Raw genomic sequence first — 57,671 nt, 5'->3', positions numbered from 1 at the left:
TGCGTACGTGACCCTGAGCTCCGCCCCCGCCTCCGAGTAGACCGACTGGACGCGCCACTTGATCAGCGGCGCGCGCCCCTCGTCGGCGTCCACCCGGTTGTCGAGCTGCACTCCCGCGAACGTCACCTCGGGGAGCGTGACGGTGCCGCCGACGTGCCCGGCGTGCTCGATCCCGGTCAGCCACAGCGCGGGGCCGAGGCCGTCCCCCGTCGCGGGGAAGGAGTGGGCCAGCGTCCAGGAGTCGACGTCCTGGTACGCGCTGCCCGACAGCACCCGCGTGGTCACCTTGGCCAGCCGCTTGCGCGTCCAGAACGTGGGCGAGGTACGGTCCGTGCAGCTCTCCCCCGCCGCGCAGTTCCGGTCGAACGGCACGTCCGGCCACGAGGCGGCGGTCTCCTTCTTGAGCTGGTCGGCGGCGCACGTGACGGCCCCGCCAGGCACGCACCGCTCCGCCACGGTGAACACCACCCGCGCCGCCGGCGACCGGGTGAACAACTCGCCCGACCGGTAGCCGTAGTCGATCCTGGCCAGGTGACCGCCGCGGACGTACGGCGTCCCCAGCTCCGGCCGGTCGTCGCGGCCGTAGTGGTTCTGCTCGGTCTCGTACCAGTACGTGATGGCGTTGCCGTGCCGGTCGGCCGAGTAGTCCAGGTTCCACCGCCAGGCCTGCCGGCACCAGGCGTTCGCGGCCGTGCTGTCGTGGCACGGCTCGCCGGCCTCGTTGCCGAACACCGGCACGGTCCAGGCGGAGCGGGTCTCGGGCTTGCCGGAGGTCCAGCCGGGGAGCCTGTTGAGGCCGAACACGTACTGGGTGCCGTCGGTGGTGGTGACCCGCCAGTGCTCGCCGTCGTCGTCGCCGTTGGCGGCGCCGGTCAGCTGCTCGATCCTGGTGCCGTCGTCGCGCCTGGGCCGCCACGCCTTCGTGGTGGCGTCCTTGACCAGCTCGACCGCCGAGCCGCCCAGCACCAGCGTGGCGTTGTCGTGGTCCCAGCACATGTCGCCGGTCTTCTTGCCGTCGGCGGAGCAGGACTTGTAGCGGCGCTCGATGTAACCGCCCGGGTTCAGGTCGAAGCCCTCGCCGGCCCAGGACGCCTGGTTGTTGGTGGCGGAGGTGCGGCCGTCCACGCTCTGCGCGGAGTAGCCGAGTGTGACCTCGGGCGCGTCGCCGGCGATGGCGGGCGGGACGCGCATCGGGTAGTTCCAGGAGAAGTCACCCGACTGAGGGCCGACGCTCCACGTGGCGGACGGGGCCAGGGACGTGGCGCCGTAGTTCCCGGACGGGCCTGACGCGGCGCTGGTCAGGGCGTACAACTGGGCGCCCGCGACGTCCACGTCGGCGGTGAGGGTCGCGCCCTCGACGTCGTTCTCGGCCGGCACCCGCTCGGGGGCCGGGCAGTCCCGCGCGGTCCCCTCCAGGGCGCAGGCGGGGAGCTTGACCAGGCCGAGACGGGTGGCGTAGTCGCCGCCGAAGGCGTGACGGAAGCCGGAGTAGTCCATCCGCAGCCGGGCCCTGCCCGCGCGGGTGACGCCCTGGCCCGGCGACACGCGCAGCACGACGCCGGGCGCGGCGGCCCGGTCCAGGACCTCCACCTTGACCCGCTCGGGAGGCGTGGCCCGGCTGGAGGCGGCGTCCATCCGCACGGCGAGCGAGCCGTCCGCGATCCTCCCGGACCCGCCGGGGCGTAGCTCCACCGTGCCCGTACGCGGCCAGGTCACCGGCGGCGCCGCCTTGAGCGCCTTGGCGGCCGCCGCGTCCGCGCGCTTGGGCAGCACGGGGACGGGGAGGCCCGGCACGGGCTCCTCCTCCTGCACGCCGGGCCTGGCCCGGCGCTCGGCCTGGGCCGGGAGCGCCGGGGCGAGCGGCACGGCGACGAGCACCGCCATCATCGCGCAGGCGCGGGCGAACCAGCGGAGCCTGTCGGGATACCAGATCAACAAGGTCGAGCGCTCAGTCTCAGGGGACTCCCCGAAGACTTCCATCCTCACCATCCAGAGGTCGGTGTCGGATCCCGCCGGCGGGCGGCTGCGCGCCGGCGAGGGGGGTCATTCAGCGGCGAGCCGGGCGATGTCGTCATCGCCGAGGGCACCCTGATAGGTGCGTACGTCGTCGAGGGTCCCCGGCCAGTGGGCCATCATGGCCCCGGCGAAGATGCCCCGCCCGACCTGGAGCGGCCCGTCCGCGTTCCAGGTGCTGTGGAAGTCCGTCTCGGCGGCGGCCACGAACTGCCCGCCGACGTAGACGCGCAGCTTCCGCGCAGGCGCGTCGTAGACGCCCGCGACGTGGGTCCACTCCATCGTGTACGGCACGGCGTCCGACCTGGCCATCACGAGGTCGGGCGCGTCGGCGTCCGCCGTGATCATGCCGAAACCCCACCGCGGGCCTTGCGCCGTGTACCCGAGGGCGAACGCGCTGGTGCGCTCGCCGCCCTGGGCGACGGCCACGACGTCGGCCGCCGGCAGGGTGTCGAGCTGGACCCAGGCCGCGACGGTGAAGCTCTGGTCGGTGCGCACCGCGGCCTTGCCCGCCGCGGCGTGGCCGGCGATCCCGTCCACCGCGAGCGCGCCGCCGAGCCAGCCCTGGGTCCACGCCGCGTCCCCGCCGAGGGTGAGCGGCCCGGTACGCCCGGTCGCGTCGGCGGCGGCGGTCCCCGTCCCCTCGTCGAGGGTCCAGTGCCCGGTCGGCGTGGACCCCTGGTTGACGAGCCGCACGATCTCGTCGGCGTACACCGCCCGGTCCCAGACGCGTACGTCGTCCACGTCGCCGGGCCACGGGTCGGTCATGCCGCCCTGGTGCTGGGCCTGTCCGAGCCGCAGGGAACCGGCCGGTCCCGCGCCCCCGTGGTACGGCACGGGCCCGGCGGCCAGGTGGCCGTCGACGTACAGGTACATCGCCTTGGCCGCCGCGTCGTAGACGCCGGTCAGGTGCGTCCACTCGCCCGCCCTGGGCACCACGGCCGGGTTGTCCGCCCACACCGACTGGGAGGTGCCGGCGGAGTTGTTCAGCTTGAACGACCACGACCGGGTGGCGGCACGGTAGCCGAGCCAGGGTCCGGCGTGCAGTTCTCCGTCCTGGCTGACGGCGGCGGCGTTGTGGTCGGGGAGCGTGGTGCCGGCGAGGCGTACCCAGGCGGAGACGGCGAGGTTGCGCTCGCTCGCCACGATGCCGGCGGCCGTCGCGGCGTGCTGTCCCGCGCCTGCGAAGCGCAGCGCCCCGGCCTGCCGGCCGTCGGTCCAGGCGGCGCCGCCCAGCGTCATCGGATGGTCACCGGCCGAGTCCGCCGCCGCGCCGCCCTGGCCCTCGTCGAGCGTCCAGTGGCCGGTGGGGCCCGTGCCGTCCCTGACGTTGAACACGTAGCTGCGGATCGGTCCCTGCTTGCCCGCCGCGTCCTTGCTGCGCACCGACAGGACGTTGGGGCCGTCCTCGTCCGGCGTGAGCCAGACGGCCGCCTGGCCCCCTGAGGCGTTCACCTCGGTGTCGGGAACGTCGTTGAGCCCGTAGACGAACGCCGTCACGTCGGCGACCCCGTTCGCACCGAAGGTGAAGGAGCCGGCCCGGCCGAGCCCCACGCCCCAGGCGTTCTCCGGGTACTGCTCGGAGGTCACCACCGGCTCGCGTTCCGGGGCGGTAGTGTCGACACGGATCTCGCACCACGGGCTCCACGCGCTGGTGGCGATCCCGTCCTCGGCGCGTACCCGCCACCGGATCACCGAGCCGTCCTGGTACGCGCCGGCCGGGACGCCGGCGTAGAACGCGTTGCCGGAGGAGGCGGCGGGGGTGAGGAACTCGCCGATCCTGGCGCCGTCGCGGTGCCACTCGAAGCGGCCCTTGACGGAGTTGTCGCCGTCACGCAGCTTGGCCCAGAGCTTGGGGGTCGCCGTCCCCACGGCGGGCCTGGCGTCGCCCGAGACACAACCGCCGCCGGGGTCGGACCAGGCGTCGGCGGCCGCGGGCGTGGCCGGCGGGCTGTTGTACTCGATCACGAGGACGGGGTTGTTGTGGAACTTCTTCCACGCGTACGTGTCGCCCTCGTTGGCCGCCCGCAGGCCCAGGGTGATCGTGGGCCAGTTCTCCGCCGCCGCCCGCACCGCCGCGTGCGTGGCGTCGAACTCCACGCCGCCGCCCGGGCAGGCGGTGCTCCAGCCCTTGGCCACGTTCTCGGTGTCCAGCCAGGCCACCCAGGCCGGTTGGTTGTTCCAGGTGGTGGTGTTGCCGATGACGCTGGTGAGCCAGAGCTCGACCGGGCGGGCGCCGCAGGACCACGACCAGCTCTCGTACGTACGCAGCGTGGCCCTGATGATCTGCTTGCCGTGGATCGCCGAACCGTTGTTCATCTGGAAGAACGAGCGGTTGGTCTGGCCGGTCTGGCCCTCGTAGCCGACGCGGGCCACATCGCCGGAGTTGAGATAGTTCGTGTTCGGGTACTTCCTCCAGACCGCCGTCCACGCGCCGCGCGGGGCCGACACGGACGGGTCCAGGTAGATGGGGTAGCGCGTGCCGGGGGCGGTGAGCATTCCCCGGTCGGGGGCGAGCGCCAGCGTGTCGCCGGCCACCTCCAGGCCCATCCGCTCGTGCCGGGACCCGGGGGGCGGCCCTTCACCCGGCCTGGCCGCCGTGGCCGCGCGCAGGGTGCCGGAGGTCTCGGGGGTGTCCCACATCAGCGGGGTCGGGGCGGTGAACACCTCCGTGCCGGCCGGGTCGACCGCCTGGAGGCCGCCGCCCTTGCTCTGGCGTACCGACAGGCCCTGGGAGTCGAGTGAGTAGCGCAGGCGGTCCAGCCGGCCGCTGAGCGCCGCCTGCCTGGACTTGACCACGAGCACGTGCGAGAAGCCGTCCACGTCGGCCGTGACCTGGAGATCCACGCCCGGCAGCACCTCGGCGTAGGTGGCCGTGGCGCCGTCGAGCGCGGGGACGGGCAACGCGCCGGGCCAGGACACGGCCAGGGACCTGGCGCCGCGCGCGACCGTCGCCATCGGGGTCCGGCCTCCGCCGGAGAACCGCAGCCCCACGGCCGTCGCCACGGGCGCCACCGAGCCGTCCGCCTGGCGGCGCAGGGTCGTGTCCACCTCGGTCCAGCGGCCGTCCTGGCGCACGCGTACGGGGCGGGCGTGCTGCTCCAGCACGAAACTTCCTTCGGGGGTGGCGTACACCGTGCGTGTCTCGGTCCGCATGGATCCGACCTCGACCCGCTTGCCCGACTGCCGCGCCGCTCTCTGGGCGCCCTGCTCGGTGGCGGTATCGGGAACGGCCCGCCCCGCGGGCGGCGCCGGTTCGGCGGCGGGTGACGCAGGTGCGGCGGTGGCGGGCGCCACGGCCGCGTCCGCGCCCACGGCCACCGCGCCCATAAAGAAAGCAGCCGCTGTGGCGACTGCTGCGATGCGTCCCGGGGTGTGGGGCGACCGGGTGGGCGTACGTCTCGCCATCACCGCTGCGCCAACGCGGCTAACGGGTGTCTGCGGGCGTCCACGATCTGTCGACTCTCCTTCGGCTGTACGGGGTGGCCGGCCACTGCGGGCAGCGCCAGACGAAGATCGGCCGACCCGCCGATCTCGATCCGGAATATAGGGTCGCGGTCACGGCCCGTCGTCAACCGCCCGCGGTACTTCTTCTCAACCTTCCGCGGTACGCGGACCGGCACGGGACGGCGGTCGTCGCGCGTGCCCTGGTGTGCCGTGCCACGTCCCTCTAGTCTCTGGTGGAGATCACGGCTGGGAGGAGCCACGCCTAGATGGACGCACGGCCGCATGCCACGGACCTGCCGGAGACGGTGGGTCCGTACCGCATCGTGGGACGCCTGGGCATGGGCGGCATGGGTGTCGTCTACGCCGGCGTCGACGCCTCCGGAGTACGTGCCGCCGTCAAGCTGATCCATCCCGCCCACACCGGGGACGACGAGTTCGTGGCGAGGTTCGCCAGGGAGGTCGGCGTGCTGCGGCGGGTGGGCGGCCTGTGTACGGCGAAGGTGCTCGGCTCCGACATCGGCAGCGGCACCCCCTGGGTGGCGACCGAGTACGTGCCCGGCCCGACGCTGGAGCGCCGGGCCCAGGACGACGGCCCGCTCTCCGGCGACGAACTGTACGGCGTGGCGGCCGGATTGGCGGAGGCGCTCACCGCGATGCACGCCGCCGGGGTGGTGCACCGGGACCTCAAGCCGTCCAACGTGATCCTGTCCCCCGCGGGGCCGCGGGTGGTGGACTTCGGCATCGCCAAGCTCCTCGATCACACGTCCCTGACCAGTACCGGGACGGTGGTCGGCTCACCCGGCTGGGTGAGTCCGGAGGAGTACCGGGGCGAGGTGGCCGGGACGGCCGCCGACGTGCACGGCTGGGGGCTGCTGGTGTGCTTCGCCACCACGGGCCTGCCCCCGTACGGGCGGGGGCGCCCGGAGGTGCTCGTGCATCGGGTGCTCAACGAGGCCCCCGACTCCTCGGCCGTTCCCGCCGAGCTGCGCGAGACCGTCGACCGGGCGTTATCGAAGGATCCGGGGGCTCGGCCCACCGCCTCCGAGCTCCTCGGCACGGTCGCCGGCCAGTGGTGCACGGTGCGCGAGGAGCCGCCGTCGGCCGCCGTGGCGGATGTCACCCGCCTGCTCACCCGTACGTGGACCGCCCCCGCCGCGCCGGAACCCACCTGGACGCCCCCGCCTGCGACCCCGGAGCGGCACGTTCCCCCACCCGTGATCCCGGAACAGCGCGTTCCCGTGAGTCCGCGCGTTGCCACGCCCGCGGCCCCGCGCAGGCGTCGCTGGGGGCGCGTCGGGGCCGTCGTGACCGCCGTGGCCGTGATGGCGGCCGGTGTCCTGGTCCTGCAACCCTGGCGGAAGAGCGCGGCCGAGATCGCGGAGCTGGCGACGGACCGGGCGCACAGCGTGTACGCCCTCCGCTTCACCAGCCGCGACGTCGAGCTGACCATAACGGCGAAACGCTTCGCCATCGGCAAGATCACCCGGAGCGGGCCCGAGATACAGCTGCTCAAGGTGCCGGTGGGGGATTTCTTACGGGAGTCGCTCTACAAGGCTCCCGCGGCCTTCTGGGCCGACCGCGGCGAGACCATCGCCCCGATCGGCATGGGATCGGACAGACTCAGCCAGGCGTTCCTGCACGACTACGCCGGCAACTGGCTCACCAGCCTCGATCTCAACGGCAACGACAACCCCGGCGGCATCCCGTCCCTCTTCCGGGAGATGGACTTCAACGGGTCCCACGCGGGGGTCCGTACCCCGCTCCCGGCCGGCCTTCCGACCGACACGACCGTCGGCGACCGTCCCGCCGTGAAGCTTCCCTACGGAAACCACGCCTTTTACGTCAGCCGCGCGGAACCGCACGAGGTCATCCGTTTCGAGTCGGAGACGGAGTCCTACGACGTCACCGAGATAACCGGCGACGACGCGACCGCCCTGGCCGCCGACCTACGGGACGAGGTCACGCGACTACGGACGAAAGCCCTGACGACCTACTTGGTGCGTACGGACGTGAGCACCGCCCCGCCGTGCACCGCGTCCGGATGTTCCTCCTCATGGTCCTTCGGCCCCGGGAGGGGCGGCGACTCCGGGATCGGGGTCGTACACCTGTACGAGACCCTCGGTGACGGCACCCTGGGAGAGCGGCTCGGCACGTGCAGGATGCCCCTCGACCTGCGGGACCACCACGACGTCACGGACACGTGCGAGATCAGCGGATGGAAGTGGCGCTCGTGGTTCAACGGCTCGCCAGGAGGCAGGTACGAGTGGCAGGGGTACCTGATGCAACAGGCGTTCACCGACGACGAGATCACCACACTCCTCAAGGAGCTGGAGACCCCCTGAGAGCCCTCAGTGGCTCGCCTCGGCGTCCTTGCGCCGTGTGACCTTCGCGTACACCCGGTAGGCGAGCCTGCTCACGCCCGCGAGCTGATCGACCGCCTGGTCGAGCCGGTAGTACAGCCGCGGCGGGACGTGCGGCATCAGCACGGAGTGCCGCCTGCCGAGGAGCGCGACGACGTGCCGCGGTGGGAGGTTGATGTAGCGCGGCAGGTGCTCGAACCACTCGGCGCTGCGGAGGGCCGCCTTCTGGGAGGACCGGATCGGGGCCTTGCGTTGCCGCTCGTAACAGGCGAGCGCGGACTCGAGTCCGGTGCCGCCGCGCAGCGCCTCGACCAGGGCGGCGGCGTCGCCCAGCGCGAGCACGGTGCCGGCGCCGATGGAGTAGTGCGTGGTGTGCGCGGCGTCCCCGAGCAGGACGAGGTTGCCGCGGTACCACCGCTGGTTGGTCAGGGTGGGGAAGTTCAGCCAGTGCGCGCTGCCGTCGGCGTGGTCCCGGCCGATCAACGGGTGACCGTCCAGTACGTGGGCGAAGAGCTTCTCGAGCAGGCGCAGGCTGTCGCCCTCGTTCGCCCGGTCGAACCCGAGTCCCTTCCAGGTCGCCGGGGAGCACTCGATGACGCAGGTGCTGTGCTCCTCGCTGAACCCGTAGCCGTAACACCAGATCCACCCGTGCGTGGTCTCCACGAACGAGAAGACGAAGGCGTCGAAGACCTTGGTGGTGCCGAGCCAGATGTACGGGTTTCGCCCGAAGACGACCTTGGAACCGAAGTGGTCGGCGTGGCGCTCGCGCAGCCCGCTGTTGACACCGTCGCCGGCCACGACGAGATCGGCGCCGGTCAGCTCCTCCTCGCCGGCGATCTCGTGCTCGAACTCGACGCGCACGCCGAGGGAGCGGGCCCGCTCGGTCAGGATGTCGAGCAGCCGTCGCCGGCCGACGCCGAAGCCCTCGTCCCCGCCCTCCATCGTCGCCGTCATGCGGTCCTGGACGTGCGTGATCCACTTGTCCCAGCGGACCGAGCTCTCGATGATGGCGGTCGCGGAGTCGGTGTCGGCGGCGTGCAGGGCGTCGATCAGCTCGTCCCAGAAGGTCACGCCCCAGCCGTACGTCGACCCGGCCGGGTTTCGCTCGTAAACAGTGATGTCATGGGACGGGTCCACCTGCTTCATCAGGATAGAGAAGTACAGGCTGCCGGGTCCGCCCCCCACGCAGGCGACCTTCACAATAACTCCCACCGTAACGCAATGTAACTGATAATTAGCGTACAGTAGCCATGCCTGGTCCATCTGGTCCTGTCGAGTAACGAATATGCCTTGAGTTCCTCTGGTTCGCTCAGGGGCGAAGCCGGGGGCCGTCCCGGGTTGCCGGGTCGGCCCCCGACAGGATCAGACGCCGAACGGCGGCGGGTAGACGACGGTGCCGCTGGGCACCGGCAGGCTCTCGTCGAACACGAGCGCCATCATCGCCTCGTCCGGGACCTCGAAGGACAGGCGGATCCCGTACGCCGAGGCCCGGGCGAACCCGAACCGCGGGTAGTACTCGGGGTGGCCGAGCACGAGGATGAGGTTCTCCCCCATGGCGCGGGCGGCGGCGAGGCCGGCGCGGATCGCGGCGGAACCCGCGCCCTGCCGCTGCCTGGCGGGCAGGACCGCGCAGGGGGCCAGCGCCACGGCCGGGCTGTCACCGACGTGGCACCGGGTGAGCAACGCGTACCCCACGACCTCGCCGGCGGCGTCCTCGGCGACGAGGGACAGGCCGGGCAGCCACGCCGGGTCGGCACGCAGCGCGTCCACGAGGTCGGCTTCCATCGGCGTGGGGAAGGCCGCGAGGTTCACCTCGCGGATCGCGGGGATGTCCCGCTCGGTCTCCGGCCGGGTGTTCCAGATATCAGACATGGCGAAATGCCCTTTCGTACTGTTCATGAGTGGTCGTCGTGGTGGAGCGGCTGGGCCTGGTCAGGCTCACCGCCCCTTCTGCCGGTCGCGGAAGGCGTAGAGCTCGCGTAGAGATCGTGTGATGGCCTTCTGGCGATCCACGCGGGCGAGCCGCGCGTCACCGCGCGAGGTCGCCCAGGCGTTCTCGCGCTGGAGCTTGCGGTAACTGTCCAGGCGGCGTCCGCTCAGCTCGCCCGAGCCGATCGCGGCCTGTACGGCGCAGCCTGGCTCGGTGTCGTGGCCGCAGTCGCTGAACCGGCACTCCTCGGCGAGCCGCTCGATCTCGGCGAACACCTGCCGCAAGCCGTCATCGGCGTCCAACAGGCCGATGGCGCGCAGGCCCGGAGTGTCGATGAGCACGCCGCCGCCCGGCAACGGGACCATCTGACGGTGCACCGTGGTGTGCCGGCCCTTGCCGTCCACGTCGCGTACGACGCCGGTCTCCAGCGCCTCGGCGCCCAGCAGCGCGTTGCCCAGCGTCGACTTGCCCGCCCCCGAGGGGCCGAGCAGGACCACCGTTCCGGTGAGGAGGGCGGCGAGCGCCTCCACTCCCTGACCGGTGGTGGCACTGGTGGCGATGACCTCAACGCCAGGGGCGGAGTCCCCGACTTCGGCCACCGCCGCGGCGGGGTCGGCCGACTGGTCGGCCTTGGTCAGCACGATCACCGGAGTCGCGCCGCTCTCCCAGGCCAGAGCGAGCAGCCGCTCGATGCGGCCCAGGTTCAGTCCCACGGCGAGCGAGGCGACCACGGCCGCCGTGTCGACGTTGGCGGCCAGGACCTGGCCGTGTGAGGAGCGCGAGGCCGAGGATCGTACGACGACGCCGCGACGCGGCAGCAGCGCGACCAGTTCGGGGTCGCGGCCGGGGCGCAGGGCGGCCCAGTCGCCGGTGCACGGAGCCGAGTCCGGCTCCATGCCGCCTGCGAACGAGGTGCCGGCCCGCATCGGCCCGGTCTCGGTGATGACGTCGCACCTGCCGCGATCGACGCGGACGATGCGCGCGGGGACGAGCCCAGCGGCGCGATGGGGTGCGAAGGACTGTTCGAGTCCTTCGTCCCAGCCGTAGGAGGACAGTCCCCCTTGAGGGAAGGAAGAATGGGAAGCCAACGGTGTGAACCCTTTGCGAAACAGGGGCTTCGGCGAACACCGCACGACGCGCCGCATCGGGCGCACTACATGGGGAAGATCAGCCGAGAGCCCGGGACGTGAGGATGGACCGGGCGCTGCGAACGGCAGCCATCGCCACGACAGTCATTAATCCTCACCTCCCTCAATCAGTCTCGCGAACCGCGTGCTTCCAACGCGGACCACTATAACATCGGACAACCGAGCTTCCGTCTCCGGAACGACCGTTGGAGTGGGGGGCCGTACCCACGTGTCGGCCGGCACGCCGTGGGCAGCGGAAACCGGGAGGTACTCCAGAGTCCCGGGAGAGACCATGACTGTTCGATACCGCGAGCTGCTGTCGTCCATCACCAGAATGACCGATCTGGATTCGGTGTCGGCCAGGAAAGCCGCCGAGGCCACCCTGACCGCTCTGGTGCGCACCTTGGACGGCTCGGCCCGGAGCCGGCTGCTCGACGCCCTGCCGGGGAGGCTCACGGAAACCTTCTCCACGATCTACACGCTCCGGGACCAAAGCGCGGCGGGCTTCGTCGGCGAGGTGTCGCGGCTGGCGCGGCGCCCTCCTGAGCAGGCTCGGCTGCGTGCGCAGGCCGTACTGTCCGCGCTGGCCGAGCAGGATCCCGAGCTCGTGGCCGAACTGAACCTTCCCGACCACCTGCGGCAGATCTTCACACCCCCGGAGAGCGGAGGAGGCGTCACCGGGCCTGCCGGGCACAGCGCGCCCCTCACGGAGGACGAGTTCCGCGCGGCGGTGGCGCGGTTGCCGCAGTGGACGGGCGATCGTACGGCGTTGCGTCGAGTCGTCTCGCTGCCTCCCGAGAACCTCGACTCACTGGCCACGCAACTCGACCACCTCCAGCGGACCTACGGCAGGAAGCCGCACGTCCGCCGCACCAGCGACGGGCTGGAGGTCGTACTCCAGACGGTCGCGGCCGGGGCCGTCACCGCGCTCGACCTCGATCTGGCCAGGCGCGTCGACGCGCTGATCCTCGACGTCGGCGCCGGGATCGGAAGGTCGTAGCCGATCCTCGGCAGGCAGTGCCGGGATCGGGAGGTCGCGATCCTCGGCAGGCACGCCAGGTTCGGGGGGCGTGACCGACCCTCGGCAGGCACGCCGGGTAACGCGCTCGACGCCCACCGCCTGTTCCGGCGGTGGGCGTCGCTTGCGTGCACTCACTACCTGAGCCAGGCGTTGCGCCGGACGATCGGCAGGTTGCCCAGGCCGAGCGTCGTACCGGCGCCGGAGAGGGCCAGGCCGGCCAGCACGATGGCGTAGATGATGTGGTCGTCCATGAACGGGTTGCTGTCCAGCGGCAGCTGAGCCGCCCACATCATGAGCATGAGCAGGCCGCCGGTCACGGCCGCGATCCGGGTGCCGACCCCGAGGACGAGCGCGGCGCCGATGCCCAGCAGGCCGGCCATGAACAGCCAGTCCACCCACACCTGACCGGACAGCGCGCCGAAGACGCCGCCGAGCGCGTTCTCCCCCGTGCCCTTCAGGAACCCGGTCGTCGGGCTCCCACCCGAGATCCATGCCTTGTCCGCCGCGGTCGCGAACCCCCAGCCGAACATCTTGTCCAGGAACGCCCACAGGAAGGTCCACCCGAGCGCGATCCTGGCGACGGCCCAGACGTAGTCGACCGGGCGGCGGTGGGCGGTCGTGGTGGTGTCGTGCATGGCGGTGTTGGCATAGGCGGTGGCCATGATGTTCCCTCCTGGGGGATGTGAGCCATTCGTTCGCTGACTCAAGAACATCGGATTTCACGCGCCGTTCGCAGTGCCGGAGGGCCTGTCATGCGCGGGACCTTGGTCACTTCGCGGTGGTGCGGGACGTTCGCCTGGTGTCCGCCCGGGAGGTAAGCGGCCGGTCGAGACCGGGTCAACACTCGTCCGGGCGGTGTTGCGCCACCTTTGGCACGCCTTTGTCCCCTGGCTATAACAGAGCGGAATTGATCTTCGCCGTGAGAGCCGGGGGCCGAGTTGATCAGCAGAACAGCACGCATGGCCGTTTGCGTGGGCCTGGTCGCCGCCCTGTGCGTACCGGGGCAGGCGGCGGCCGATCCCCCTGTGGCGGCCGCGCCTGCACAGCCGGTGCTGGACCTGGTGCTGGACGGCGGTTCGCTCTCCTTCCTTGACGCCTTCGCGATCCTCGCGGGCCGTCCCGTCTCCGCCCGGCTCGCGGCGGACGTACCGGCGAACATGAACAGGACGCGGGCTGGAGCGCTGGCGGCCCTGGAAAACCAGCGGGTGTACGGCTGGAACCAGGCGCTCGGGCCGTTGAAGGACCGTCCGCTGTCGCCCGATCAGGCGGAGCAGTTCCAGCGCAACGTCCTGCGCTCCCACGCCGCGGGCGTCGGGGAACCGCTGCCCGGCGACGTGGTCAGGCTGGCCCTGATCCTCAAGGCGAACCAGATGGCCAGGGGAACCGTCGGCGTGCGGCCCGAGGTGCCCCAGCGACTGCTGGCCATGGTCAACGCGGGAGTCCTGCCGCGCATGCCGCAGATCGGCTCACTGGGCACCGGCGACCTGCAACCGCAGGCGGCTGCGGGGCTCGCGGCACTCGGCGAGAACGCGCCGGTGCGCTACCGGGGTGAGGAGGGGCCCGCTTCCGAGCTGCTGCCGAAGGCCGGGCTGCCCAGGGACTTCGTCCTCCAGGCCGGGGAGGCGCTGCCGATCATCAGCGGCAGCACCGTGGTGGCCGCCATGCTGCTGGACGCCGTACGCCGGGCCACCGTACTGGCCGACCAGGCGGAGGGGGCGTTCGCGCTGTTCATGGAGGCGACCAGGGCCGAGCGGGGGTCGCTGGACGCGCGTACCCACAAAGAACGTCACATCCCCGAGGAGAACGCGATCGCCGCGCGACTGCGCGCGATGGTGGCGGGCTCGGGCTGGATGACGGAGGAGGGGCGCGGGCTCCTCGACCCGGCGAACTACGAGCCGCGGATCCAGGACGCGGTGTCGGTACGGGCGGCACCGCACATCATGGCCGGCCTGCGGCACGTCCTCGCCGACGCCCGCCGGATCCTGGTACGTGAGGCCAACTCCTCCACCTCCAACCCGCTGATCTTCAGGCGTGACCAGGGGCCGGGGTTCGAGTTCGTGATGGGCGGCAACTGGGACGGCTCCGTCATGGGACATCTCGCCGACACCCTGAACGCGGAGATCACCGACGTCGGCGTGCTGTCGCAGGAGCTGTCGGGGCGGCTGCTGTCGCCCAGGTGGAGCTACGGCCTGCCGGCCAACCTCGCCGGCGGGACCGTCGGGCTGAACTCCGGAATGGTGCAGGTGCAGACGGTGGCCGCGGCGCTGATACCGGAGATGCAGGTCAGGGCCACGCCTGCGGGAACGTTGTCCCGGCCGGTCAAGGACGGGCAGGAGGACCACAACACGATGGCGATGGCCTCGGTCCGGCACCTGAACGAGAACCTCGACCGGCTGGAGACCGTCCTGGCGGTCCAGTACCTGATGGCGGCCCAGGGCATCGACCTCATCGCGCCGAAGATGTCCGGCCTGCCGCTCGGCGCCGTCACGCGAGACCTTCATGCGGAGATCAGGCGGTACGTCGCCCCTCTGGGCGAGGACCGCTATCTGACCCCTGACCTGGAGCGGGCGATCTGGCTGATACGCAACCGGCACCTGAGGCCGTCGGTCGCGGGCTGACACCGAACGCCCCCGGCCACCGACGGCGGCCCCTACCCGTGCGCAGACACAGAACGGCCCCCGTCCTTGTGGGTGCTGGGGAGGGCGGGGGCCTGTTCGTGTCCGACCTGGTCAGGTCAGCATCGACTCGCACCGTCGAAGTTCCTGGGGCCGCGCGGAACCTTGCTGCTGACCGTCGCGCCGGGCCGCGCGGTCTGGCAGCTCCCGTCCACTCCATGTGCCCAGACGATCTTCAGGTCCATGGTGTAGCTGCAGTCGTTTCTGGCATAGCCGGTCTTGGTCACGAGGCCCGTCTCCTGCCAGACGGTGACGCAGGTCGGAGCGTTGCCCGCCGGGATCGCTGATATGGACGCCGCCGCGGTGCCCTGGAGGGCAGTGAGGCCGACGGCGAGGCCGAGGCCGGCCATGAGAGTGGTCCTGAGAGTTACGAGCATGGTGGTGATCCGTTTCCCCTCTGAGAGTGGCTGCTGGAACGGTCCTCCCCGGCCCCTTCCGCCCAGGCCATCGCGCCTGGTCCGAGCAAGGTAGGAGCAACAGCCACGATCTCAACCACGCCGTACGTCTCTCTACGGCGGCGACCGACAACGCGCCTCGGCCAGCTTGATGGCGTGGCGGCTGTAACGATCCACAGCCCTCTCCGAGAATGCGGGCAACCCTCACACACAGCACGAACCGCACCCCTGAATGGACGCACCTGGGCCAACCGCCTCGACCCACCTGCGGTCTCCGTCCTGTGAAGCGCCCGGCTTGGTGGAAGAAGACCGGCACCTGAGGGGCACGGTTCATCGGCCGGTCAGGACGCCGCGCAGAAACCGGGTGTAGGAGATCTGACGGTAGGCGGCAAGCACGCGGGCGACCGCCTGTTCTTCCTGGGCCAGCGCATGGTGGTCGGCGCGGGCCGCCGACAGCCGCTGGTTGGCGTCTTGCAGGACCCGCGCCGCCCCCTGTACCGCGGCGGCGTGCCGATCGGTCATCTGTCGTACGGCTTCCGCCTGCCGGCGAGCGAGATCGGTGCGGACCTTGGCGCGGTCCCGTTCGATGCGCCCGCGCTGGTCCTTGACCGCGGTCACCTCAGCGGCGTAGCGCGCTTCGATGGCGCTGCGCTGGATGTCGGGAAGCGCCCTCGGGACGAACGGCTGGCCCCTGGCGCCGTTCAGGTGCGCCTCGCGCCACTCGAGCAGCGATGCCGCGCGCGATTCTCCGACTCCTGGCACGTGTACCGAATGGCCGTTCGCCAGGATCAGGTGAACTTCCGAGCTCTGGTAGCCGGTACCGACGTAACGGATGTCGACGAAGTCGGCCGGGGTCGAGATGCCGCACACCGCCAGCCTGGCCACGGTGGTCTCGCCGATGCCGGAGATGGAGCCCGCACGCAGCTTGATGCGCCTCAGGTATGCGCCCACCTGCTGTCCCTGGAGGTCCTCGAGGGCGCGGCGGAGCTCCTCCGACTTCCTCGCGGCCAGTGCCTGCAACTGGTGGTCGAATGGATTGAGCTGCTGCGTCGTCTCCCGGTCGAACGTCCCGAGCTCTCGCCGCCGCCCCTCATGAAGATCCCGCAGTTCCGTCGTACGCGCGTCCGCCCTCTTGACGTTGTCCGCCTGACGCTTGTCACGTTCCTTCTCGGCACCGGCCGCCGCTCTGAGCGCCTTCCTGGCCTTCCGGCGCGCTCGGTCCAGCCGGGAGGTGATGGGCTTGCGTGCCCTCGGCTCGGGACGCGAGGCGTAGACGGCACCCATGGCGGCGAAGCCCAGCGGCGGGCCCAGGAGCGCGACGGCCCACGGAAAGCCGGCCAGCCACACGACGAGTGCCACGGCGACGCAGAGCCCGAGAAATGTCAGCCGGGCGATGATCAGAGCGCCTCGGTGGTTCTGGAAGGTCACGAGAGAGGGCGGCGGAGGCGCGGAGATGTGCCCGCTCATCCAGGTCGGGAGCCCTATGGGAGCCTGGGTGGCGGTTTTCATGGTGGCGGCCGGCGAAACGGTCACGGTCCGCGGCGGAGTCAGGGGCGGTAGAGGAGTCAGGGGCGGGAGTACGGACAGCGGCCGGGACGCGAGGTCCGCGACGAAGGTGGCCAGACGCTTGATGTCATCCACCTGGTGCCCGACCAGAGCCGCCATCCGGGTCGAGGCCTTCGTGCCCGCGAAGTCCTCGTCCATCAGCAACAGGTGCTCACCGCCACGCTCATGCAGGACCTGCCACAGCGTGGGATCGAGCGCGACCGTGGTCAGCGACAGATAGATCAGCCAGACGGAGAACCGGTCCAGTTCCGGGCCGAACTCCGCGCCCGTGCGGTTGGGGGACTGATAGTGGCGATGACCTCGTTCCGTCGCGGCAAGCCCGTTGAGCGCGGGGACGTACATGCCGTCGTAGTCGACGAGCCGCAACGTGCCGTCGGCCGCCACGAGCAGGTTTCCGTGCTGGAGATCGCCGTGGGCGATCCCGGCCGCGTGCAGGTCGGCGGCCAGCTCGGCGAAGCGTCCTGCCAGGCCGAGCAGTGCGGTCTGGTCACCGAGGTGGTCTTCGATCCAGCGGATCAGGCTGACCGCCTCGACCCATTCCATGCGGAGGATGGGAAATCGCCGACCGGCCACCATGATGCCGGCGGGCTGGTGGTCGAAACCCATCTTCCACCGGTTCGGGAGCCGCCCGAGATGGTCGCTCACCGCTCGATAGCGCTTCTCCTGGTCCGATACCTCCCGTGTGAAGCATTTGATGGCGTACCGCCTGCCGGCTGTCGTCTGGGCGGAGAAGACGCTGGCGAAGTTGCCGGAGATGGGCTTGGGCCGCCCGAGCCTGTCGGATTGCAGGGTCGCCGACCGTAGCTCCGTGTCCGTGAAGCAAAGGCCGGGATTCTGCAACGCCTCGACATAATCACTGCCGCTGGGGAAACGCCTGGCCGCCATGAATCACCACACCGACACGTGAATCAGTGTGGCATCGTCGTTACGCATGCGCCCGCTCAACCTTTCCTCTCCGACGAACTCCGCGAAGTCCGGCCCGTCCGCGGTTCCGAGGTCCCGCAGAATCTCCCAGGGGCGGCCGCCGTGCTCTGCCTCGCGCAGGAACCAGGCGGCCACGGCGTCGGTGCACAGGTAAATGTCGTCCTGCTGCCGGATGCTTCCCGCACCCATGGCGACACGTTCCACGATGCGGCCGGAATCCTGATTCCGGCTGTTCAGCAGGTCCGGGCTCGTACCGAAATCCGCGCTTTCAGCCAGCGGGAACGTCGTGATGAGGCTGTCGTCGCGAACCTGGAACAGGCAGCAGTCCCCGATCGCGGCGGCGAACCACTGACCCTCGTTCGCCATGGACACGCGAAAACCCAGAGCCAGCAGGGTGGCGTACGCGCCACGATCCAGCTTGGGCTGCTCGTACCACTGGATGGGGCGACCGTCGGCCTCTCGACCGGCGACGTAGTCACTCAGCGTCGCCGGCCACGACGCCGACGCCGCCACCGCCTCGCGCCCGAACCTTTCCGCGGACACCAGGGCCTCGGGGGTGACGCCGGCGAAATGATCTACCAGCGACCGCGCCCAGAGGCCCGCGAGCGCGCTCTCGGACGCACCGTCGGACAGGGCGATCCTGAGCGACGCGACGTCGATCTGGTCATCCAGGACAGGAGGGCAGATGCGGTACGCGTCCTCGTACTCCTCCGCGTGGCCGCCACCCTTGTGCGTGCGGTGGGAGGCGACGCTGCCCGGTATCCGGCTACCGCAGGTCTGTCGCACGGGTGCCGATGTCGAGGAACTGCACCACCGATGTGATGTCAGCGTTGTAGACGAAGCCGCGAGTGCCGTCGCTGACGGTGAATCCCTCCTGCGCCGCGTACGAGCGCATGTGCGGAGGCAGCAGGCTGGACATGCCGAACAGCGTGCGCGCATAAGTGTCGGGCAGGTCCGCGTCGGTGTCGGGGAAGGTGACCGGGGAACCTCCGGCGTCGGACACGTGCAGATTGAACAGCAGCACGGCGCCGTCCGCGCTCGCCAGGGAACGGATGCCGGCGGCGGGAACCGTCGGATCGCCGTCGTTTGCCTCACCGTCCGTCAGGTTGAGCACGATCGGCGGGAAGCAGGCGGGGTGTTCGCCGAGCCACCTGTCGACAAGGCGGTGCACGTGCTCAAGGGCCTGCCGCATCGGCGTGCCGCCGTTCGACACCGGGTCCATCCACACCGGGAACCGCACGGTGCTCTCCACCAGCCCGCCGGCCCCGTCGGGAACCTTCTTGACGCGTTCCTCGAGGCGCGCGGGGTTGTCCGCGATCTGGCTGAGCGGGACGAGGTCACGGCCCGCGAGGGAGCCGCCGAATGCGGAGCCCACGCTGGTGTGGCCGTATCCGACCACGGCGACGTGGAAATAGTCGCGAACGCCTTCCTCCTTGGCGCACTTCACCGAGAGCTCGGTGAGCAGCCGGTTGATGGCGTCGGACACCACCGATGCCTTGCTCGTCGGAATCTCGCCGCCGATGGCGTCGCTCATCGAAGCGGACTGATCGACCAGGAAGACGAAACAGGTGGGATTCGATCGGCTGATCTCAGCCGTGTAGGGCATAGGCCTGTCCTTTCGCGCATGCGAAGCGGTCCGCATCGGCCGGTCGTACTGGGGAAGATTGGAACGATCTATGGGCAGGGTAGACCCAAGTGGCGTGATCTACCTGGTGTGCGGGAGATCTCGGAGGTTGCGATCGAATCACGTGGCCTCCTCCTCGGTCAGCATCCGGGCCGAGCGGGCCGGGAGCAGCGATGCCGAGCCCAGCAGCCAGTCCGCCAGTCGATCCCGTTCGACCAGGATCAGTGGCTCCCGCGCACCCAAAGCCTCGAGCCTGGCCTGTTTGGTGAGTCGGCTGGAGGTGACCAGGATCCCGGTGTGCCCGGCGAAGGCGTTGGCCAGCGCGCCCAGGAAGTTGCGTACGTCGGGGGCGCCGACCGGCTTGCTGTAGCGCTTGCAATGGACGGCGTACCGGCCATGTCCCGCGGCGACGGCCGTGATGTCCACTCCGCCGTCACCACTGCCGCCACGCTCGCGGACCTGACGGAACCCATCGGCGATCATCCGCTCGGCGACGAGGTGCTCGAACTCGGTGCCGGACATCTGGTCCACCTTCTCCAGTTCGGCGTTGGCGGCCAGGAACCGCTGTCTCGCCGCCTGGATCACGCGGTGCCGGAGAACGAGACCGCCCGCGACCATCACGACGAGTAAGCAGGCCATCCCCATGGCCCACCCTGGATGGTCGCCCACGAACCGGACCACGACGACGGCCACGACGACGGCCCCTGCGGCTCCCCAGCCCCAGACCTCCTGACGTTTCCGTGATCTCCGCTTACCGCGTACTCGCCTGGAGCCCCTCGCCATGGTGCCTCCTCGATGGATGGTGTCACAAGCGAGTGTGCGCCGCTGGACCGACAAAACCGGTACCCGGTCATATCCTTGATCAGGTCGCCGACCGCGCGGCCGCGAAGGGAGCGGATGTGCGTCGTTACGCGCGCGTCGTGGTCAAGCTCAGCGGCGAAGCCCTCGCGGGCGGTGCCGGTTGGGTCACGGATCCCGGCAGCCTGGGTCAACTGGCGGACGAGATCCTTACAGGGAGGCCCTGACGGCAGGCGTGCGGGTCATGGACGAGAGCGCGTTCGTGCTCGCCAACGAGCACGGCCTCGTCATGCACGTCTTCGACGTAGCGGCCAGGGGTGTCATGAGGGCGATCCGCCAGGGCGAGGACATCGGCACGCGCATCACCGCCGATGCCGGGACCGCGTGAGGCCCTGGCATCCCGCACGCGTCGCTCGGTCTTGGCGCAGAGGGCGGCGTTGACCCGGTTCGGGGCGGGCTCCGTCGTGGGCAGAGCGGCCACGCTGGGACCGGCATGTGAGCCTCAAACTCCGCAGGGCAGGCTCACGCTGAGCATGGTCGGCCCACCTGGAGGGCTGTGCAGCGAGAACATTCCGTCGTGCGCTTCGACCCGGCGGCGGATGCCGGCGATGCCGGAGCCGCTGCGCTCGTCCGCCCCGCCCCGGCCGTCGTCGGTGACCTGGATGTCGAGCCGGTCGTGGTGGCGGCGAACCGTGACAGCGGCGTGCCCGGCATGACTGTGCCTGGTGATGTTGGTCAGCGCCTCGGCCACCACGAAGTAGGCGGTGGCCTCGACGGACATGGCGGCCCTGGTCGCGATGTCGGCGTCGATCCGGCACGGCAGCGGGCACGCCGCGGCCAAACCGGTGAGCGCGTCGGCAAGACTCCGGTCGCTCAGCACGGGCGGCAGGATGCTTCGTACGACGCCCCGAAGCTCGCTCAGCGCCTGCTCGGCGGCGCCCTGGGCGCGTTCGAGAGGCTCCCTGGCGGTGGACGGGTCGCGTGCCAGCGCACGAAGCGCCGCGCCCACCAGCACGTTGACCGCCACCAGCCGATTCTGCGTCCCGTCGTGCAACGACCGTTCGATCCGCCGCAGCTCCGAGGCGTGCGCGTCCAGCGCGGCGGCACGAGTCGCGGTCAACTGCGCCACCCGCAACGTCAGATCGGTGTCGGAGACAGGAGCCAAGAGCCGCCGCCCAGGCCAGGCCTGCAGTCGCGCCATACCAGGTGCGAGGGTCACGGTGAGCACGATCCACACCGGCGCCAGCAGGGCGACGCCCAGAGCGCTAGCGGTGTCCCGGACGATCCAGAGCCCCATAGTGGCCCCGGTCGCGGCCTCCTCCGGCGGCAACACCCACCACCACAACGCGAACGTGGCATCCTGCACCGCGTCGACGGGCAGCGAGATCATCAGCAGGCCGAGCATTGTCCCGTACGTGGCGTGAATCGCCACCCAGCCCAGCTCACGACGCGCTGTCCGATCGGCCAGCGCGTCCCGGAGCCTCGCCGGCAGCGGCTCCGGGTGGATGATCTCCGGGCCCCACCGCGAAAGCCGGCCACGCTCGCGGTTCGCGACCGCCCGCACCCCGCGCAACGCAGCCGGCAGCAGTAAGAACCCCACGCCCACCACGCAGGCCAGCGCGGATACGACCAACGCCACCAGCGCGACCCCCGCCAGAATCCCCGTGCCGAGCCCGCCCACGAGATGCTCGAGCCCATCAAGGGCGGCGCGGGCACGCGCGCCCACGTTCCACCCGACGGCAGGCCGCCGACGGGCCCTGACACGAGAGGCCGGCACACGTACCCCCTCAACCAGACGCCCGGACGCCCAGGCCGTCATAGATCACCATCAAAGCGACAGCAGGCTATACCCGGCCTGTCTCCCTGTCAGGGCCACGGTCAGATTGGTCGTCCGCGCCGCCGGGGCTCACTTTTTGCGGCCGGTACGGCGGCGCGAGGGGCGTTCGGGTGGCAGCACCTCGACCGAGGTCTTGCGAATGTGGTCGTAGACCAGCGACGTGCGGACGTCGGCGATGTTGCGGTGGCGGGCGACGTGGTCGAGCACGAAGTCGCGCAGGTGGGCCGCGTCCCGCACGCCCACCTGAACGATGAAGTCGTCGCCCCCCGACACGACGAAGACGGCCAGCGTCTCGGGGAGCTTGGCGACGTAGTCGCGGAAGCCCTCCACGGCCTCGCGGATCTTGGGGTGCAGGCGCACGTTGATGAGCGCCTGGACCGGCCGGCCGATCGTGTCGAGGTTGACCTCCGCGTGGAAGCCCTCGATGACCCCGTCGGCGCGCAGAGAGCGCACGCGTTCGAGGCAGGTCGAGGGGGCGATGCCCAGGCGCTCGGCCAGCTCGCGGTTGGTCTGGCGGCCATCGCGCTGGAGCTCGGCGATGATCGCCGTATCAAGTTCGTCCACACGCGTATCATCCCACGACTTTCCGAACTTCCTTCGGAATTTCGTATCTCCGACTGGTGGAATGACGGGATCTCAGCGACTCTCTTGGGAGAACTTCGGAGAGGAGAAGTACTAGATGAAGGTTCTCGATCGGCGCAGCGATCAGCCGACCAAGGAGCACGCCGTCAAATGGGTCATCGTGATGGACCGCGACCTGCCCCGCGGGCTCCAGGCCAACGCCGCCGCCTGCCTGGCCGCCTCCGTCGGGGTCGCCGTGCCGGCGATCGTCGGCACGGGCGGCGTCGACGCCTCCGGCCTCACGCACGCCGGATTGCCGTGGACGGGGTGTACGGTGCTGGCCGCACCGACGGCGATCGTCAGGCGGATCAGGAACGACGCGACCGCCGAGCCGGAGCTGGTGGTCTCCGACATGGCGGACATCGCGCAGCGGGCCGGCGTCTACGACGACTACCTGGCCGAGCTGGCGCGTACTGAGGAGCCTTCGTACCACGCGGTCAGCCTGTTCGGACCGCGCGCGATCGTACAGCGCCTCACTGGACGTCTTCCCCTGCTGCGCTAGCGATCAGCACGGTAGGCGCGCCCCCTCAGCCGAACTGCGCCGCATCCACGCCTCCTGTTCCGCGCGTGGCCCGTCTTCGGCGTGTCGCACTATCGGTGTTGTTCGGCGGTTTCGTTGAACAGTTCGTCGAGGGTCTGGGCGGTGACCGCCAGGGTGAGCCAGGCTTCGAGTTGGGCGAGGTCGGTGCAGGCGGTGATCCGGGCGCGCGCGTCGTCCGGGACGTCCAGGCCGCGGGCGGCCAGCACGAGTAGCACCGACCTGGCTGCCTCGTTCGCCTCACCTTCGGCTTTGCCTTCCGCCTTGCCTTTCGCTTCGCCTTCTTTGAGGCCGCGGCCGAAGTGTTCGCGGGCCCAGGGGGTGTAGACCGGCCAGTGGGTGGACGTCATGATCTCCTCCATGAGGCGCCGGATTTCCGGGGTGGCCATGCTGTAGGCGTATTCAGTGTACTTCGGAGCGTGTTCGTCGCGGGTGTCGGCCAGTGCCGTGGCGAAGGCCTCGACGACCTTGCGGTCGCGGCCGTGGATCATGAGGGACATGGCCGACAGTTCCAGGTGGGCGGCGGCTTCCTGGGGGTCGGTGATGGCCGGGATGTCGTCCGGTCCCAGTACGCAGGCCTGCGGGCGGTAGCCGCTCAGCCCCGAGTCGATCGGCTGGGCGTAGTAGGTGGCGGCGCTCCGGGTGGGGCAGATGACCAGGACCGTGACGTCGCAGCCCAGCATCAGCCACACGGCGGCGGCGTAGCGGGCGAGTTGCCGGGGCGGTTTGGACTTGTCGTTCTGGACTTCCACGATGATGGCGTGGGCGGGCGATTGCGGCGGTCCCAGGACCACGACGAGGTCGGCGTCGAAGTCATCGGAGGTGCGGGTGTTGAAGGTCTTGTCCTCCAGCCGGACCAGCGACGTGGCGGGCAGGTCCACCCCCATGAGGTCACGCAGGATCTCCACCGCCAGCTGGGGGCGGTCGCTGATCATCTGAACGAGGGCATCGTGTCGGGGGGATGGCATGGCGCTCATTGTCACACAACGAGCACTCATAGTGACTGAATACGCTGGAACTCAGTACCCCAGTGAGATGCTGTGGCCGACGGCGGCCGGGTTCGCCAGCGCGGCGAGGATGGCGTGGGCGCCATCGGCGCATATCGGCCCGCCAACTCCAGGGCGAGGCCCCAGGGCCGACACCACGGCGTCTCGGCCGGTCACATTGGCGACGATGGCCTCGGCGTCCATCGCATCGGCGACCACCGGTTCGAGCCGTGGGTGACCCGCCCGAGGCAACCGGCCCACGTCGCGTACGACCGCGGTGACGTGGTGGCCCGCGGCGAGAGCCTGATCCACGAGGCGCTGCCCGGTGCCGCCGGTCGCACCGAAGACGGTCGACTCCATCTACACTCCCCATGTTAGTAAACGCTCGCTAACCAGCGAGGTTAGTGAGCGATTACTAACCTCCTGCTCGCGCTCGCCAGGATCAACGGCCTGGAATGGCATCAAGTGGAGAAGGTCGCCGAGACGAAGCGCGACGAGCGTGGCGCCTTCCGAGATCGCCTCTTCTTGATGTGACGGTCGGCATCCGGCGCGGACGCGGCGCAAGGGGTGCTTGATGACTGTGTGCTTGATGACTTATGCGCATATTCCGGTCATAATGATCATCGTGATGTGCGCTGACCCTCAAAGGAGACAGCCCATGCGTGATATCCCCTCCGGTGGGAAGCGCCCTTCCCTCAGTCGGCGGAGGCTGTTCACAACCGGTGGGGGGATCACGGCCGCGGCCGCGCTCGGATCCGCCGGTCTCGTCCTCGGCGCCGGGCCGGCGGAGGCGGACGTGCCGGATTCGCCCCGTTTCGACCTGGCCGGTGCGGGAGGCAATCCGGTCTGGAAGCAGTCACTGCACGCCAACTGGGTGATGCAGTCCTTCGCGTACGACAACGTGCACCAGCACATCTACTTCGCGCAGGTCAACTCCCAGAACTCGGACCCCGACCACGTCGGCGACCTCTGGATCACCAAGACCGACACGTCAGGAAGAGAGCTGGGCTCCATGGCCCTACACAACTTCGGGCACGGGGTGTCGATCGCGGCCGAACCCTACGACGGATCCGTGTATCTGTGGACGGAGTGGCAGTCGAGCGCCAGCGGCTTCGGCACCAGGATCGGGCGGTTCAGGTTCGTCGACGGCGCCGTCCTGGAGAAGAACAGCGGCGCGATCCAGGACCGTACCCCCTCCATCGGTGGCACCATGATCAATCCTCAGCCGGCGATCGACCCGTCGACGGACCGGCTGCTGGTGCGCTACAAGACCGGCACTGATCTGCCGCGTATTGTCGCCTTCAACGGCAACGATGCCCGTGCGGGCCGGCTGGCCAGTGAGCACCGCCTGGCCGAGCGGGCCCTGCCATCCCGCGGGGCCTGGGGTTCGAGCAACCCGTTCCAGGGCTTCACTGCCTACGGCCGCTACGCCTATCTACTGGAAGGCAAGGCCAACGGTCCGTCGTACATCACCGTCATCGACCTCAACGACACCGGGCAGTCCACTGTGATCGACAGGTGGGAGACCAAGGCCGGCGAATCGCTGTCGGGTCGAGAACCCCAGGGCATGGCCATCTGGATGCATTCAAGCGGTCCGCGCCTGGCCTTCGGATTCCACTCGAACACCGGCGGCGTGCGCCAGGCCGGCGTTTTCTACATGAGCCAGTTCGTCTGACCGCCGCCTACCGGGTGGGGTGCGGGAGGGCGCCGGTCGCGGCGGCGTGGCAGCGGGTCGCCGCGAAGGCCACCGCCACGGGCACGACGAGCAGGGCGGCGCGGGTGACGGACACCATCGCGGCGGCCAGGAGCAGGGTTCCTGCCATGGTCAGGGCCCGCGCGGGCGCGGCGAAAGCGAGTCGCGCCGACGTGCGCAGTGAATGGCGTACGCCCGCCCGCTCCAGCGCCGCCACTGGAAGGGCGAAGACCGCGGCGACGAATCCGCAGGCCACGACGGCCAGCCAGGCGACCAGGAAGGCACGTCGTTGCACGCCGTCCATGAGGCCGATGACGAGCAGGTCGGTGGCGGCCAGGGCGGCGGCGAGCGCCAGGATCAGGCCGACGCCCGTCGCCGTACGGCGGTGCGCCCAGACGTGTGTGAGGTAGGAGCGTGCGCCCGGCTCCGCATCGCGGGTCGTCCAGTCGCGGACCGACGTGACCAGGGCCGCGGTGGCCGCCGGCGCGGTGACCAGGGGCAGGCAGGCCGCCAGCCACAGCAGGTTCAGGTAGACGGCGACCACCACCACCCGGATCAAGCGCGGCAGGCCCCACCCCGAACTCGGACGCGCCAGGTCCCGTGCCCTGGTCGGATGCGCCAGGTTCGGCGGCCAGGTCAGGCGCGGTGGGTTCGGCATGGTGTCCCCCTATCCCTTGAGGCCCGTCATCCCTTGAGGCCCGTTCCCTTGAGGCCCGTCATCCCTTGAGGCCCGTCGTGGCGATGCCCTCGGTGATATACCGCTGCAGGCCCAGGAACAGCACGAACGCGGGTACCAGCGCGAGGACGCTCATCGCGAACAGCGGGCCCCAGGAGGACTCGCCGGTCGCGTCCAGGAACATGCGCAGGCCGAGCGGGACCGTGAACAGGTCCGTGTCGTTGAGGTAGATGAGCTGGGCGAAGAAGTCGTTGTACGACCACAGGAAGCTGAAGATCGTGGTCGTGACGAGCGCGGGCTTGAGCTGGGGCAGGATCACGTACCAGAAGATGCGCCCTGCGCCGCAGCCGTCGACGCGGGCCGCCTCGTCCAGCTCGATCGGCATCCCGCGGATGAACTGCACGAGCAGGAAGACGAAGAAGCCGTCCACGGCGAGGAAGTGCGGCAGGAACAGCGGGTAGAACGAGTTCACGAAGCCGGTGAGGTTGAACGCGGTGTACTGCGGGATCAGCGTCACGTGGTGCGGCAGCATCATCGTGGCCAGCATCACCGCGAACCAGGTCTTCTTGAGCGCGAAGTCCAGCCGGGCGAACGCGTACGCCGCCAGCGTGCAGGAGAACAGGTTGCCGGCCACGGTGAAGGCGGCGATGACGAAGGAGTTCTCGAAGAAGATCCGGAAGGAGACGCCGAGGCCGCGCCAGCCCTCGGCGTAGTTGGCCAGGTCCCAGGTCCGCGGCCACAGGCCGCCACTGCTGAAGATCTCCTCATCCGGGCGCGCCGAGCTCGCGAACAGCCACAGCAGCGGATAGAGCAGGGCGAAGGCGGCGGCGATCAGGCCGAGGTGGGCGAGCAGGCGGCGCGACCTGGTGCGGACGGCCCGGTCAGGGCTCGAGCCAGCGGCCGGGCCAGGGCTCAGGCCACCGCTCGGGCCAGTGCTCAGGCCAGTGCTCGGGTCAGTGCTCAGGTGAGCGCTCAGGTGAGCGCTCAGGCCAGTGCTCGGGTCAGTGCTCGGGCGAGGACTCGGGTCAGTGCTCATAGTGAACCCAACGGCGGCTGAAGGCGAAGTTGACCGCGGTGACGGCGCCGATGATCACTACCAGCACCCAGGCCAGCGCGGACGCGTACCCCATGCGGAAGTTCTCGAAGCCCTCCTGGTAGAGGTACAGCGTGTAGAACAGGGTCGAGTCGGACGGGCCTCCGGTGCCGTCGCTGACGATGAACGCGGGCGTGAACGCCTGGAACGAGCTGATCAGCCGCAGCACCAGGTTGAAGAAGATGACCGGGCTCAGCAGCGGCAGCGTGATGCTGACGAACCGCCGCACCTTGCCGGCGCCGTCCAGCGCGGCCGCCTCGTAGAAGGTCGCGGGGATCTGGCGCAGCCCGGCCAGGAAGATGACCATCGGCGCGCCGAACTGCCAGACGTGCAGGACGACCAGCGTGTACAGCGAGGTGGACGGGTCGGCGATCCAGGCGGGTCCCTGGATGCCGGCCAGCGCGAGCAGCCGGTTGACCAGGCCCTCGCCGCCGAACACCTCCCGCCACAGTACGGCCACCGCGACGCTCCCACCGAACAGCGACGGCAGGTAGAACACCGACCGGTACAGGCTCATCCCGCGCAGCCCGCGGTTGAGCAGCACCGCGACGGCCAGCGCGAACACCAGCTCAAGCGGCACGCTGAGCACCACGTAGAGGGTGGTGACCTTGAGCGACTGCCAGAACCGGGAATCGTCGGTGAACATCCGGGCGTAGTTGTCGAGGCCGATCCACTCGGGAACGGTGAGCAGATCGAAGTCCGTCGCGGACAGGTAGAGCGAGACGAGCATCGGCCCGAGCAGGAACAGGACGAATCCGGCCAGCCACGGGATGAGGAAGAGATAGGCCGCGGCGTTGTCGCGGTGCCGTTTGCGGCGCGGGGCGGGGGGCGGGGGCGCAGGTCCCGCCGCCCGGTCCGGGATGGTCATGGTCTCTGACATATCTCTCCGGGGGTCAGCGCAGGGTGCGGTCGGCCTCGTCGAAGAACCTGGTGACGGCGGTGGCGACGGTGGCCCGGCCGAAGCCGACGTCCTGGTTCTGCTTGCCGAAGACCTGGTCGAAAAGCTCGCCGGCGCCGACCGGGTAGATGTGCCTGGGGGCGGGGTCCTCGCCAGCGCTGCGCTCGTACTCCTCGATCGTGAGGCGTACGAGCTCGTCGGCGCTCGCCTTCGTGGCCGCGCGGAGGCTCTCGAACACCGGGATGCCGTGCTCGACGACCATGCCCCTGGCGGCGACCGCGTCGCCGAGCGCGTACGCGCAGAAGGCCGCCGCCGCGCGGGCCTTCGCCTCGGGGGCGTCGGCGGAGACGGCCCACCACTCGACGGGCGTGACCATGGTGCCGATCCGGCCGCCGCGCCGCTCGCGCGGGAACGGTACGAACGCCAGCTCGTCGGTCGTCAGCGCGGCGAAGCCGGCGATGCCCTTGGCCGAGTAGGCGCCGCTGATCACGCTCTTCTTCTTGATCAGCGGCGAGTTCTCGAAGCCGCCGCCCTCCGCGGTGACCGTCATCGGCGTGCACAGCCCGTCCCGCCGCAGCCGGTCCCACATCTCCCACCATTCGGTGAGGTGGTCCTCGGTGAGCGTGAGCGACCCGTCGGCGCCGAAGATCCCGGTGCCACGCGAGCGCAGGTAGGACTCCAGGGCGTTGACGTCACCGCCGAAGTCCGAACTGCCGCGTACCTTGCCGCCGCTGCGCTCGCCGACCGAGCGGCAGAAGCCCTCGAACTCCTCCTGGCCCCACTCGCGGTCGGGTTCGGGCACGCCGAGCTCGCGCAGCGCCGTCCGGTTGTAGAGCACGGCGGGCACGGTGGACAGGCCGGTCGGGATGAAGTGCAGCTCCCCGCGGTACTCGCAGGAGGGCCGCACCGCCGCTGCGAGCCGGTCCAGCGGGAGCGGGTCGGGGACCAGGCCGGTCAGCGGGCGTACGGCGCCGCGCTCGGCGTACTCGGCCAGGCGGGTGATGTCGAGCTGGAAGACGTCGGGCGTCCGGCCGCCGGCGACCTGGGTGGCCAGCTTGTCCCAGTAGGACGCGAAGCCGGTGTAGCGCTCCTTGATCGTCGTGCCGGGGTTCGCCTTCTCGTACGCGCGGGCGATGGCCTGGGTGTACTTGGCCCGTTTGCCCTCGACGTACCAGAAGAAGTCGATGTCGCGGCCGGTCGCGGCGGAGGACCGGCGGGTCAGGCCGCGGCAACCGGTGATGGCCGCGAGACCCGCCGTCCCCGCCAGCAGCGCGCGCCGCGACATCGGACGGCCCCGGGCGCGTACGAGGGTGGCGGTCACGGCCGGCCGCCCACGGGGATGACGCGGCGGGTCTCGGTGGTGGTCAGGTCGGGGGCGGTGCCGAGGCCGAGCCGTTCGTACTGCTCGGGCGGGCAGCCCTCCGCCGACATCGCCGCGCGCAGCGAGTCGAGGACCCTGGCCCGCACCGCCGGGGCGTCGTCCCACCGGTCGGCCGTCTGGCCCGGGTCCTCCGACCGGTTGAACAGCATGCTGGCGCGCTCGCGCGGCCGGATGCCGACCGGCACCCGCCACTGCGGCAGCCCGACGCCGGGCATGAAGTAGCCGGCGCCCTGTGGGGGCACCGCGCCGTCGAGGTGCAGCGACCGGTACAGCGACGCCGAGTAGTAGTAGAGCTGGGTGTCGGCCTCGGGCGACTTGAACAGCGTCCAGTCGCCGTCGGAGTAGCACACGCCCTGACCGAAGCTGCCGTAGAGCACCGCGTCGCGCACGCTCGCGCCCGGGTCGCGGAGCAGCGGGAGCACGCTGCGGCTGTTGGTCGCCTCCGGCACGGGCACGCCCGCCGCGTCGAGGATCGTGGCGAACAGGTCGACGGTCTGGGTGAGCCCGGAGACGCCCTGCCCGGTGCCCGGATGGTCCGGGTGCCACATGATCATGGGAATGTTGGCGTGGCTGTCGTAGTGGGGGTACTGCTTGGCGAAGTGGCCGCGCTCGCCGAGGTCGTGGCCGTGGTCGGTGGTGAAGATGACCGCGGTGTCGTCCCAGAGACCCTGCTCGTCGAGGGTGTCGAACAGCTTGCCGAGGTGGTGGTCCAGCATCGCGACCTTGCCCGCGTACTGGGCGCGGATGTAGGCCAGTTCGGCCTCGCTCACCTGCGCCATGAACGCGGCCTCCAGGTCCGGATCCTGGTAGGGCGGCCAGAGCGTGAAGTCCTGCCAGTCGCCTGGCCCGTCCCAGAACATCGACCGGTACGGCTCGGGGACGTGGAAGGGCTCGTGCACGTCGAACAGCTCGACCTGCAGGTAGAAGGGGCGCCGGTCGGTGTTGCGGCCGAGCCAGTCCCTGGCCGACTGGATCACCTTGGCGGTGAAGAAGTCGTCCTCGGTCTCGAAGTCGCGCACGTTCGCGTAGTACTGCCTGGGGCCGCGCGGGCGCCACCGCTCGGTGCTGCGCACCCAGCGGGGCACGTCCTCGTCCGCGTACGCAGGCGGCTTCCAGAAGTCGACCTCGTGACCCCTGATCAGCTCCGCCGACTGGAACGACTGGAGGTAGCCGTTGCCGGGCTCCTCCCAGTAGTGGTAGTGGTCGGTGGTGATGGCCGTGGTGTAGCCGGCCTGGGCCAGCAGCTTGGGAAAGCGGTCGTCGTACGGCTCAAGCGAGCCCCACGGCCGCCACAGGAACTCCTGCCGCCCGGTGAACAGCTCGCGCCTGGCGGGGATGCACGGGAGGCTGCCGACGAAGTGGTTGTCGAAGCGGTGGCCCCGGCCGAGCAGCCGGTCGATGTTCGGCGTGGGGATCGGGGAGTCGGCGTACGCCGGGAGGTGGTGCCGGTTCAGGCTGTCGCTGAGGATGAGGATCACGTTGGTCACGTTCGCCGCTCCTGCCCGCTTGCCGGGTTAGTGGGTAATCGATTTCTCACGAACTTAAGAGTGACGCTCACTTGATGTCAAGGCATCGGTGAGTTCCGCTACTCGCCGACGGTCTGCCGGTCAGCGGAGGAGAAGCTGATCACGAAGACGGCCTCGTCGTCGCCCACGTTGGTGGCGTTGTGCACCACGCCGGCCGGGATGCTGATCGTGTCGCCAGGCCCCATCGCGACCCGCTGGTCGCCCGCCACGTGCTCGATCGTGCCCTGGAGCACGTGCAGGACCTCGTCGCAGTTGGGGTGGTGGTGGCGCGGGTTGGCCTTGCCGGGCGCGATGTGACAGCGCCCGACCGTCATCGTGGTGGAGTTGCCCAGCCGGCCCGCGACCATCCACTCCAGCCGGCCCCAGCCTGTGTGCTCGACCTCGCGGTCCCCGGCCCGCGTCACCCAAGCGCTCATCGGTCATCCCTCTCGATCGTCACGGTGGTGCCTGGCGGCGTCTCGCGGTACACCTCGAACAGGCGCATGATCTCCAGTGCCTCGTCCAGGGTGCCCTTGACCGGCGCCCGCCCCGACAGCACGCTGTCGCAGAAGTGCCGTATCTCCGGCGCGTACCCCAGGTAGAACAGGTTCTTGTTGGATAGCTGGCCGAGGGAGAACTCCGGCTCCCAGACCAGCGGCGCCACGTCGTCGTCCACCACGAACGACGCGTCCCTGCCGTAGTCCCTGCGCGCCCCCGGCCGGTAGTAGGTCAGCCGCACGCCGTTCTCCACGATCACGTTGGCGTCCCGGCCGACCACCTCCAGCCGTTCGAGCGGCGACGTCTTGGCCACCCCGGAGATCAGGTGCAGCGAGCCGATCGCGCCCGAGGCGAACCGCAGCGCGGTCACGCTGCTCCCGCTGCCCGGCTCCCACTCGTACGACAGCCGCTCGACCGGCCCCATCAGGTGCGTCAGCACGGCGGCCGGGTGGTACACGTGGTCGAGGAACCAGCGCATGGCCTTCAGGTCGTGCCGCTCGGCCAGCGGCGGCAACCCCTGCGGGTAGCGTACGGAGATCGACGACACCGGCCCGAACGCCTCGCTCGCCATGATCGAGGCGACCTTCTCCACCGCCGGCATGAAGATCTTCTTCAGCCCCGCCATGACGAACCCGCCGGTCTCGGCCGACACCCGGCGCAGCTCCAGCACCTCGGCGACCGAGGCGGCCACCGGTTTCTCCATCCAGACGTGCGCGCCCGCGCGCAGGCAGTCCATGGCCAGGTCGGTGGCCTGCACCCGCCCGGTCTCCTGGTCGTAGGAGGTGACGATGAAGACGGCCGCGGGCTTCTCCCGCTCCAGCATCTCCAGGTGATCGGTGTAGGGGGTGGCGCCGCCGAACGTCCCCGCGTACGCCGCGGCGCGCTCGGGCCGCACGTCACAGACGGCGACGAGGTCGACCGGGGCGTACTGGAACGCCGGGTAGATGTTGCGGTAGGAGTGCTCCCCCGCGCCGATGAAGGCGCAGCGGACCCTTTCCTCGTACTCGAACTGATAGGTGACGCGATCTGGCACGCTGACCCTTTCTCACATGACCGGGCGCACGGTGCGGAAGCCCACGTTGCCGCCGCAGCTGTCGGGGGTGTTGGCGGTGCGCGCGGCCACGCGGTAGCGGTCGCAGTACGACACATGACACAGGTACGACCCGCCGCGCATGACCCTGGACCCCGCGTCGTGCCCGCTCCGCGGAGAGGGGGCGCTCCACCGGTCGGCGCACCACTCCCACACGTTGCCCACCGCGTTGTGCAGGCCGTGACCGTTGGGCGGGAAGGCGTGCACGGGGGCGGTGCCGCGGTAGCCGTCCTCGGCCAGGTTGCGGACGGGGAAGTGGCCCTGCCAGATGTTGCACATGTGCTCACCGCCCGGCGTCAACTCGTCGCCCCACGGGTAGAGCTTGCCGGCGAGGCCGCCGCGGGCGGCGTACTCCCACTCGGCCTCGGTGGGCAGGCGCGCGCCCGCCCACGCGCAGTACGCCGCCGCGTCGTTCCACGACACGTGCACGACCGGGTGGTCCCACAGGTCGTCGAGGCCGGTGCCCGGGCCGCCGGGATGCCGCCAGTCCGCGCCCGTGACGGCGCACCACCAGGGCGTCACCTCGGGCCGGGGCGAGACGCGGCGGATCGCGGCCGGCAGGAAGCCGGCGAAGACGTAGGACCAGCCGATCCGTTCGGTCTCGGTCACGTAGCCGGTCGCCTCGACGAAGCGGGCGAAACGTGCGTTGGACACGGCGTACGCGTCGATGCGGAACGGCCGCACGCCGACCTCCCGCGCAGGACCTTCGCCGTCGTCCGGCCGCGACGGCGTGTCGGTGCCCATGAGGAACGTGCCGCCGGGAAGCTCGACCGTCTCGTCATAGTCACGGACGCCGTCAGGAACGGCCACCGCATGGTCCTGGACGGCCACCGCGTCGGCGTGCGCCGTCTCCGCCTGTTGTCGCTCGAACCCGCTCGGTCCGCAGCAGGAACCGCCGGTCGTCATCGATGCTCTCCTTCCCGCACACCCTTGACAGTCCAGGGGCCGCCGGATACTCCTAGAAATCGATTACTCGGCACCGTAGCAGAGCTCCAGGTCATGGGGCAGGTGCCCGGTTCACGAAGGGATCCCGCGTGCAGAAACGGCCCAACATCCTGTTCCTCATGAGCGACGAGCACCGGCCGGACGCCGCCGGATTCGCGGGCGACCCGGTGGCGCGCACGCCGGTGCTCGACTCCCTCGCGGCGGACGGCGTGGTGTTCACGAACGCGTACACGCCCTCCCCCATCTGCGTGCCGGGACGCCAGTCGATCATGGCCGGGCAGTTCCCCAGGACCACGGGCTGCGAGCGGTTCGGCGAGGACCTCGCCCCCGGCCACATGACGTACGCCCGCCGCCTGGCCCAGCACGGCTACCGCACGGTCGCGGCGGGCAAGCTCCACCACACCGGCACCGACCAGATGCAGGGCTGGACGAACCGCATCGGCATGGACTCCAACGTTACCCATCGGCACATCCCGGACCGCGACGAGGCGTCGTTCGCCGGCCTGCCGGAGCCGATCCACCGCAAGTGGTCCATGGTCAAGGAGGTGCGGCGGGCCGGAGTGGGGCGCCCGCCGTACCTCGCGGCGGACGAGTACGCCGTCGAAGGCGCGGTCCAGTACGTCCACCAGCACTTCGTCGACTCCTTCTACGACCGGCCGATCCCCGAGGTGCCGCTGCTCCTCAAGGTCAGCCTGTGGCAGCCGCACTACCCGTTCCAGGTCCCCGACCGCGAGCTGTTCGACCACTACCTCAACCGGGTCCGCCCATTCGCGGACCAGGACCTGTCGGACCACCCGGTGCTCGGCGGCGACCGCTTCGTGGTCCGCCCGGGGGTCGAGGTCAGCGAGCGCGAGCACCGTCGCGCCACGGCGGCCTACTACGCCATGATCGAGCTGGCCGACCGGATGTACGGCCAGGTCCTGGACGCTCTCCGCCTGGCCGGCCAGGACCTCGACGACTGGATCATCGTCTACACCACCGACCACGGGGAGATGCTCGGCGAGCACGGCGTCTACGAGAAGCAGCGCTTCTACGAGGCCAGCGTCCGCGTCCCGCTGATCATCCGCTGGCCCGCCCGCTTCGCCCCGCGCACGGTGGACCGCAACGTGAGCACCTGCGACCTGTTCGCGACGCTCTGCGACCTGACCGGCGTACCGGCTCCGGACGGTCTGGACAGCAGGTCGCTGACGGGACTCATGTCCGGCGACGAGGAGGGCTGGCCCGACGAGGCCGTCTCCCAGTTCGGCGGCAACCGCCTGATGATCAAGCAGGGCGCGCTGAAATACCAGTGGTACGGCGCCGAGGGCCCGGAGGTCCTGTTCGACCTGGACAAGGACCCCCAGGAGACGACCGACCACGCCCATGACCCCGGCCACGCCGAGGCCATGGGCAGGTTCCGGGCCCGCCGCGACGCCCTCGGCTTCAGCCCTTCCTGAGGGGATCACTGAGGGGATCATGACTTCACTGCGCCCGCCATCCCCTCGACGAAGTAGCGTTGGAGGAGCACGAAGAGGATCACCACGGGCAGGAGCGAGATCACGGCGGCGGCGGCCATGCCGCTCCAGTCCACCGAGTTCTCCCCCACGAACGCCAGCATGCCCACGCTCAACGTCCGCAGGTCGGGCCGGCTGAAGGTGAAGACCAGCGGGAGGAAGAAGGCATTCCAGGTGGACAGGAACGTCAGCAGGGTGACCGTGGCGGTCACCGGCATCGCCAGCGGCAGCATCACCCGGAAGAAGACGGACATGAAGCCCGCGCCGTCGAGGACGGCCGCCTCCTCCAGTTCCTTGGGGACGCCGCGGAAGTAGCCGATGTAGAGCAGGATCGAGGCCACGTGGGCGGCGCCGCTCAGGGCGATGACCATGCCGGTGAGCGAGTTGAGCAGGCCGAGCCGCTGGGAGATCTCGACGACCGGGATGATGGTGTAGCCGGTCGGCACGAAGAGGGTGGCGATCAGGACGACCATGATCGCCTTCTTGCCGGCGAACTTGTACCTCGCGAGCACGTAGCCCGCCATCGCGCAGCGGACGACGACGACCACGACCGTGCAGACCGTGACGATGACGGTGTTGAGCAGATATTGGCCGAAACTCGCGTCGGTCCACGCACGGGAGTAGTTCTCCCAGACCGGGGTCTCCGGCAGCAGGTTCAGGCCGGAGCCGAAGACCTCGAGCTGGTCCTTGAGCGAGGCGGACACCATCCAGATGAACGGGTACACGAACAGCAGCGCCCCGATGCCGATGATCACCGCCATGATCCACCACACGAGCCGGCGGCGCAGGTGTGCCACCGACCAGCGGCGGCGGCCGGAAGCCGCCTGAACCGTGCTCATACCAAGTCTCCTGCCTTGCGGGCGGCACGGATGCCGAGGAACTGCAGCAGCCCGATCGCGCACACGAACATGCCGAAGATGACGGCCGCCGCGGAGGCGAAACCGAGTTGCGGTGTGGTCGCGGCGAACGACCAGCGGTAGATGTAGATCTCCACGACCTCGGTGCTGTAGAAGGGGCCGCCGTTGGTCATGGTCAGGACGAGGTCGAACACCTTGAGCGTGCTCTCCACCGTCAGCAGCGTGATGATCACCGTGAACGGCTTGAGCAGCGGCATCGTGATGTGCCGCAGCATCGACCAGGGCCCGGCGCCGTCGATCCCGGCCGCCTGGTAGACGTCGTCGGGGATCGTCTGGAGCGCGGCCAGCCAGTAGATCAGCGTGACGCCGAACCACTTCCACACGAAGACGGCGACCACGGTCCACAGCGCGGTGGAGGACTCGCCGAGGAAGTTGACGCCCTCGTCCACCAGCCCCAGCGCGAGCAGGAGCGAGTTGATCGGGCCGTCGGAGGGGTCGAACACGAACTGCATCACGACGCCGACGATCGCCGTCGTGGTGACCACCGGCAGGAAGAACGCCGTGCGGAACAGGTTGCGCAGCGGCATCTTGGGCGAGTTCAGCAGCAGGGCGACCAGCAGGGAGAGGATCACCTTCACCGGGACGGCGACGATCGTGAACAGCGCCGTGACCGTGAAGGAGTTCCAGAACTGCGGATCCGCCAGCACCTCCTGATAGTTCTGCAGGCCGACCCAGGTCTTGTCCGCCTCGAAGCCGTTCCACTCCACGAAGGAGAACCAGTAGCTCGCGAAGATGGGATAGACGGTGTAGAGGCCGTACAGGACCACGGTCGGGGTGAGAAACAACCAGATCCAGATCTGCGTGCTGGTGAAGCGGCGCCGCGGCGCGGGCGGCCGCCTTCGGGCCAGTGCGGGCGCGGCTGGTTCGCCTGCGTCCCGCCTGGCCTTCAGCCTGGGCAAACTGACCATGACATCCTCTGCGGGTCGTCGTTTTCTGTTGCGGTCACCGCGCGCCCGCTCCCCCGGCCGATGCGGTGAGCTCCCGCGCCACCTGGGGGAACACATCGCCGACCTCCGCGCCGAGCAGGCCCCTCAGTTCGGCTCTGACCTGCGCGTACGCCGGGTCGGCCGCCAGGTTGCGCTGCTCGGCGGGGTCGGCGCGATGGTCGTACAGCTCGTCCAGGTCGCGGGAGCGGTAGATGTAGCGCAGGTCGCGGGTGCGGACGGAGGCGTTGAGCGTGTCCTGGGCGGGGTCCCAGGCGGACGGCGGGGTGTGCTCGCCCCGCGCCTCGGGCTCGCCGCCGTACAGGCAGGTCTCGGCGGTGACGTGGTCGCGCGTGGCCGCCGCCGACGGGTCACCGATCATGGTGGCGAAGGAACGGCCGTCGCGCTGCCCCGGCCAGTCGACTCCGGCCAGTTCGGCCAGCGTGGGCGCGATGTCGACCATGGAGACGAGGTTGCGCACCCGGGCCGCCGCTTGGCCGGGATGGTGGATCAGGAGCGGCACGCGCAGCGTCTCCTCGTAGTGGAGCTCGTGCCCCTTCTCCATCAGGCCGTGCGCGCCCATCATGTCGCCGTGGTCGGTCGTGTACACGATGATCGTCCGGTCGAGTTCGCCGGCCGCGCGCAGGTGGTCGAGGATCGCCCCGACCTGGGTGTCCATCAGCGCGCACAGCCCGAGGTAGTGGGCGATGATCTCGCGCCAGTCGTCCTCGCCGAGCCCGGCGAACTCCTCGGCGAACCTGGACTCGCGTACCTCGCGCGGGAGCCCGGCCGTGCCGGCGGCGAGCGCGGCCGGCAGTTCGACCAGGTCGCGGTCGATGAGCCTGTCGTACGGCGCGGGCACGGCCATCGGGAAGTGCGGCGCGTTGAACGAGCACACGGCGAGCCACGGGGTGTCCGCGGGCCGCTCGTCGAACGTGCGCAGGAACCGGCCGGTCTGCCAGCTCTCCAGGAAGTGCTCGAGCGGGATCTCCGACGTCGTGCGCAGCGGCGTGTCCGGGTCGCGCAGCGACTTCCTGTCGGCGGCGGTCAGGTTCTGGACGTCGCCGGGGTGGAGCCGGTAGCCGTGGCTCTCCAGGTAGTCGCAGTACTCCGGGATGTGCCTGCCGCGCTGCCTGCCCTTGATCGTGGACGGGATCGCGGAGCTGCTCGCGAACCCCATCCGCTCGGGCGTGGTGCCCGGCACGTGCCATTTGCCGGTGTACATCGTGTGGTAACCGGCGTCGGCGAAGGCGGCGGCCACGCTGGAGTCGCGCAGCGCCGGGTCGATGGCCCGCCAGTTGCCCAGCACGTGGTGGTGCCGGGGCATGAGCCCCGTCCACAGGCTCGCCCGCGAGGGGCAGCACAACGGGAACGGCGTGTAGCAGGCGTCGAACGACGTCGAACTCTCCGCCAGCCGGTCCAGGTGCGGCGTGCGCGCCGCGGGATTGCCGTTGCAGCCGAGCGTCGACCAGCTCTGCTCGTCGCTCATCAGGATCAGCACGTTCATGGGCTGTGTCGTCACTGCTCGGCCTCCGTGCGGGGTGTGGTGTCGCTACGCGCGCTGGGCGCTGTCGGCCTTGAGGTCCTCATCGAACTTCCTGATCCTGGCGGTTAGGGCGGCGACCAGCTCGGGGTGGCGTCCGCTGAGGTCGTACGCCTCCTCGGGGTCGCGGTCGAGGTCGAACAGCTGGGGTAACTCCTCGGTCGCGGAGAATCCCCTGCCGGTGTAGTACGGACCGGGGAACCGTTTGACGTGCAGCTTCCACTGGCCCCGTCGCACGGCGTTGCAGTCCGTGCGGCTGTAGTAGAAGATGTCGCCCCGGTCCACCCGCTCGGCCCGCAGCAGCGCGGCGGACAGGTCCCTCCCGTCGATGACCCGGTCGGCCCGCAGGCCGGCTCCGGCGAGCGCGGCCAGCGTGGGCAGCACGTCGACCATGCAGGCCGGCTCCTCGTACGTCACGCCGGCCGGCACCGTGCCCGGCCAGGAGACCACGAACGGGACCCGCATCCCGCCCTCGTACGTCTCTGCCTTGCGGCCCGCGAAGGGGCCGGTGCCGCCGACGTACCAGGGGCCGTTGTCGCTGGTGAAGATGACCATGGTGTCCTGGCGGATGCCGAGCACGTCCAGCTCGCCGAGCAGCACGCCGAGGTAGTGGTCCACGGTCTCGATCACGTCGCCGTAGTCGCCGCCGGCGGAGCGCCCGGCGAAGGCGGGTTCCACCGCCAGCGGCTCGTGCGGCATGGTGTGCGCCAGATACAGGAAGAACGGCCGGTCCGCGTGGTCGCGGACGAAGGAGACGGCCTGCTCGGTGTAGCGGCGCGTCAGGGTCGGCTGGTCCGCGGGGTTCTCGATGATCTGGTCGCCGTCGTACAGCGCGGGCCTGGGATTCCAGTCGTTGCTGCCGAGCAGGCCGTAGAACCGGTCGAAGCCCTGCTTGTCCGGCCGGAACCTGGCCGGCTCGCCCAGATGCCACTTGCCGATGCACGCGGTGGCGTATCCGGCGTCCCGCAGGTACTCGGCGAGGGTGACCTCGCTCGGCGCGAGCCCGTTCGTGTCGCGCGGGTCGAGCACGAGCGGCAGGTTCACCCGGGGCGCGTAGCAGCCGGTGAGCAGCGCCGCACGGGAAGGCGTGCACAGCGGCGACGCGGAGTACATCGTGGTGAAACGCATGCCGCCCGCGGCCAGGCGGTCCACCACCGGCGTGCGGATCAGCGGCGAGCCGTAGCAGGACAGGTCGCCGTAGCCCATGTCGTCGCAGTAGACGATGATCACGTTGGGTGCGCGGGAGGCGGCCGCGGCGGGCCGCGGCCGCGCCAGCGCGGCCAGTCCGGCCAGCGCGCCCGCACCCTGGAGCACCTGCCGGCGCGTGGCCGCCGCGGTCATGATCCCTCCACCATTCTGGCGAACTCCTCCAGATCTGTCCTCATCCGCTCGGCCACGTCCGGGTGCCGGGAGATGAGGTTGCACGTCTCCGCCGGGTCGGCGGCCACGTCGAAGAGCTGCGGCATGTACGCCGTCCGGTCCGTCGAGAACCGCACGTGCAGCTTCCACCGGCCGTGCCTGGCGGCGTTGAGTCGCGGGCCGAAGAACAGGTAGACGGGGGCGCGTTCCGCGGCGTGCCCCGCCAGCCGGGCCGACAGGTCGAACCCGTCCACGGCGGGCATGCTCGCCGAGCAGAGCGCGGCCAGCGTCGGAGGCACGTCCACCAGCGACATCGGCTCGTGGTCCACCCCGGGACGCACCTGTCCCGGCCATCTGACCAGGAACGGGACGCGCACGCCGCCGTCGTACACCTCGGGCTTGCGCCCGCGGCGGCGCTGGTTCGCGCCCTCGTAGCGCGGCCCGTTGTCGCCGGTGAAGATGACGAGGGTGGAGGAGCGTAACCCGCTCCTGTCCAGCTCCCGCAGCAGGTCGCCGACGTGGTGGTCCAGGCACTCCACGACGTCGCCGTACGCCCCGCCGGCCGACCTCCCCGCGAAGGCGGGATCCGTGCGGTACGGCACGTGCGGGTCGAGGTAGGAGAGATACAGGAAGAAGGGCTCCTCTCGCCGCTCGGCCACGAACTCGCGCGCCTTGGCGGTGAAGTGCGCGATGCCGCCGGAGACGTCGAAGCCCTCCTGGACCACCTCCTCACCCTCGACCAGCGGCAGCGGCGACACGTCCGTGCCGTAGGGCGTGCCGTGGAAGCGGTCGAAGCCGTGCCGCAGCGGGTGGTCCTGCGGCCGGTCGCCGAGCCGCCACTGGCCGACACACGCGGTGGCGTACCCGGCGGCCTTCAGCGCGGTGGCGATGGTGACCGCGTCCTGGCCGAGGCCCGCCTGCGCGCCCCTGCCGAGTGAGTGCGGCAGGCCGAGGCGGGCGCCGTACCTGCCGGTGAGCAGGCCGGCGCGGGACGGCGTGTCGGTGGCCGCCGCGGCGTAGGCGGCGGCGAACCTGCGGCCCTGTCGGGCGAGCGTGTCCAGGTGGGGCGTGCGGACCGCCGCCGACCCGAGCACGCTCAGGTCGCCGGGGCCGAGATCGTCGGCCACGATCAGCACGACGTTGGGGGGTGTGCGCGACATCAGCCGTACATCTCCAGCGTGAAGTCCTTCTCCGGAGCCCACTTGGGGAAGGCCCAGTCGTCCACGCTGACCTCGGCGCCCTTGGCCTTGGCTGCGGCGATGGCGCGGTCCCGCTCGGCGGTGTTCTTGTCGCTGAGCTCCTTGAGCGCCTTGCGGTAGTCGGGGATGTCGCCGGTGAACGCGCCCTGGATGATGTCGCCGAGGCCGGGCGTGATCTCCTTCACCTCGGCCTGGTAGGCGGAGATGCCCTTGGGGTTGCGCAGCACCGGGGCCGGGCAGAGGTAGGCCTGCTCGGCGTACCAGCCGATGAGCTTCTTGTACATCGGGTGGGCGTTGGACTTCTCGACCGCCTCGAGGTCGGCCGGCGGCTGCAGCATCGCGTTGGCCAGGTCGACGGAGTACTGCTCGGTGGCGAAGTAGTCACCCAGCAGGCGGCCCGCCTCCTTGGGGTGCTTGCAGGTGGGCGAGAGCCAGTAGGTGCCCGCGTTCGGCCCAGCGTAGGTGGCGACCTTCCTGCCGGCCTCCGGCACGAGGATCGGGCCGACGCCCAGCTTGTCCTTCCACTGCGGCACCGTCTCCAGCGTCGATCCCGCCGTCCACGGCCCGCTGAAGAAGTACGTCGCCGCGCCGGCCACCCACCGCCCGCGCGCCACGTCGTCGCTCCAGGACAGCGACCCGGGTGCCATCAGGCCGTCCTTGTGCAGCGACAGCATGAACTCGATCGCGTTGACGTAGGGGTCGGAGTGGTAGGCGTACTCGCCGGTGCGGAACTGGATACCGTCCGCGCCCTCGAAGCCGCCCGCCTGCGCCATCTTGTCGATCTCGAAGCCGAGCCGGATCGGCATGCCGACACACCAGGCGAAGCCGTGTGACTCGCCGCCCGACGCCTTCTGCGTGGCGGCGCACGCCGCGCGGAACTCGTCGTACGTGGCGGGCGGGGCGTTCGGGTCCAGGCCGGCCTTGGCGACCATCGTGGTGTCGAACCAGTTGACCGTCATGTACTGGCGGAAGTGGTAGATCGGCCAGGTGTAGACCTTGCCCTCGAAGGTGTGGATGCCTTCGTACAGCTTGCCTTCCAGCCGCTTCATGGCGGTGTCGCCGAGTTCGAGCGGCGCCACCCAGCCGTCCTTGATGAGCTGCTCGACCTGCGCCGTGATGCCCACGTTGACGTGGATGTCGGGCAACTGGTTGCTCTGCTTGGCCAGCTGGATGGCCTGGGGGAACTTGGCCGCGCTGACGTGCGTGTACTCGACGGGGATGCCGCCCGGCGACTCGGCGAACTTCTTGAGCAGCGCCTCCTTGGCCTCCTTGCCGCTCTCCTGGGCGTCCCACCACGTGAGCCGGCCGGCCGACCCGCCGGAACCGGCGCTTGTCGACCCGCCGCACGCGGCGACGGCGGCCATCAACCCCATCAGACCTGTCGATCGCATGAACCGACGACGGCTCAGGGTGTCCATCACCAACCACCTTTCGAGCGGATGCGCGATCGCCGCACGGCACAACGCACCCCCAAGAGCCGGGCGGGATCGGTAATCCATTTGATCTTGATACGGCACGACCCTTGACCATGCGCATACGGTCCGCGAGGTAGCCGAGTAATCGATTTCCAAGAAACGTAACGGTGCCGCACAGCAGTGTCAAGGGTCATGTGATCGCCGTAAAAACAGGCATTATCGAGGGGAAATGCTGTCTGGCAAGGTCGGCGCCGTGGGAGCGGCGGCCCACCGGCCGCCGCTCGATCGGGCCGTACGGCGTCAGGCGCAGCGGCCGGCGGCGCGCCCCTGGGCGTCGAGTTGCTGGGCGGCGATCTCGGCGGAGAAGGCCGTGGCCAGCTCCGTGAGGCGGGCCACGACCTCAGGCTCCAGGTTCGCCACGTTGTACGACTCCGACGGGTCCGCCTCCAGGTCGAACAGCTGCGGCAGCTCTCTGCGGTCGGGCTGCGGGTTGCGGTCGACGTGCAGCTTCCACTTGCCCTGGCGCAGCGCGTTCAGCGTCCAGTTGTGGAAGAAGTACAGCGCCTCGCGCTCCGCCATCGGCCCGCCGAGCAGCGCGGATCCGATGTCGATTCCGTCGACCGGCCGGTCCGCGGGCACCTCGCCGCCGGCCAGCCCCGCCAGGGTCGGGAGGAGGTCGATGAAGCAGGCGGGCTCGTCGCACACCGATCCCGCGGGGATCCTGGCCGGCCACTGGGCGACGAACGGCATCCGGATGCCACCCTCCCAGGTGTCGATCTTGCGCCCGCGCAGCCCGCCCGTGCTGCCCTCGAACCAGGGGCCGTTGTCGCTGGTCACGATCACCAGCGTGTCGTCGGTGAGACCGAGTTCGTCGAGCTTGTCGAGCAGGCGGCCGAGGTGGAAGTCGATGCACTCGATCGTGTCGCCGTACGTGCCGCCCCTGGAGGTGCCGCGGAAACCCTCTTCGACGTGCAGCGGGATGTGCGGCATCGTGTGCGCCAGGTAGACGAAGAACGGCTCCTCCCCGCCGCGCTCGATGAACTCGATCGCCTTGTCGGTGTACTGCCTGGTGACGAGCGACTGGTCCACCTCCGTCTGCACCGGCTTCTCGCCGTCGTACATGTGCACGGGGTCCATGTCGTTGCTGTACAGCAGGCCGTAGAACTCGTCGAAGCCGTGCCGCCTGGGGTTGTGTTCCGGGCGGCAGCCGAGGTGCCACTTGCCGTAGCCGGCGGTCCGGTAGCCGCTGTCCTTGAGCACTTCGGGGACCGTGCGCTCGAAGCTGGACAGGCCCTCGCCCTCGTGCGGGAACAGCACCCTGGGCAGGCCGACCCGCTGGGCGTACCTGCCGGTCATCAGCGCGGCGCGGGACGGCGTGCACACGGGGGCGGCGGAGTACATGTGACGGAAGGCGATGCCGTTGTTCGCCACGCTGTCCATCCGCGGGGTCTTGACCACGGTGCCGCCCATGGCTCCCATGTCGCCGTAGCCCATGTCGTCCATGAAGACGAGGACCACGTTCGGCCGGTCATTCACAGTGAGTACTCCCTTGACGTTGGATTGATGTAACGCCTACTTTCCTAGAAATCGATTACTCGCGCTACAGCACAGCGATGATTTCTGGAGGACGGATGTCGGCGTACGGGGATTTCGGCAGCAGCCTGCGTGACCTTCCGAGGTTGCGCGAGGGACGCCGGCACCGTGAGTCGAGCTGGGACAGGACAGGCGGCAACGACGACAGGAAGAAGCTCGAACCCGGCGAGAGCCACGTGCTCGCCGACATCGACGGAGCCGGCTCGATCACGCACATCTGGATGACGGTGACCAGCGACGCGCAGCGTACGCCGGTGCGCATGGCCGAGCCCGACTACCTGCGCAGACTCGTGCTGCGCATCTGGTGGGACGGCGAGGAGGAGCCGAGCGTGCTGGTGCCGCTCGGCGACTTCTTCGGCGTCGGCCACGGCCGCACGGTGAACTTCGCGTCCGCGCCGCTGCAGATGAGCCCCGAGGACGGCCGGAGCCTCAACAGCTTCTTCCACATGCCCTTCTCGTCGGGCGCCCGCATCGAGGTGGCCAGCGAGTTGGAGCACGACACCATCCGGCTCTACTACTACGTGGACTACGAACGGTTCGACGAGCTGGAGCCCACGCTCGGCCGCTTCCACGCCTCATGGAACCGGCAGAGCCCGACCGACGGCATCGACGAGACCGGCCTGTCGAACCAGGAGTTCCAGATGGGCGGCGTCAACCTCACCGGTGACGGCAACTACTCGATCCTGGAGGCCGAGGGGCGCGGCCACTTCGTCGGGTGCGTGCTCAACGTCCGCAACCTGCGCGACACCAGGCAGTGGAACTGGTACGGCGAGGGCGACGACATGATCTTCATCGACGGCGAGCCGTTCCCGCCCAGGCTGCACGGCACCGGCACCGAGGACTACTTCAACCTCGCCTGGTGCCCCACCCAGCAGTACTCCTCCCCCTACCACGGGCTCACCCTGCCAGGCGGCGAGAACTGGGGCGGCGAGATCTCGCTCTACCGCTTCCACATCGAGGACCCGATCGCGTTCGAGCGCTCGATCCGGGTGACGATCGAGCACGGCCATGCCAACCGCCGCAGCGACGACCTCTCCTCAGTCGCGTACTGGTACCAGACGCTGCCGCACCTCCCGCTGAGCCTGCCCCCGGCAGCGGCCCGCATCGCCGCCCCCTGACCCAGGTAAGCCCACTACCCCCTGAGGTTCGAGATGAAGCACTCCACCCCCGCGGCGCTCACTGGCCTGCTGGTCTTAGCGCTCGCCGCGACGCCGCCGGCCTACGCCCAGAGCCAGGCCGATCCGGCGTCCCCGCCGGACAGCACGTTCCTGTCCACGATCCGGATCGAGGAACGCAGCACCGTCAAGTCGCCGAGCGGCGGCGACCTGTGGCCGTCCTGCTGGTCCGACGACGACAACCTGTACTCCGCGCACGGCGACGGCCGCGGTTTCGCCGCGCCGCCGAGCACCGACATCGGCGTCAACCGGATCACCGGCACCCCCGAGCAGGACAACCTGGCCGGCGCGCTCGTCGCCAAGGGGGACGAGGTCGGCCAGATCTGGAGCGGCGCCGACTACAACCGCAAGCCCACCGGCATGGCCTGCGTCGGCGGGGACCTCTACCTGGCCGTGCAGGACCTGAAGAAGCGCACCTTCGACAGCGCCCCCGCCGCGACGATCGCCAGGTCCACCGACCACGGCAAGACCTGGACCTGGGACACGACCGAGGCGATGTTCGGCGGGTCCGTCTTCACCACGATCATGTTCCTCGACTTCGGCAAGGCGTACGCCGACGCCGCCGACGGCTACGTCTACGCGTACGGGCTGGACGGCAACTGGCGTCAGCAGTCCGACGTCTACCTCGGCCGCGTGCCCAAGGACCGGATCCAGGACCGCTCCGCCTGGGAGTTCTACACCGGCGGGCAGGGGAGCCGGGCCACCTGGTCCGCCGAGATCGGCGACAAGGCGCCGGTGATCCACGACGAGGAGCGGACCTACCCCAAGGTGCACGGCACGGGGCCCAGCGACAAGCTGCTCATCGCCCAGGGCGGCGTGGTCTACAACAAGCCGCTGAAGCGCTACTTCTACACCACCTGGAACGCCTTCCAGTGGACCGTCTACGACGCGCCCACCCCGTGGGGACCGTGGACGAAGATCCGCGCCAAGGACTTCGGCGTGCAGTGGAACCAGGCCAAGCACGGCGGCTACGCACCCACGATCCCGTCGAAGTTCATCAGCGCCGACGGCAGGACCATGTGGGTGCAGTCGAACATCTGCGGCCCCTGCGGCGCGGTGCCCAACACCGTCTACAACTTCAACCTGCGCAAGATGCAGGTCACGCCGTGGACGCCGTCGACTCCCGCCAACCGCCACAAGTCCGGCGGCGACAACCTGGCGCTGGGTCCTGGCACGACGCCGTACGAGCGGGTGACCAGGTCCGGCCGTACGTCGATCTACAACGACGGCGACCTGACGGCGTACGAGGACGACTGGAACGACGAGGACAAGACGACGAGTTGGTGGGGCTACACCTGGCCGCGCGTCCGGCACGTCAACGAGGTCCGCTACACGACCGGCGCGATGCTGCCCGACGGCGGCTGGTTCGCGAACGACCTGCGGGTCCAGGTGCGCAGGAACGGCCGCTGGAGCGACGTACGGGGCCAGCGGGTCAGCCCCGCCTACCCCCACGACCAGACGGCCGGCCCGAACAAGACGTACACGTTCCGTTTCGACCCCGCGCTGGCGGACGGAGTGCGGGTGATCGGCGCGCCCGGCGGCGCGCACACCTTCACCTCGGTCGCCGAAGTGGAGGTCTACTACCGGTGAAAGGACGCGAGGTCTGATGCGCATCCTGTACTTCGACATCGACTCGCTGCGGCCCGACCACCTGGGCTGCTACGGCTACCACCGCGACACGACGCCCAACATCGACGCGATGGCGCGCGAGGGCGTGCGGTTCACCCACGCGTACTGCGCCACGTCGCCGTGCGTTCCCTCGCGCGGCAGCCTGATCAGCGGCCGGGTGGGCGTCAGGCACGGCGCGATGACCCACTTCGGGCCGGGCTCGGAGTTCCGCTTTCCCGGCAACGGGCACCGGCACTGGGACGACATGCCGCTGTTCACCCGGCACCTGCGGCGGCACGGCTACCGTACGGTGAGCTTCTCCTCCTTCGCCGACCGGCACCAGGCGTACTGGTTCTGCGGCGGCTGGAGCGAGATGCACACCGCCACGCTCAAGCAGGGCGACGAGAACGCCGACGAGGTCAACGCGGCGGTCATCCCCTGGCTGCGGGCCAACGGGCGCGAGGAGGATTACTTCCTGCACATCCAGTACTGGGACCCGCACCGCAACTACACCGTCGACCAGAAGTGGATCGACCGGTTCGCCGGCGAACCGCCGCCAGGCTGGCCCGACGAGGAGGCGATCGCCGGGCACCAGCAGGACTACGGCCCCTTCACGGCGCGCGAGCTGTTCCCCGGCACGCCGGACGGCCGCAGCCCGGTCCCGTCGATGCCGGACGCGATCGGCGGCGTCGACGACTTCAAACGGCTCGTGGACGGCTACGACGCGGCGACCAGGTTCATGGACGAGGAGATCGGCCGGATCCTGAACACCCTGGCCGACCTGGGCGTGCTTGAGGACACCGCGATCATCTTCTCCGCCGACCACGGCGAGGCGCTCGGCGAGCAGGGCGTCTACGGCGACCACGTGTGCGCGGGCGAGGCCGTGCACAACATCCCCATGGTCGTACGCTGGCCGGGCGGCGCGGCAGACCGGGCGTACGACGGGCTGATGTACAACGTGGACCTGCAGCCGACGCTGTGCGAGCTGGCCGGGATCCCGGTGCCGACCGGCTGGGACGGGCTGCCGGTCACCGCCGCCATCCGCGGCGAGGAGTGGGCGGGACGCCCGCACCTGGTCTGGGACCACGCGCTCTACAGCTGCCAGCGGGCGGTGCGCACCCCTGACCGGCTGTTCGTGCGCACCTACCACCCCGGGCTGTACGACTTCGACGATCTCGCGCTGTTCGACATGGACGCGGACCCGCGGCAGACGACGAACATCGCCGAGGCGGAGCCGGGGCGGGTCGCCGAACTGGACCACGTGATGAGCGACTGGCTGCACGGGATGCTGGGCCGCCACGGCGCTCCAGGCGACCCGATGCAGGAGGTGGTGCGCACGGGGCCGTACCGGTACATCAGGCTGGAGCGGTGGATCGAGCGGCTGCGGGCGCGCGGCCGGCCCGACGACGCCCGGCGGATCATCGACCGTCTCGACCTGGACGCCGCGCTCACCACCCGCAGGGGGCATCCGGTGCTGTGACGGTCACCGGGTCGAGCTGCCGCGCACCTGCAGCCGCGTCTTCAGCTTGACCGTGCTGGGGGCGCGGTGCGGGTCGCGTACGCGTTCCAGGAGCAGGCGGGCCGCGGCCCGGCCGAGGTCGTAGGTCGGCTGGCTCACGGTCGTGAGGGACGGGCGGACGAGGTGGGCCCAGGGGATGTCGTCGAAGCCGACGACGCCGAAGTCCTTGGGGATGCGCACGTCCGCCTGCACCAGCGCGTCCAGCGCACCCACCGTCATCAGGTTGTTGGCCACGAACACCGCGTCCGGCGGGTGCTCCTCCGTGAGCAGCGAGCGCATCGCCTCGCGGCCGCCCGCCTCACGGAAGTCGGCGTATCTGACCAGGGTCTCGTCGTAGTCGACGCCGCCGCGCCGCAGCGCGGCGCGGTAGCCGCGCAGGCGGCGCGCCGCGGTGAACAGGCGGCGCGGGCCGGTGACGCACGCGACCCTCCGGTAGCCGGAGGTGATGAGGTGCTCGGTGGCCAGCTCGGCGCCGTGCTCGTTGTCCACGAGCACGGTGTCGACCGGGGCGGTGCCGACCACGCGGTCGATGACCACGGTCGGGGTCGCGGACTTCACGAGCTGGTTGATCCCGGCCGCGCGGGCCGACGGCGAGATGATCACGCCGGCCATCCGGTCGGCGAGCGCGGCCTTGATGTACGCGGCCTCCTTGGCGGCGTCCTCGTCGCTGTTGCACAACACGACCGAGTGACCGGCCTCCTGGGCGACGTCCTCGACGCCTCGCACGAGTGAGGTGAAGAACGGGTTGCCGATGTCGGAGATGATCACGGCCCACAGCTTGGTGCTGGACAGCCGCAGGTTCCTGGCCAGCGCGTTGCGCTCGTAGCCCAGCTCGGCCACCACGGCGCGGACCCGGGAGGCGAGTGCCGGGTCGACCGTGCTGGCGCCGTTGAGCACCCGCGAGACGGTCGCCGTGGAGACCCCGGCCCGCGACGCCACGTCGTAGATCGTCACCATGGCCACCTCCCCGTTCAGCCTCGCGCGCTCGTATCGTAATCGATTTCCGACCATGATCAGCAACAGGCCTCCCCCAGGAGGCGTTTCAGAGCAGGCCGGCGTCACGGATCTTCATGGCGACGTGGACCCGGTTGTCGGTGCCGAGCTTGGCGAAGATGCGGGTGATGTTGGCCTTCACGGTGGCCACGCTCACCGACAGGGCCGCCGCGATCTCGGTGTTGGAGCTGCCCTTGGCCACCTCGATCGCGACCTCGCGCTCGCGTGCGGTGAGCCGGGACAGCTCCCGCAGCGCCTCGGGACGTTGCGGCTCGTAGCGGCCGGTGGCGGCCGCGATCACCTGCTGGGCGACGCGTGGCGACAACACCGGCTCGCCCCGCGCCACGGCGCGGACCGCCTCGATCATCTTCGGCGGCGGCGTGTCCTTCAGCAGGAAGCCGTCGGCCCCCAGTTGCAGGGCGCGCAGGACCAGGTCGTCGGCGTCGAACGTGGTCAGCACCAGGATGCGGGGCGGCGACGGCCGGGCGAGGAGGCGCTCGGTGGTGGTCAGGCCGTCCTGGTGGGGCATCCGGATGTCCATCAGCACGACGTCGGGCCGCAGGTCGCGCACCACGGCCATGGCCTGCCTGCCGTCCCCGGCCTCCCCGGCGAGGTCCAGGTCGGGCTCACCGCCGAGGATGAGGCGCAGCCCCGTGCGCACCATCGGGTCGTCGTCCACGATCACCACTCGGATCACAGGTCAAGCTTCCCACGTCAGCGGGGCGTCGCCCGCCACCTGGGTGCGTTCGGTCCGCGCCGGCAGGGTGCTCAGTGGCCGGCGGGCACCGGGGCGGTCTCGGTGCGGGCCTCGGCGTCCAGGTCGGCGGCGACCATCATGGCCACCAGCTCCTCGAACCCCACCTTCGGCCGCCAGCCGAGAACGAACTCGGCCTTGCTCCAGTCGCCGACGAGCAGGTCCACCTCGGCGGGCCGGACGAAACGCGCGGAGGTGCGGACGAACCCGGACCAGTCGTCGACGCCGATCTGGGCGAAGGCGACATCGAGGAACTCGCGGACGGAATGGGTCTCACCGGTCGCGATGACGTAGTCGTCCGGCAGGTCCTGCCGCAGCATGAGATGCATCGCCTCGACGTAGTCTCCGGCGAATCCCCAGTCACGCATGGCGTCGAGGTTCCCGAGGACCAGCTCGTGCTGCATGCCCAGTGCGATCCGCGCCACCGCGCGCGAGATCTTGCGGGTGACGAACTCGCGGCCGCGGCGCGGCGACTCGTGGTTGAACAGGATGCCCGAACTGGCGTGCATGCCGTACGTCTCGCGATAGCTGATGGTCATGTGGTGGCCGAAGACCTTGGCGACCCCGTACGGCGAGCGCGGCCACAGCAGGGTGGTCTCGTTCTGCGGTACCGCCTGCGCCTTGCCGAACATCTCCGAGCTCGACGCCTGGTAGAAGCGCACCTGCCGGCCGCTGCGCTCCTGGTGCAGCCGGGCCGCCTCCAGCATGTTGAGCACCCCGCCGCCGGTGACGTCGGCGACCATGCGCGCGTTCTCCCAGGAGTGGGCGACGAAGGAGATGGCGCCCAGGTTGTACACCTCGTCGGGGTCCGCGCGGGCGAAGGAGCGCATGAGGCTGGGCAGGTCGAGCAGATCACCGGTGAGTACGCGTACGTCGGGCAGCGCGCACTCCAGGTAGGCGGCCTTGGGGTTGTTCTGGCCGCGTACCAGTCCGAAGACCTCGTACCCCTTGGCGAGCAGCAGCTCCGCCAGGTACGTACCGTCCTGCCCGGTGATACCGGTGATCAACGCTCTTCGCACGGTGGCTCCCCTGGCGTCCGTCACTCGGGATTCACCGAGAACACCGGAAAATAGCTCGTCACCCGGCCGGCGGCGTAGTCGTCCGCGAGCCGGGGGACGTCCTCGAAGTCGTAGGTCTGGATCATCTCCGGATCCGGGATCCAGCCGGTCGTCGCCTGGTACTCCAGGATCTCCGCGGAGTCGCCCGAGCGCCACACGTGCGTGTTGACGTGCAGGTGCCGCTTGATGCACTCGACGGCGCGGCGGGTCTCGGTGACCATGCCACGCTTCCAGCCGAGGGTGGTCAGCACCCCCTGCCTGCCGAGCGCCTTGAGCGTGGGCCGCAGCAGCGGCGCGCCGATGTTGTCGATGAAGACGGCGGCCCCGTGACCGTCGCTGAGCGACTCGACGATCCGCAGGAACTCCTTCTCCGCGGTCCGGTACCGGGCCACCAGCTCCGGATCCCTCTCGTCGAGCCGAAGGCTCAGCTCCAGGTCCGCGAACGTGCGCCGGTCCACCGGCGTGATCTCCTTGCGGGCCAGGAAGGAGAGCCGCTCGTCGCTCCCGGCCGTCATGGCGACGCGGAACCCGGCCCGCCGCGCGAGCTCGAGCTCGGCCAGGACGACACCGCCGCCCCAGCCGAACACCAGGTGGTCCTCGGTCGCGACGTCCGGCAGCTGCGCCCGCCAGCAGGCGTACGCCACCCGCCAGTTGTCCCAGGCCGAGAAGTACCGGGCGTAGGTGGCCCATTGGGGCAGGGAGTACGCCGAGCCGGGCGGCAGCGGGAGCAGCATCCGCGCCTCCACCTTCGTCCGTCTGGCCAGGAGTCCGATGGTGCCCGGCGCGTCGTACGCGTAGGCCAGCTCGGCGTAGCCGTAGCGGTCGCACTTGCTGAACGGCATCACCATGCACACGTCGCCGGCCGAGAACGCCCGCGCCGCCGGCGTCCGCCCGGTGCGCAGCACGCGGACCACGCCGATGTTGCCGAGCACGACGGACGGCTCGCCGCGTTGCCTGCAGACGTCCACCGGTGAGCGGGACAGGGCGTGGTCCAGGTTCGCCTCCCACGAGCCGTACAGGGGCTCGACCAGCACCTCGTCGTCGCCCAGGTCCGGGAACGCGAACGTCTCCCTGCGCAGGTTCACCGCGCCGCCGGCCACCGGGCCACCGCCCTTCGGTCCGGCGTGCAGCACCCACGCGTCAGTCGTGATCATTCCTCCGGCTCCTTTCCGTCCTGCGCGCCCTGCCCGTCCTGCGCGCCCCTTCCGTCCTGCGCGCCCTGCCCATCCTGCGCGTCCGCCGGCCGGCCCCACCAGTGCCGCCGGTCCGACCACGGATAGGCCGGCAGGTCGGCATGTCGCCCCACCGGATACAGCGCTTCCCACCGCACGTCCACACTGCGGCAGTACAACCGCCCGAGCACGTCCAACACCGACGCATCCAGGTCGCTCTCGTACGCCCCAACGTCCTGGCCACCCTCCGGACCGGCCCGCCCCGCACCCACGTACCGGACACCATCCGAGCCGCCCTGCCCCGCACCCGCGTACCGGACACCATCCAGAACGGCCTGGCGCGTACCCGCGTACCGGACACCATCCAAGCCATCCCAGTACGGGCCCCCGTGCTGGACACCGTCCGAGCCATCCCGGTACGCACCCGCGTGCTGGACACCATCCGAGCCGACCCGGTACGCACCCGCGTGCTGGACACCATCCGAGCCGACCCGGCACGGACCCCCGTGCTGGACACCATCCAGAACGGCCTGGGGTGGACCCGCGTTGCGGGCGCCGTCAGAGCCGGCGTGCTGGACACCGTTCGGGGCGGCCTGGTGCGCACCGGCAGCGGCGTACGCGACCTCGGCCGGGGCGGCGATGACCGGGGCGCGGACGGCCGCCGCGTCGGGAGGGACGCGGACCTGGCCGATCTCCACGACGCCGTATCTGCCTGCCCGTGCCAGTTCGGACGCCGCGGCGGCCAGTGCGGCCGGATCGTCGTACCGGCACAACGCGCGCGGATCGCCGTCGTCCTGGCGCGCGGTGTCCGGGCCGGAAGCCGCCAGAGCCGACCTGATCGTCTGCTCCAGCGGCAACCCGCCGATGAGGTGACGGGCGGCGGGCACGCCGAGCCCAGCGCACAGCACCAGGGCCGGTTCACCGGTCACCGAGCGCCACCACCGCCCCAGACCGATCTGCGCCAGTACGGTGAGCACCCGCACAATGGCCTGATCCGCGACCACCGCACCGCCCCCAACCGCCGCACCGGCCGCCGCACCGCCCGCGACCGCCGTAGCAGCGGCCGCACCGCCCCCGACCGCTGTACCCCTGGCAGCACCGTCCCCGATCGCCGTACCGGCTGCGGCGGCGGCCAGGTCGGCGCCGGTCTCAGCGGCCACAAGGGACGCCGCCTCGGCGACGAGCCGACGGAACGGATCGCCGCCGGCCAGAGACGCCATGACCCGCCAGTCGCCACCAGGCCCCAGACACCACGCCATCCGTCCCGCGACGGCCGCGCGTCCCGCCCACGCGCCGGACCCACTCCGCCCCGCCGCCAGCCCGCGCAGTGCCGCGGCAAGCTCCTCCCCGGTACGGCCGACCACCGCCCCCCGGTAGGTGAGGTGCGAACGCCGCCGCGCCGCGGTATAGGCGACGTCGGCGGGCGAGACCGCCGGCTCGCCTCGTTCCAGCTGATCCGCGAGCCGGGCCGCCACCGCGCGCAACGCCGCCTCGTCGTGCCCCGACACCGGCACCAGCACCGGCCGCACCCCATGACACGGCACGGACACGCCCCCGCCCCCGCCACCGACCCCGTCCAGTGGATCGGTCGGCGAGTGGGCCAACGGGACGGGTCGCGACTCCACCAACGGATCGACCATCGGGGCAGGCCGCGACTCCGCCAGCGGATCGACCAACGGGACGCCCAACCGGGCGGGCGGCGACTCCGCCAGCGGATCGGCCAACGGGACCGCCAACGAGGCGGGCCGTGAGTCCGCCAGTGGGTCGACCAACGGGACGCCCAACCGGGCGGGCGGCGACTCCGCCAGCGGATCGGCCAACGGGACCGCCAACGAGGCGGGCCGTGAGTCCGCCAGTGGGTCGACCATTGGGGTGGCCAACGAGTCGGGCCGTGAGTCGGGCAGGGAGGTGGGTGGTGAGTCGGCCAATGGGGTGGGTACTGGGGCTTCCGCCAGGACCAGGTGGGCGTTGCTGCCGCCCTGGGCGAATGCGCTGACGCCGGCGACCCGTGGTTCGGCGCCGCGCGGCCACGGGCGGGCGGTGGCGGGGATGACGATCGCCGGGGGAAGCGTGCCCAGGTCGGGATGTGGCCTGGTGAAGTGCAGGTTCCCTGGGATCTCCTCGAGGTGCAGGCACAGTACCGTCTTGATCAGGCCGATCACGCCGGACGCGGCGAAAAGGTGCGACACGTTCGTCTTGACGGCGCCCACCACCAGCGGGCGCTCGGCCGGCCGGCCGGGCAGCAGTTCGGCGGCGAGCGCGCTCAGCTCGGCCGCATCGCCCAGGGAGGTGCCGGTGCCGTGGCTCTCCACGTACGTCGCGGCCCGCGCCGGGATCCCGGCGTCGTCATAGGCGGCCCGGATGACCTCCCGCTGCGCGGCGACGGCCGGGATCCCGTATCCAAGTCCGCCGCCGTTGTGGTTGATCGCGCTGCCACGCAGTACGGCGAGCACACGGTCGCCGTCCCGTTCCGCGTCGGCCAGGCGTTTGAGCACCACCACGCCGCAGCCCTCGCCGATCCCGTACCCGTCGGCCCCGGCGTCGAAGGTACGGCACCGGCCGTCCGGCGACAGCGTGCCCGACTCGGCGATGCCGGCACCCGAGTGCTCGGTCAGCATCAGGTTGACCGCCCCGACCAGCGCCGCGTCGCACTCACGCGCCCGCAGGCTCCGGCCGGCCAGGTGCGTCGCCAGCAGGGCCGACGAACAGCCGGCGTCGACGGTGAGGCTCGGGCCGCGTACACCTAGAAAGTACGACATCCGGGCACAGGCGGTGCTGTGGGAGTTGTTGACGACGGCGTGGTCGTGCTGCGGCACCGTACCCAGCCGGGAGACGCCCACCTGCCAGTAGTCGTGCGTGGCGAGGGTCAGGAAGACGCCCGTCGCGCTTCCCCGTACGGCCTCGCGCGGCATGCCGGCGTGCTCCATGGCCTCCCAGGCCGTCTCCAGCAGGAGCCGCTGTTGCGGGTCCATGACGGTCGCCTCGCCCGGGGCGATGCCGAAGAACTCGTTGTCGAACCGGTCGACGTCGTCCAGATATGCGCCGGGCAGGCCGGTCAGGTAGTCGCCGGGTTCGGCCGTCCGCCGGTCCAGCGCGCCGACCAGGTCGGTGCCGTTGCGCAGGGCGCGCCAGAACTCGTCGGCGCCCCGGATCCGGCCTGGCAGCCGGCATCCGATCCCCACCACGGCGATCGGCACGGCTCGGTCCTGCTCCGCACGTTCGAGGCGGCCCTCCAGTTCCTCTATGGTCGCCAGCGCGCGACCGAACAACTCCCGGTGCGCCGGATCCAAGTCCATGCCAGTCCCTTCCTCACTGCGCGAGCCACCGGACGCCGCATCGCTCAGCGGAGCCGTTCCAGCTTCTCGGCCAGCCGCCTGATCAGGTCGTCCTGCTCCTCCAGCGCTCCATGCCCGTGCGGCTCCGCTCCCGGCCCGGAACCCTCCGGTACGACCACCGGCCCGGCACCTTCCGGTACACCGCCCGGACGGCCGTAGTGCCCGGCCGAATCCCCGGCGAGGGCGACGGCCAACTCCTCGATGGTCGGGTACTCGAAGACGAGGGTCGGGGGCACCTCGCGGTTGAGACGCCCCTCGATCCGCCTGCGCAGCTCAACGCTCATCGCCGAGTCCAGCCCGAGTTCGAAGAGGCCCACCCGTGGATCGATCTCCTCCAGATCGTCGATCCGCAGAACGGCGGCGAGCTCGGCACGCAACATCATCCGCATGCCCTCCACACCGCCCACCCGGTCCCCGCGATCGACCTCCCGAACTCCATTCGCACCATCGACCTGTCCGGAACTCCCGCCCCCCGATATCCCGTTGGCACTGTCCACCCAGTCCCAGCGATCGGCCCGCGAACTCCCATCCACACCGTCCACCTGATCCCAGCGATCGGCCCCCGAGGTCCCGCTCGCACTGTCTACGCGATCGTTCGCGCCAACGGCCATACCAGCCTTGCCTGCGGGTGCGGCGGGCACCGAACTCGTGACCGGGACCGCACCGTCCCGGATCGACCCCAGACTCCCGCCCGCCGGTCCGGTCACCGGTTGGGTCGTCACCGGCTGAGTCCCCACCGGCCGGACTCCCATCGACTCGGCCCCCACCGAGCGGGCCGCCACAGGCTCACTCGCCTCCGGTCGGGATCCCACCTCGCCAGCCGCCGCCGACGGGGACCCCACCGGTTGGGGTCCCGCCGACCGGGATGCCACTGGCTGGGGCCCCGCCGACCGGGGTCCCGCCAGTTGGGGTCCCGCCAGTTGGGGTGCCACCGGTTGGGGTGCCACGGGCGGGGATGCCAACGGCTGGGAGGCCACCCGCTGGTATTCCACCGGCTGGGCTGGGCCCGCGACCGAGTCGAGTACCGGCATGGGTCGGCCTGATCGGTAGGCGGTCGCGAGTACCGGCCAATCGATGGCCGCCACCGCGCAGTGGGTCACGTCGTCGGCCAGCAGCGAGCCGAGGATGGCCAGGCAGTCGTCCGGCGGCATGGGGCGGAATCCGTCGTCGCCGACCAGGTCGACGTCGAGAGAATCCGATACGCCCCAGGCACCCCAGCCGACGCTCAACGTCTGCTCCCCGGCACGAGAGCGTTCGTGCGCCAGAGCGTCCAGGAAGCCGTTGGCCGCAGCGTAGTGCCCGCCCAGGCGCCACCCCAGACACGCCGCCGTCGAGGAGAAGAAGACGAGACGGGACACGCCGCGGCCGGCGCACAACTGGTGCAGCAGCCAGCCTCCGCGCAGCTTCGCCGCCAGCCGCGCGTGCGCGTCCTCGACGCGGGTCGTGGCGAGGCGGCCGATCCCCCGGCTCGTGGCGAGGTGGTACACCTCCCGCAGCGGCGGCAGGTCACGCCCGAAGCGCTCGAACAGCGCCGTCATCGCGGCCTCATCGGTGACGTCCGCCCGCACCGCCGTGACCTGGAGGCCGAGACCGGCCAGCTTCTCCAGATCGGCGTCATGCCCGCGCCCAGCCCCGGTGCGGCCCGTCAGCACCAGATGGCGAACTCCCCGCTCGGCGAGCCACCGCGCGACCACCATCCCAAGCCGCCCCAACCCACCACAAACCAGGTAGGCCCCATCGGCATCCGCCACCGGCGCGCGCCAAGCCGAACCAGACGCAGCCGACGTGGAGCGAACCGACTCAACCGACGTAAGACGGGCCGACTCGACCGACGCAAGACCAGCAGACTCGACCGACGTGGAGCGGGCGGGCTCGACCGGCGCGAAGCGAGCCGACTCAGCCGACGCGAGACCGGCGGACTCGGCCGACGTGAAGCGGGCGGGCTGGGCTGGTGTGGACGGGGTGGGATTGGCT

General features: G+C 70.4%; 47 protein-coding genes (1 of these 47 running past the window's edge). 11 read left to right on the top strand and 36 right to left on the bottom strand.

From position 1 onward, the window contains the following. Positions 1 to 1,989, bottom strand: the start of a protein-coding gene (locus tag ITP53_RS10475; RefSeq protein WP_195895145.1) for an RHS repeat-associated core domain-containing protein. It extends 4,125 nt beyond the left edge of the window; only the first 1,989 of its 6,114 coding nucleotides appear in the window; it begins with the start codon at positions 1,987 to 1,989; the stop codon falls past the left edge of the window. A gap of 54 nt (positions 1,990 to 2,043) precedes the next feature. After that, a complete protein-coding gene (locus ITP53_RS10470) occupies positions 2,044 to 5,343 on the bottom strand; it encodes a LamG-like jellyroll fold domain-containing protein (protein WP_195895144.1) in 3,300 nt (1,099 codons plus the stop codon). 383 nt (positions 5,344 to 5,726) lie between these two features. On the opposite strand from ITP53_RS10470, the gene ITP53_RS10465 reads away from it, so the two are divergent. Then, entirely contained in the window at positions 5,727 to 7,802 is a 2,076-nt protein-coding gene (locus ITP53_RS10465) for a serine/threonine protein kinase (protein WP_195895143.1), read from the top strand. A gap of 6 nt (positions 7,803 to 7,808) precedes the next feature. Here the strand turns inward: ITP53_RS10465 and ITP53_RS10460 are convergent, their stop codons facing one another. From ITP53_RS10460 to rsgA, 3 genes are all read right to left on the bottom strand, one after another. Beyond that, positions 7,809 to 9,032 (bottom strand): FAD-dependent monooxygenase, encoded by a 1,224-nt coding sequence (locus tag ITP53_RS10460; RefSeq protein WP_328814351.1) that lies wholly within the window; start codon positions 9,030 to 9,032, stop codon positions 7,809 to 7,811. A gap of 150 nt (positions 9,033 to 9,182) precedes the next feature. Then, complete coding sequence (locus ITP53_RS10455) at positions 9,183 to 9,692, bottom strand: GNAT family N-acetyltransferase (protein ID WP_195895142.1); 510 nt, start codon at positions 9,690 to 9,692, stop codon at positions 9,183 to 9,185. Positions 9,693 to 9,758: 66 nt separating this feature from the next. Then, on the bottom strand, positions 9,759 to 10,838 hold the full coding sequence (gene rsgA / locus ITP53_RS10450; protein WP_236050664.1) for a ribosome small subunit-dependent GTPase A: 1,080 nt from the start codon (positions 10,836 to 10,838) through the stop codon (positions 9,759 to 9,761). A gap of 331 nt (positions 10,839 to 11,169) precedes the next feature. Between rsgA and ITP53_RS10445 the strand changes: the two genes are divergently transcribed. Next, complete coding sequence (locus ITP53_RS10445; RefSeq protein WP_195895140.1) at positions 11,170 to 11,877, top strand: DUF2267 domain-containing protein; 708 nt, start codon at positions 11,170 to 11,172, stop codon at positions 11,875 to 11,877. 155 nt (positions 11,878 to 12,032) lie between these two features. On the opposite strand, the gene ITP53_RS10440 is transcribed toward ITP53_RS10445, so the two are convergent. Then, complete coding sequence (locus ITP53_RS10440; protein WP_195895139.1) at positions 12,033 to 12,560, bottom strand: DoxX family membrane protein; 528 nt, start codon at positions 12,558 to 12,560, stop codon at positions 12,033 to 12,035. 297 nt (positions 12,561 to 12,857) lie between these two features. Here ITP53_RS10440 and ITP53_RS10435 point away from each other — a divergent pair, with 297 nt between their 5' ends. Further along, complete coding sequence (locus tag ITP53_RS10435; RefSeq protein WP_195895138.1) at positions 12,858 to 14,516, top strand: HAL/PAL/TAL family ammonia-lyase; 1,659 nt, start codon at positions 12,858 to 12,860, stop codon at positions 14,514 to 14,516. Positions 14,517 to 14,632: 116 nt separating this feature from the next. Here the strand turns inward: ITP53_RS10435 and ITP53_RS10430 are convergent, their stop codons facing one another. The 5 genes from ITP53_RS10430 to ITP53_RS10410 all read right to left on the bottom strand — a co-directional run bounded on the left by ITP53_RS10430 (position 14,633) and on the right by ITP53_RS10410 (position 19,865). Beyond that, positions 14,633 to 14,950 (bottom strand): hypothetical protein, encoded by a 318-nt coding sequence (locus ITP53_RS10430; RefSeq protein ID WP_195895137.1) that lies wholly within the window; start codon positions 14,948 to 14,950, stop codon positions 14,633 to 14,635. A 348-nt stretch (positions 14,951 to 15,298) separates the two neighbouring features. Continuing rightward, positions 15,299 to 17,419 carry a protein kinase family protein gene (locus tag ITP53_RS10425; protein ID WP_195895136.1) on the bottom strand — a complete coding sequence of 707 codons (2,121 nt, stop codon included), beginning with the start codon at positions 17,417 to 17,419 and terminating at the stop codon, positions 15,299 to 15,301. A 3-nt stretch (positions 17,420 to 17,422) separates the two neighbouring features. Continuing rightward, positions 17,423 to 18,244: a hypothetical protein gene (locus tag ITP53_RS10420; protein WP_195895135.1), complete on the bottom strand. Its 822-nt coding sequence runs from the start codon at positions 18,242 to 18,244 to the stop codon at positions 17,423 to 17,425. Next, positions 18,225 to 19,064 (bottom strand): vWA domain-containing protein, encoded by an 840-nt coding sequence (locus ITP53_RS10415; protein WP_195895134.1) that lies wholly within the window; start codon positions 19,062 to 19,064, stop codon positions 18,225 to 18,227. Before ITP53_RS10415 ends, ITP53_RS10420 begins: the two co-directional genes overlap by 20 nt. Positions 19,065 to 19,202: 138 nt before the next feature. Beyond that, positions 19,203 to 19,865, bottom strand: coding sequence for a restriction endonuclease (locus ITP53_RS10410; RefSeq protein ID WP_195895133.1), 663 nt, complete (start codon positions 19,863 to 19,865; stop codon positions 19,203 to 19,205). 259 nt (positions 19,866 to 20,124) lie between these two features. On the opposite strand from ITP53_RS10410, the gene ITP53_RS10405 reads away from it, so the two are divergent. Then, positions 20,125 to 20,268 (top strand): hypothetical protein, encoded by a 144-nt coding sequence (locus tag ITP53_RS10405; RefSeq protein ID WP_195895132.1) that lies wholly within the window; start codon positions 20,125 to 20,127, stop codon positions 20,266 to 20,268. A 114-nt stretch (positions 20,269 to 20,382) separates the two neighbouring features. Here ITP53_RS10405 and ITP53_RS10400 read toward each other — a convergent pair whose 3' ends face one another. Both ITP53_RS10400 and ITP53_RS10395 read right to left on the bottom strand, forming a co-directional pair. Next, a complete protein-coding gene (locus ITP53_RS10400) occupies positions 20,383 to 21,606 on the bottom strand; it encodes a sensor histidine kinase (RefSeq protein WP_328814350.1) in 1,224 nt (407 codons plus the stop codon). 180 nt (positions 21,607 to 21,786) lie between these two features. Continuing rightward, positions 21,787 to 22,281: an Lrp/AsnC family transcriptional regulator gene (locus ITP53_RS10395; RefSeq protein WP_195895130.1), complete on the bottom strand. Its 495-nt coding sequence runs from the start codon at positions 22,279 to 22,281 to the stop codon at positions 21,787 to 21,789. A 115-nt stretch (positions 22,282 to 22,396) separates the two neighbouring features. Between ITP53_RS10395 and ITP53_RS10390 the strand changes: the two genes are divergently transcribed. Next, entirely contained in the window at positions 22,397 to 22,840 is a 444-nt protein-coding gene (locus ITP53_RS10390) for a DUF2000 domain-containing protein (RefSeq protein ID WP_195895129.1), read from the top strand. 89 nt (positions 22,841 to 22,929) lie between these two features. Here the strand turns inward: ITP53_RS10390 and ITP53_RS10385 are convergent, their stop codons facing one another. Then, positions 22,930 to 23,811 carry an RpnC/YadD family protein gene (locus ITP53_RS10385; RefSeq protein ID WP_236050663.1) on the bottom strand — a complete coding sequence of 294 codons (882 nt, stop codon included), beginning with the start codon at positions 23,809 to 23,811 and terminating at the stop codon, positions 22,930 to 22,932. 84 nt (positions 23,812 to 23,895) lie between these two features. Continuing rightward, entirely contained in the window at positions 23,896 to 24,222 is a 327-nt protein-coding gene (locus ITP53_RS10380; protein ID WP_195895128.1) for an NAD(P)-dependent oxidoreductase, read from the bottom strand. A 298-nt stretch (positions 24,223 to 24,520) separates the two neighbouring features. Here ITP53_RS10380 and ITP53_RS10375 point away from each other — a divergent pair, with 298 nt between their 5' ends. Further along, positions 24,521 to 25,537: a phage baseplate protein gene (locus ITP53_RS10375; RefSeq protein WP_207755753.1), complete on the top strand. Its 1,017-nt coding sequence runs from the start codon at positions 24,521 to 24,523 to the stop codon at positions 25,535 to 25,537. Between the two features lie 7 nt (positions 25,538 to 25,544). Here ITP53_RS10375 and ITP53_RS10370 read toward each other — a convergent pair whose 3' ends face one another. The 8 genes from ITP53_RS10370 to ITP53_RS10335 form a co-directional block, all read right to left on the bottom strand. Further along, complete coding sequence (locus ITP53_RS10370; RefSeq protein ID WP_195895127.1) at positions 25,545 to 26,213, bottom strand: YesL family protein; 669 nt, start codon at positions 26,211 to 26,213, stop codon at positions 25,545 to 25,547. Between the two features lie 58 nt (positions 26,214 to 26,271). Continuing rightward, positions 26,272 to 27,267, bottom strand: coding sequence for a carbohydrate ABC transporter permease (locus tag ITP53_RS10365; RefSeq protein ID WP_195895126.1), 996 nt, complete (start codon positions 27,265 to 27,267; stop codon positions 26,272 to 26,274). Next, complete coding sequence (locus ITP53_RS10360) at positions 27,257 to 28,192, bottom strand: carbohydrate ABC transporter permease (protein ID WP_236050662.1); 936 nt, start codon at positions 28,190 to 28,192, stop codon at positions 27,257 to 27,259. Before ITP53_RS10360 ends, ITP53_RS10365 begins: the two co-directional genes overlap by 11 nt. A gap of 25 nt (positions 28,193 to 28,217) precedes the next feature. Further along, entirely contained in the window at positions 28,218 to 29,543 is a 1,326-nt protein-coding gene (locus tag ITP53_RS10355) for an ABC transporter substrate-binding protein (protein ID WP_195895124.1), read from the bottom strand. After that, a complete protein-coding gene (locus ITP53_RS10350; protein ID WP_195895123.1) occupies positions 29,540 to 31,090 on the bottom strand; it encodes a sulfatase in 1,551 nt (516 codons plus the stop codon). Before ITP53_RS10350 ends, ITP53_RS10355 begins: the two co-directional genes overlap by 4 nt. A 98-nt stretch (positions 31,091 to 31,188) precedes the next feature. Continuing rightward, positions 31,189 to 31,545, bottom strand: a complete 357-nt coding sequence (locus ITP53_RS10345) for a cupin domain-containing protein (protein WP_195895122.1) — start codon at positions 31,543 to 31,545, stop codon at positions 31,189 to 31,191. Continuing rightward, positions 31,542 to 32,639 (bottom strand): Gfo/Idh/MocA family protein, encoded by a 1,098-nt coding sequence (locus tag ITP53_RS10340; RefSeq protein WP_195895121.1) that lies wholly within the window; start codon positions 32,637 to 32,639, stop codon positions 31,542 to 31,544. The genes ITP53_RS10345 and ITP53_RS10340 overlap by 4 nt, the downstream gene beginning before the upstream one ends. A gap of 12 nt (positions 32,640 to 32,651) precedes the next feature. Then, positions 32,652 to 33,602: a formylglycine-generating enzyme family protein gene (locus ITP53_RS10335; RefSeq protein WP_195895120.1), complete on the bottom strand. Its 951-nt coding sequence runs from the start codon at positions 33,600 to 33,602 to the stop codon at positions 32,652 to 32,654. Between the two features lie 128 nt (positions 33,603 to 33,730). Between ITP53_RS10335 and ITP53_RS10330 the strand changes: the two genes are divergently transcribed. Then, complete coding sequence (locus ITP53_RS10330) at positions 33,731 to 35,077, top strand: sulfatase-like hydrolase/transferase (protein WP_195895119.1); 1,347 nt, start codon at positions 33,731 to 33,733, stop codon at positions 35,075 to 35,077. Positions 35,078 to 35,094: 17 nt separating this feature from the next. Here the strand turns inward: ITP53_RS10330 and ITP53_RS10325 are convergent, their stop codons facing one another. From ITP53_RS10325 to ITP53_RS10300, 7 genes are all read right to left on the bottom strand, one after another. Beyond that, the gene (locus ITP53_RS10325) at positions 35,095 to 35,973 is read right to left on the bottom strand and encodes a carbohydrate ABC transporter permease (protein WP_195895118.1); all 879 of its coding nucleotides are present in this window, start codon (positions 35,971 to 35,973) and stop codon (positions 35,095 to 35,097) included. Continuing rightward, positions 35,970 to 36,959 carry a carbohydrate ABC transporter permease gene (locus ITP53_RS10320; RefSeq protein ID WP_195895117.1) on the bottom strand — a complete coding sequence of 330 codons (990 nt, stop codon included), beginning with the start codon at positions 36,957 to 36,959 and terminating at the stop codon, positions 35,970 to 35,972. Before ITP53_RS10320 ends, ITP53_RS10325 begins: the two co-directional genes overlap by 4 nt. 34 nt (positions 36,960 to 36,993) lie before the next feature. After that, positions 36,994 to 38,496 (bottom strand): sulfatase-like hydrolase/transferase, encoded by a 1,503-nt coding sequence (locus ITP53_RS10315; protein ID WP_195895116.1) that lies wholly within the window; start codon positions 38,494 to 38,496, stop codon positions 36,994 to 36,996. 30 nt (positions 38,497 to 38,526) lie between these two features. Beyond that, positions 38,527 to 39,858 (bottom strand): sulfatase family protein, encoded by a 1,332-nt coding sequence (locus tag ITP53_RS10310; protein ID WP_207755752.1) that lies wholly within the window; start codon positions 39,856 to 39,858, stop codon positions 38,527 to 38,529. Then, the gene (locus ITP53_RS55910) at positions 39,855 to 41,036 is read right to left on the bottom strand and encodes a sulfatase-like hydrolase/transferase (RefSeq protein ID WP_207755750.1); all 1,182 of its coding nucleotides are present in this window, start codon (positions 41,034 to 41,036) and stop codon (positions 39,855 to 39,857) included. Before ITP53_RS55910 ends, ITP53_RS10310 begins: the two co-directional genes overlap by 4 nt. Then, positions 41,036 to 42,466: an ABC transporter substrate-binding protein gene (locus tag ITP53_RS10305; protein ID WP_195895114.1), complete on the bottom strand. Its 1,431-nt coding sequence runs from the start codon at positions 42,464 to 42,466 to the stop codon at positions 41,036 to 41,038. The genes ITP53_RS55910 and ITP53_RS10305 overlap by 1 nt, the downstream gene beginning before the upstream one ends. A gap of 324 nt (positions 42,467 to 42,790) precedes the next feature. After that, on the bottom strand, positions 42,791 to 44,026 hold the full coding sequence (locus ITP53_RS10300; protein ID WP_195895113.1) for a sulfatase family protein: 1,236 nt from the start codon (positions 44,024 to 44,026) through the stop codon (positions 42,791 to 42,793). A 95-nt stretch (positions 44,027 to 44,121) separates the two neighbouring features. Here ITP53_RS10300 and ITP53_RS10295 point away from each other — a divergent pair, with 95 nt between their 5' ends. From ITP53_RS10295 to ITP53_RS10285, 3 genes are read left to right on the top strand one after another with little or no spacing between them, the layout of a single operon-like run. Beyond that, complete coding sequence (locus tag ITP53_RS10295; protein WP_195895112.1) at positions 44,122 to 45,201, top strand: glycoside hydrolase family 172 protein; 1,080 nt, start codon at positions 44,122 to 44,124, stop codon at positions 45,199 to 45,201. Between the two features lie 33 nt (positions 45,202 to 45,234). Beyond that, positions 45,235 to 46,848, top strand: coding sequence for a DUF4185 domain-containing protein (locus ITP53_RS10290; RefSeq protein ID WP_195895111.1), 1,614 nt, complete (start codon positions 45,235 to 45,237; stop codon positions 46,846 to 46,848). Between the two features lie 16 nt (positions 46,849 to 46,864). Next, entirely contained in the window at positions 46,865 to 48,346 is a 1,482-nt protein-coding gene (locus tag ITP53_RS10285) for a sulfatase family protein (protein ID WP_195895110.1), read from the top strand. Between the two features lie 3 nt (positions 48,347 to 48,349). On the opposite strand, the gene ITP53_RS10280 is transcribed toward ITP53_RS10285, so the two are convergent. The 6 genes from ITP53_RS10280 to ITP53_RS60185 form a co-directional block, all read right to left on the bottom strand. Beyond that, positions 48,350 to 49,342 (bottom strand): LacI family DNA-binding transcriptional regulator, encoded by a 993-nt coding sequence (locus tag ITP53_RS10280; protein WP_195895109.1) that lies wholly within the window; start codon positions 49,340 to 49,342, stop codon positions 48,350 to 48,352. 85 nt (positions 49,343 to 49,427) lie between these two features. Then, complete coding sequence (locus ITP53_RS10275; protein WP_195895108.1) at positions 49,428 to 50,075, bottom strand: response regulator; 648 nt, start codon at positions 50,073 to 50,075, stop codon at positions 49,428 to 49,430. 71 nt (positions 50,076 to 50,146) lie between these two features. Next, positions 50,147 to 51,151: a GDP-mannose 4,6-dehydratase gene (locus ITP53_RS57205; protein ID WP_195895107.1), complete on the bottom strand. Its 1,005-nt coding sequence runs from the start codon at positions 51,149 to 51,151 to the stop codon at positions 50,147 to 50,149. A gap of 20 nt (positions 51,152 to 51,171) precedes the next feature. Next, positions 51,172 to 52,344, bottom strand: coding sequence for a zinc-binding alcohol dehydrogenase family protein (locus ITP53_RS57200; protein ID WP_195895106.1), 1,173 nt, complete (start codon positions 52,342 to 52,344; stop codon positions 51,172 to 51,174). Beyond that, on the bottom strand, positions 52,341 to 55,658 hold the full coding sequence (locus ITP53_RS10260; RefSeq protein ID WP_195895105.1) for a beta-ketoacyl synthase N-terminal-like domain-containing protein: 3,318 nt from the start codon (positions 55,656 to 55,658) through the stop codon (positions 52,341 to 52,343). The genes ITP53_RS57200 and ITP53_RS10260 overlap by 4 nt, the downstream gene beginning before the upstream one ends. A 44-nt stretch (positions 55,659 to 55,702) precedes the next feature. Beyond that, on the bottom strand, positions 55,703 to 57,448 hold the full coding sequence (locus tag ITP53_RS60185) for a beta-ketoacyl reductase (RefSeq protein WP_328814349.1): 1,746 nt from the start codon (positions 57,446 to 57,448) through the stop codon (positions 55,703 to 55,705). A 34-nt stretch (positions 57,449 to 57,482) separates the two neighbouring features. Between ITP53_RS60185 and ITP53_RS57185 the strand changes: the two genes are divergently transcribed. Then, the coding region (locus ITP53_RS57185) for a hypothetical protein (RefSeq protein WP_236050661.1) at positions 57,483 to 57,671 on the top strand (189 nt) is incomplete at its 3' end.

It is taken from the genome of Nonomuraea cypriaca, assembly GCF_015645445.1.
Lineage (GTDB): Bacteria > Actinomycetota > Actinomycetes > Streptosporangiales > Streptosporangiaceae > Nonomuraea > Nonomuraea cypriaca.
The sequence above is the reverse complement of the archived record's forward strand: the minus strand, read 5'-3'. Positions and strand labels throughout refer to the sequence as shown.

Coding starts and splice junctions, on each gene's coding strand:
- ITP53_RS10470 (WP_195895144.1), bottom strand. CDS start 5,343: ATGGGCGCGGTGGCCGTGGGCGCGGACGCGGCCGTGGCGCCCGCCACC.
- ITP53_RS10465 (WP_195895143.1), top strand. CDS start 5,727: ATGGACGCACGGCCGCATGCCACGGACCTGCCGGAGACGGTGGGTCCG.
- ITP53_RS10455 (WP_195895142.1), bottom strand. CDS start 9,692: ATGTCTGATATCTGGAACACCCGGCCGGAGACCGAGCGGGACATCCCC.
- ITP53_RS10445 (WP_195895140.1), top strand. CDS start 11,170: ATGACTGTTCGATACCGCGAGCTGCTGTCGTCCATCACCAGAATGACC.
- ITP53_RS10440 (WP_195895139.1), bottom strand. CDS start 12,560: ATGGCCACCGCCTATGCCAACACCGCCATGCACGACACCACCACGACC.
- ITP53_RS10435 (WP_195895138.1), top strand. CDS start 12,858: ATGGCCGTTTGCGTGGGCCTGGTCGCCGCCCTGTGCGTACCGGGGCAG.
- ITP53_RS10430 (WP_195895137.1), bottom strand. CDS start 14,950: ATGCTCGTAACTCTCAGGACCACTCTCATGGCCGGCCTCGGCCTCGCC.
- ITP53_RS10425 (WP_195895136.1), bottom strand. CDS start 17,419: ATGGCGGCCAGGCGTTTCCCCAGCGGCAGTGATTATGTCGAGGCGTTG.
- ITP53_RS10415 (WP_195895134.1), bottom strand. CDS start 19,064: ATGCCCTACACGGCTGAGATCAGCCGATCGAATCCCACCTGTTTCGTC.
- ITP53_RS10410 (WP_195895133.1), bottom strand. CDS start 19,865: ATGGCGAGGGGCTCCAGGCGAGTACGCGGTAAGCGGAGATCACGGAAA.
- ITP53_RS10405 (WP_195895132.1), top strand. CDS start 20,125: ATGGACGAGAGCGCGTTCGTGCTCGCCAACGAGCACGGCCTCGTCATG.
- ITP53_RS10390 (WP_195895129.1), top strand. CDS start 22,397: ATGAAGGTTCTCGATCGGCGCAGCGATCAGCCGACCAAGGAGCACGCC.
- ITP53_RS10385 (WP_236050663.1), bottom strand. CDS start 23,811: ATGATCAGCGACCGCCCCCAGCTGGCGGTGGAGATCCTGCGTGACCTC.
- ITP53_RS10380 (WP_195895128.1), bottom strand. CDS start 24,222: ATGGAGTCGACCGTCTTCGGTGCGACCGGCGGCACCGGGCAGCGCCTC.
- ITP53_RS10375 (WP_207755753.1), top strand. CDS start 24,521: ATGCGTGATATCCCCTCCGGTGGGAAGCGCCCTTCCCTCAGTCGGCGG.
- ITP53_RS10370 (WP_195895127.1), bottom strand. CDS start 26,213: ATGCCGAACCCACCGCGCCTGACCTGGCCGCCGAACCTGGCGCATCCG.
- ITP53_RS10365 (WP_195895126.1), bottom strand. CDS start 27,267: ATGAGCACTGACCCGAGTCCTCGCCCGAGCACTGACCCGAGCACTGGC.
- ITP53_RS10360 (WP_236050662.1), bottom strand. CDS start 28,192: ATGACCATCCCGGACCGGGCGGCGGGACCTGCGCCCCCGCCCCCCGCC.
- ITP53_RS10345 (WP_195895122.1), bottom strand. CDS start 31,545: ATGAGCGCTTGGGTGACGCGGGCCGGGGACCGCGAGGTCGAGCACACA.
- ITP53_RS10335 (WP_195895120.1), bottom strand. CDS start 33,602: ATGACGACCGGCGGTTCCTGCTGCGGACCGAGCGGGTTCGAGCGACAA.
- ITP53_RS10325 (WP_195895118.1), bottom strand. CDS start 35,973: ATGAGCACGGTTCAGGCGGCTTCCGGCCGCCGCCGCTGGTCGGTGGCA.
- ITP53_RS10320 (WP_195895117.1), bottom strand. CDS start 36,959: ATGGTCAGTTTGCCCAGGCTGAAGGCCAGGCGGGACGCAGGCGAACCA.
- ITP53_RS10310 (WP_207755752.1), bottom strand. CDS start 39,858: ATGACCGCGGCGGCCACGCGCCGGCAGGTGCTCCAGGGTGCGGGCGCG.
- ITP53_RS55910 (WP_207755750.1), bottom strand. CDS start 41,036: ATGTCGCGCACACCCCCCAACGTCGTGCTGATCGTGGCCGACGATCTC.
- ITP53_RS10305 (WP_195895114.1), bottom strand. CDS start 42,466: ATGCGATCGACAGGTCTGATGGGGTTGATGGCCGCCGTCGCCGCGTGC.
- ITP53_RS10295 (WP_195895112.1), top strand. CDS start 44,122: ATGTCGGCGTACGGGGATTTCGGCAGCAGCCTGCGTGACCTTCCGAGG.
- ITP53_RS10290 (WP_195895111.1), top strand. CDS start 45,235: ATGAAGCACTCCACCCCCGCGGCGCTCACTGGCCTGCTGGTCTTAGCG.
- ITP53_RS10285 (WP_195895110.1), top strand. CDS start 46,865: ATGCGCATCCTGTACTTCGACATCGACTCGCTGCGGCCCGACCACCTG.
- ITP53_RS10280 (WP_195895109.1), bottom strand. CDS start 49,342: ATGGTGACGATCTACGACGTGGCGTCGCGGGCCGGGGTCTCCACGGCG.
- ITP53_RS57200 (WP_195895106.1), bottom strand. CDS start 52,344: ATGATCACGACTGACGCGTGGGTGCTGCACGCCGGACCGAAGGGCGGT.
- ITP53_RS10260 (WP_195895105.1), bottom strand. CDS start 55,658: ATGGACTTGGATCCGGCGCACCGGGAGTTGTTCGGTCGCGCGCTGGCG.